Source organism: Syntrophus buswellii (genome assembly GCF_046097065.1).
GTDB lineage: Bacteria > Desulfobacterota > Syntrophia > Syntrophales > Syntrophaceae > Syntrophus > Syntrophus buswellii.
The window spans coordinates 1,611,500-1,669,170 of sequence record NZ_CP175563.1 but is presented as its reverse complement, the minus strand read 5'-3'; the positions used below and the strand labels follow the sequence as shown (position 1 = coordinate 1,669,170).

Here is a 57,671-nt window from a genome sequence, read left to right as displayed (position 1 = left end):
CCGACATGGAATTCACCGTCACAACTTTTCGCAGCATGGAAGACAGAGTGGCCCGGAACATGCGGGCGAATTTCTCGTTCGTCATTTCCAGGGTGGGCATCCTGCCCCGGATAATCCGGTCCTGGCTGGCAAGGTCATAGCGGACGACGCCGGAAGGATCTATGTCCTCTTCAATTTCCGTCTCGATCTGGCCGCCTGAAATTCCGCGCAACAGCGCGTCAACTTCTTCCTGTGTTAAAACCTGTGACATGACGTTCTCTTACTGAATGACAAATTCCGTGAAGTAAACCCGTTTTACCTTGCCTGTCGAGAGAAGGGAATTCAGCTTGGTGGCGATGTCGTCACGCAGCCGCTGCTTACCGTTGATGTCCATCAGTTCTCCCGAAGACTTGGCTGTAAGGATATCGAGGATGGAGTCTCTGAGTTTCGGCTTGAGTTCGTCAAGGGCCTTGGGGTCATTCTGGCCGGCCACTTCAAACTGCATCGCCACCTTTAAATATCTTTCACTCGAGTTATCCGCCAGGTTCACGATGAATGGATCCATTGCCCACAACATTCCCGCTGTGGCCTTTTCGCTTTTTTGATGTTCCTTTCCCGATCCGGCGTGCTTGAAATAAAAGAAGCCCCCGGCAATGCACCCGCCGATAACGATGACTCCGGCAACGCCTATTATCAGCCATTTCATGAATGGCCCCTTTTTTTTCTTGGTCACTTCTGTGACATCCTGCTGAGACTGTTCCTCCTTTGCCATCCGATACCCCCTTCTTCCAGGTAAAGCTGGAGCGTTCCTCCAAATACACGCTTTCGAGATGTATCAGACCGAAAGCGAGTCTTGATCCTGCCCATCTTTTCTCAGGACTTAGCAATTTGCGCACCAGTGAAGAAATTCACATTTCTTTTCATCGAATTTCCCCATGGAATGTCCTTGCACAAACAAAAACGGGGATGGTTTTTCTCCATCCCCTCGAATAATGATCGGTTTCTGTAAAGATTGTCTTTTGTGCAGGTTCCGGGATACCGTCGAATGCCCCGTCTTGAGCACTGCAATCCAGGGCGTGGGTGTCAAGTTATCGGCACATCTTTCCCGGCTTCAGGGAAAGGAAACGCCTGGAACAGTCCCTGTGCGGCCATCTGTCAAACGAACACACTGATCGAATTGGAGCGGACGGCTCCTTTCTGATTTCCCCCTTCTGCATCCGGCGTGAGATTTAACTGGATCGGCTCCTCACGATCCGTCTGACCGTGATCGTATTCGTTTCTTGTATGGCGCCATGGACCGCCGTCTCCCGAAAAATACTCCATGTTTGAATCCGTATTTCCCTGGAGAAGAACGCTGTATCCATCCATCTTGTATCCCTGCTGGGACAACGCCGTCTTCAGAAGATCCGTCCCTGCCTGAAGCGACTGTTGAACTTCAGGAGAATCCGCCACAAAAAGGACGTTTACTTTGTTGTTCCTGATCCGGATGTCCAGGTCAAGGGAACCGAGATGCGGAGGATTGAGGGTCATTTTCACCCGTCCGCCCTTGATGAAAATCTGTGAATTCTCTTCGATAATCGTATTGATGAGCGTTTGAGGAGAAAGGCCTCGTGGTTCTCCCGGCATCCGAGTCCATGTAGTCGAATCACCGTGAGGGTTTCGAACGATATCGATGGGCCCATGGCTTGAACCTTCCAAGGGGGAAATCCTGTCCTGGCGAACCATGGCTTCCATGGCATTCCCGGAATCGCCCGTCGGTGTGGAGGATTTTTCCGCAAGCTGTTCAAGTGACGCTTCCGTGTATCCTGATTTGGAACCGAACGCATTGTGATCCAGGTTTTTTCCCTGGTGTCCGGTTGGTGCCACTCCCTCCCGTTCCGACGTATGACCATAGCCTGCATGACCGTTTGAATCTTGAGACGATGGTGTCGAAACCTTATCTGATGTTGATGGCTTCCATGGTCCGTTCAAGGGCGTTTCCGCCCCCGCTTTGCCCAGGGGCTCCTCGATCCCTCCTTGAACAGGAATCTTCGCCGCCCCGGAAGGGGAATCCACGGTGAGATCCGGGGCATCTCCAGGATGTTGTGCAGCATGCTCCGGTGCATATCCTTCAGATGCCGTTCCGCTGGAAGGGGTGATTCCGCCTCGTGGAACGATGGAAGGGCTTCGGCTTGAAGGAAAGGGATGAACTTCTCCGTCCCGGTCGACACTCAAAAAAGAGGCTGGCGGAGTATTTTGAAATCCGCCACCCGATGCGGATAGGCGGGGTGCAGATGACGCCATATACGGGAGTTCCGAACTCTCCGGGACATCCGTATCGATACCGGCCGTGATGACAGGGATAAGACTGTCGTCTGGATCTACGGCGGGATATTCTTCCGCATTCATCACCGCAGCGTATGAGCGCTCTCCTTCAGAAGAGCCCGCTTCGATCTGAATCGAATCCGCAGATGCTGCGTCATTCCCAGGCTTTCCAGGGTCAAGATCCCTTTCCTCCTTTGAAGAAGAATCGAATATCCCTTTTCGATCCTGAGAAACGACCTCTTCTCCTTTCTTTACCTCTTCAAGGGTTTTATTAAAAGAAAGCCCCGGCAAGTCGGAACATTGGTTGTCATCTGAAGGCTTCCTCCTCATTGTGTCCCGGATGTCCGAAGAAGGCGATGACCTGTTTTCCTGACGAACGCCGTCCGTCAGCGTCTTCTTTCCGCCAGACAGTAGAATTCTGGACGCTATTGCATGCATGATGTTTACCTCATGTCTCCGTTTTATCATCGTGTTAGCAGAGACCATGCCATATAAATAAACCAGATATTACAATAAGATACCAACTTATCTCCCTGCAATGGGGCAGAATTGGGGAAATTTGTTCCCAATCCTCCCGTCCCGTTATTCATGAGCTGGAAGTTTCTTCCCTTCAACCGGAGATCCGTGTGTTCCGTTGCTCAAGAAAGGATGGTTTTCTCATAATTCTTGACATCTCTTGATGAATTTATTAGCGTCACCCTGCCATGTGGTGTTGTACCAGGGAGGAACACAAGTATGATTGGGGTTTTAATTGTAACACACGGGAATGTCGGCGGTGAGTTAATCAAGGCGGCGGAGATTATCAAAGGCCCCTTGAAATCCCTTCTTCACGTATCTGTCGACACGTTCAACAGCGTTGAATCCCTGAAGAAAGAAATCAGCTCATCCATCAAAAAGATCGATGCGGGTCAAGGCGTGTTGATTCTCACAGATCTTTTCGGCGGAACGCCATCCAACCTGTCTCTTTCATTTTTGAAAAAGGACAGGGTGGAAGTGGTGACGGGAGTGAATCTCCCGATGCTACTGAAGGTATCCGACATTCGCCAGGATATGAGTCTTCGAGATTTTGCCGCCCATGTGACGGAATACGGCAGAAAGAACATCTACCTGGCCAGCGAGGTATTAGACAAGAAAATTGCCGAATAAGACCATGCAGAACGATTATGACATAGTCCTTGTGCGAGTGGATGACCGCCTTATTCATGGACAAATCCTTGAAGCATGGCTCCCCTTTTTAAAGGCCTCATGCATCATTGTGGCCGATGACGGGGTAGCCGCTGATTTTTTTCGCGAAACGGTGATGAGAATGGCGGTTCCCAATGAAACGGAAGTCCTTTTCCGATCCATAAATGACTTGTCGGGAAATTATCGCTGCAAACCCGAAAACGGCAAACGGACGCTCGTTCTTTTTTCATGCATTTCCGACGCGGTACGTGCTTATGAATCCGGCTTCCGTTTTTCACAGCTCAATATAGGCAACGTCTATAACGAGAACGGAGAAAGGATCTGTTCCCCTTCCGTTCTCTTGGGTTCTCAGGATATGGATTTCCTGAAGGATCTTGTCAGAGACAATGTCACCATCCAAGTACAGCGCGTTCCAAGGGAGAGATCCTTCGATTTCAAAAATTTCTTAACGGCGCAGAGGCCTTAAAGATTTCAAGGAATGGACTGGCTTCCCGATGGTTCTCCAATGCCTTATGATTTCACTGCTTGGGGGAGTGATCTGCCTTGACAGAATCGTGATTCAAAGCATGATCGCCAGGCCTGTCGTGGCGGCTCCACTTATGGGCTTTTTTTTAGGCGATCCTTACACCGGCCTGATGATCGGCGCTGTCATCGAGTTGTTCTGGATAGATCGATTGCCCATCGGCACCCTGATTCCTCCCAACGATTCTCTGGCGGCGATTCTGGTGACGGCGTCCTGCATCATTTCCAGCGGGCTTGTCGGCCATTCGTCACGGCAGATCATGGCCTTTTCCCTCCTGATCTATCTCCCCTGCGGTTATATCGGCCAGAAGATGGACGTCTTTTTCGTTTCCCTGAATGACCGCCTGGCCAGGGCAGCTCTTCGAAGCGCCGAAAAAGCCGATCTTCATGGGGTCCAGGCCCTGCACCTTCTGTCTCTTCTCATCTATCTGTGCCTGTCCGTTTGCTTCCTTTTCTTCTTTCTGTGGCCGGGAATCGCCGCAACCGCTTTTCTCTTTCCTCTATTTTCCCCGTCCGTATTAGAAGCCCTGAATATCATCTTTTTTTTCTTTCCCCTCCTGGGGATTGCCGTCGCGTTGAACACGATCCACCTGAGGGGCATGGTTCCCGTCTTCTGCTGCATTTTTCTTCTGGCCAGCATGATCTTGGAGATCGGGCATGTTCTCTGATTTCCGCAGGGGCGATCACGGCATTCTCCGCGCGATGGATCAGGAAGATCTGGACGAGGTCATGGCCGTCGAAAAGGCCAGCTTTCAAGCCCCTTGGACAAGGGCCATGTTTCTCCAGGAGCTTTCAACATCCATCTCGAGATGCGTTACCCTCCGGGAGCCGGAGGGGGAAGGCAGGAGGCTTGCGGGCTATATGATTTACTGGATGTTCGCACAGGAGGCGCACCTCCAGAAGATTGCCGTAAGACCTGAATGCCGGCGCCGACATGCGGCAGACTGCTTGATGAAGGCGCTGCTGCAAACAGCGCGTGAAGAGCGGTGCCGGACCGTTATCCTGGAAGTGCGCCGGTCGAATACGGCGGCACGGAAGCTCTATGAGAAGTTCGGACTTACCGTAAAGGGCATCCGGAGTTCCTACTATCCCGAGGAAGGAGAGGACGCCCTGATCATGGGAGCGGATCTGAAGGAATGTTGACGGTGCGAAGAAATTTTGCAGGAGATCGTATTCCAATTTCGCCGCAAAAATGCTATGCAACGCCAGGCTGAAGAGGCGCTGGCGGGATGAAGCCCGGATATCTCCGGATATCTGAGGAGGGGCCTGACTGAAAACCGGCTTTTTTTCAGCGCCTGGACATGAAGTTCACCATCAGGGAGGATGACGGCCGCCATCATGCACCCCGTTCCATTGTTTATAAAGGGCAGGATTCTCGATAACCTGGAAGCTGTCCGCGGACATTTTCTTCTTCGGCTGAAGCTTCCGCCGGCCTTTCATCACCCCGTGCCGGGTCAGTTCGTCATGATCCGGGTCACGGAATCGCAGACGCCTCTGCTTGCGCGACCGATGAGCATTTACGCCTTTGAAAAAGGAGCGGAGCACTCGGTCCTGGAAATTTTCTACCGGGTGGCCGGTGCTGGTACAAGGATTCTCTCAGGTCTCAAACCAGGCGACGAGCTCTCTCTTCTCGGCCCGCTGGGAAATGGTTTTTCAGGAAACCAGGAGGCCAGACGCGCTATCCTCATTGCGGGCGGGATCGGCATTTCTCCTCTGACGTTTCTTGCCGCCTCCCTGAGCCCTATCCGGGAGCCTTTCCCCGTCGAGATGACGGCCTATGTCGGGGCGCAGCGCAAAGAGGCCCTGGCTGGACTGGATCGACTTTCGGCGGTATGCCCGGACATAAGGATCTGTACCGATGATGGCAGTATGGGATATGGCGGGAGAGTCACCGAGCTTTTCGAACGGGAGCTTGACGCTTTCGACCCGCAGGGCTGCGCTGTCTATGCCTGTGGACCCCGCGCCATGATGAAGCGCCTCGCGGAGCTGCTGGAGAAGCATCCCCTTCCCTGTCAGGTATCCGTCGAGGAAAGGATGGCCTGCGGCCTTGGCGCCTGCCTGGGCTGTGCCGTAGCCGTGCGAACGCCGGGGGGAGACGTGGCGTTCATGCGGGCATGCAAGGATGGACCCGTTTTCGATATCCGCCGGATCGACTGGTGATCCAACCGGAACGGGATGAAGCGGAAGACACTTTGGGCCGAAGGTACCGGGAGTGTTCCATCACGGAGCGTCATGACCACTTGTCTTCAGGAAGGATTGCCCATTATGACCATCATGGCTGGTATGGGGTGCCGTGACAACGGCACCCCATACCGGAAGCTCCTGCAGAATGGAAAGGAGAATTGAGTGCGGCCATCTTCTTTACAACCCTCGCTGAGTGTCGACATTGGTCCGCTTTCCCTCCGGAATCCCGTTATGACGGCATCCGGGACCTTCGGATATGGTGAGGAATACGCTCCCTTTGTCGACTTGAACCGCCTGGGGGCACTGATCGTCAAGGGATTGTCCCTTGAGCCGAGGGCAGGAAACCCTCCCCCGCGCCTGGCCGAAACGCCGTCGGGCCTGCTCAACGCCGTCGGGTTGCAGAATATCGGCGTCAAGGCTTTCGTCAAGGAAAAGCTTCCCTTTTTGAAGGAATATTCAACGGCGATTATCGCCAACATCTTCGGCGAAACCGTCGATGAGTACGGAAAGGTCGCGGAAATTCTCGGGATGGCCGACGGCCTGTCCGCATTGGAAGTGAACATCTCCTGCCCCAATGTCAAGAAGGGGGGGATTGCTTTCGGGTCATCTCCCGAAATGGCCGCCGAGGTGACAAAAAGAGTCCGGGAGGCAACGGATCTTCCCGTGATCATGAAGCTGTCACCCAATGTGACCGACATTTCACACATTGCGGAAAGTGTGGAGTCCGCCGGTGCCGATGCCGTGTCGCTCATCAACACCCTGGCCGGGATGGCTGTGGACGTGGAACATCGCAAGCCCGTCCTGTACAATGTGACCGGCGGTCTTTCAGGGCCGGCCATCAAACCGGTCGCTCTGCGGATGGTCTGGCAGGTCGTAAACAGGGTGAACATTCCGGTCATCGGTCTGGGCGGCATCATGTGCCCGAACGATGCCCTGGAATTTCTCATTGTCGGGGCAAGGGCCGTTGAGGTGGGAACGGCCAGTTTTCTGAATCCCCATGCCACCATGAACATTCTGGAGGGAATCGAAACGTATCTTCGTGAGCATTCCATTTCCGATATCGGGGACCTGATCGGAACCCTCGAGAGACCTTGAAGTAATTAATCAGACAATTTTCATTTTGAAGGAGAATTTCCGAAAGTGGACGATACCAAAGCCAATAGGACTGCACAAAATCTGACACCTCCTCACTTTATGCTGCCGGAGGGGGATTATCGAAAGTTGACTGCCCCCGAATCGGTTGCCCTCCTGGGAGTCACTCGCCGCACAGGAAAAGGCAGCAACAACCCACTGGAGGTTCTCCTGGAATGGGGGTATCGGGGAAAGATTTATCCCGTCAATATTGCAGGGGGTGAAATCCTGGGCTATCCCGCCTATACCTCACTGCTGGACGCCCCGGAGGTTCCCGACCTTGCCGTCATCTGCTCCCCGAGAGACACGGTGCCGGAATTTTTCCGTCAGTGCGCGGAAAAAGGGGTCCGCATCGTGATTATCGTGGCTCAGGGCTTTACGGACGGCGATGGAGACGGGGTGGCGATGCACAATGAAATCATGAAACTGGCCGGTGAAAAAGGCATCCGCATCATCGGTCCGAACACCCTGGGTGTCGTAAACAATTTCAACTCCTTCTGCACCTCCTTCATGCGTTTCATCAATCCCCTTGCCCCGGTAGGGATCCTCGGCCAGTCCGGCATTTACGTGGTGGGCAATGCCGGCTTGATGGGCGGTACGGGCCTGTGCATCGATACCGGCAATACCGCCGATGTGGAATATGCGGAACTGATCGGGCATATGGCCCGGGATCCGAAACTTTCCGTCATCAACATCTACATGGAAGGCGTGCGGGACGGGGCCCGCTTCATGGAGGCCGCCCGGGATGCCGTTGCCCATAAGCCGGTGGTCATTTTCAAGATCGGATCCAGTCCGGCAGGCGCGCTTGCCGCCGGATCGCATACCGGCTCCATGACCGGCGAGGATCGGATCTATGAGGCAGCTTTCCGGCAGAGCGGCCTCATCCGGGCTGAGACGACGGATGACGTGATGGATTTGAACAGGACGTTCCAGACCTTCAAGGGAATCGGGGGAAACCGGATCGGGGTCATGACCATTTCAGGCGGTGCCGGCATCAATGCCGTCGATGCCTTCGCCCGATGCGGCCTCCAGGTGGCGGAGCTGAGCGAGGAGACCAGGAATACGATTGCTGAACTGTCTCCAGGCTGGTTTCGTGTGCACAACCCCATTGACGTCTGGCCAGCCGCCATGAAATACGGATACCCGGAAGTCTACCGGAGGACCTTGGCGGCCATGATGAATGACCCCGGGGTGGATGCCGTGGTCTGCGTCACCGGCTCTTTCCTGGAAAAGGAAAAGGACTTCCTCGATGTCACCGGCATTCTTCACGCCGCCGCCGCCGAGCATCCCGAAAAGCCCATCGTGGCCTGGACTTACGGAGGCCGCTGGCTGGAGTACATTGCCGAGCTGGAAAAAGAAAAGAATGTCGTGGCCTTTTCTTCCCTCGACCGGGCCGCCGCATCTCTGGCTGCCCTGTACCGCTACGGTCACATTCTCCAGCCTCGCGCCGTGAAGTTCCTCTCGGAATCGTCTTCGTTCACCCCCCCCCCTTTCACTCCCTGCGGCGCAGAAAGAGGGGGAACGCCTGGTTGCCGCGTCATCCCCTGGATTTATGAGCCAGGAGCGCGCCCTTGCCCTTCTGGAGGCCTATGGCCTTGCCGGGGCCAGGCGGGAAAAAGCTGAGAATGCGGAAGCCGCCGTCGCTGCGGCGGAAAGGATCGGCTATCCCGTTGTCCTGAAGATTTCCAGTCCGGACATCATCCACAAGTCCGATGTGGGAGGGATTCGGCTGAATATTCCAAACGCGGACGCATTGAAAAAAGCCTGCGAAGAGATGCTTGCCTCGGCAGGAAAGCAATGCCCGATGGCGCGCCTGGAAGGGTTCCTCGTTCAGGAGCACCTCAACGGGGGGACGGAACTCCTTCTGGGGTGCAAGAGGGACAGCCAGTTTGGTCCCGTCATTGCCTTCGGCAGTGGTGGGGTCTTTACGGAAATCTACGCGGACATCGCGCTGAGGATACCGCCCCTGGACAGGGATGAAATCCTGGCAATGATCGACGAAACGAAGGTCAGCCGGATTCTGAAGGGCTACCGCAACGTGCCCGCGGCAGACATTTCGGGACTTGTCAAGGCGATCCAGTCCTTCTCAGCGCTCGTAACGGATTTTCCCACCATCCAGGAGGTGGACATCAACCCGCTGCTGGCGCAACCGGAACGCCTCGTCGTTCTGGATGCCAGAATACGCCTGGGATAAAATTCGGAGGACTTATGGGACGCGCGGTAACCATCGTCGAGGGAGTTTATCTCATCGGGGGGCCTGACATTACCCGGTCGGAAGACGCGGCCGCCTATCTGATCGATTTCGGGAAGGAACAGGTCATGATCGATTCGGGCGCCGGTGGGTCTGCGGAGCGCCTGGAGCGGAACATTCTGGATTTGGGCCTCGATCCCCGGGGCATCTCCACGCTGATCCTGACCCACAGGCATATTGACCATATCGGCGGGGCCCCGTATTTCCGCAAACAATTCGGATGCCGGATTCTCATGCATGAAGATGACGCAGAGGCCGTTGAGACGGGTGACCGCGTCCAGACCGTGGCCGACTGGTACCAGACAGCCTTTCCCCCCACTCCCGTCGATATCCGCATTTCAGGCGATGGTGGAACCCTGTTGTTCGGCGGGGAATCTCTGTCTCTTCTGCACACCCCGGGCCATACGCCGGGTTCCCTGTCCCTTTATCTGGATCGCGACGGGCGTCGCATCCTCTTCGGACAGGATATCCACGGTCCTTTCTTTCCCAGGCTTGGTGCAGATCTTGCGGCCTGGCGACGATCCATGGAAAAACTCCTCGATCTCAGGGCGGATCTGCTCTGTGAGGGCCATTTCGGCATCTATCAGCCCTGGGAGGAGGTCGAACGGTACATTCGCGAACACCTGAGAAGAAACAGCGGATGTCCGGGATAAGAATTAAAACATACGGTCGATTTCGTTCAGCTTTTCCTCGAGGCGACGGGCGGATACGGGGAACGCCGTTTTAAGCTCCTGGGCAAAAAGCGAAACTTTGTACTCTTCAACCATCTGGGAAAAATCGTCCAGGGCCTGCCTCTTTTTGTCCGATGCATGCTCCGAAAGCCCGTCTAACGCTTCCTTCAGCCGGTGGATAAAGGGCTGCAGTTCTTCCTCCCTGCGGCGGTCCTTCTCCCGGTTCAGAAGACCACGGTCTGCACGTATTTTAAGCGCTTTGAGGTAGCGGGGTATGTGCTTCAACCGCTTTTCTTCCCAGCGGAGGAGAAAATCCCCGGGAAGCAGCTCCTCCAGTTCACAACGGAGCTGCTTCAGAAATGCCTGTCCTTCGCAGTTTCCCCGCACCGAAAGCTCCAGTTGGCGCAGATCAGCGGCCGTTTCGGAATAGGCCTTCAGCAGCGGTTCCACCGCCTTGATCAAGTCCTGGCCGTACATGAGGAGTTTCTCCCGGATCTTCCGAGCATGGTCGAGAAACTCTCCTTCCTTCCTTATTTCCAGCTCGAAGAGATCTTTTTTCACTTTATCCAGGAACAGGCTTTCCACCTTCCGGGCTCCCCCGAAATCCTCAGCCCAGCTTTTCAGCGGTTTCGGCAGTTGAAGAGCCTTCCGGAGATCCTTAAGCTCCCGGGAAAAATAAATCGAGTAGAGGGCCGCTACGCCTTTCGGGTGGACCATTGCCGCCTCTTTTCGGGTTTTGTAAAGGCAGAGATCGACGCAGCCTTCCGCGGGCGTCAGCGCAGGCCAGGCAAGGCCTGCGGGCGATCCATCGTGGGAGACCTCGACGGAATCCGGCAGATCGCCGAAGTTCCAGGCGGTGAAACCGGTTTTTTCCCAGATTCGGCGGGTCCGTTCAAGGGCTTTCGAATCCTGCCCGGCATTGACGCTCTGCTGAAGCACGGCAAGATCGCGTCCGGAAGCTTTTTCATGATTCTTGCCGTCCAGTACGGCAAAGCGGACCCGCAGGTAATCGGGCACTTCCGATTTCGACCAGGCCGCGGCGGGAATGTCCAGCGAAAGCGTTGTGCGGATCAAACCGGCCAGTTCGGGAATGAGAGGGCCGGATGGTTCGGTCAGATTTCGGATGAGACTGTCCGCCGTCGGTCCAAGGGGATGCAGCTTTTTCCGGTATTCCTTCGGAAGCCCCCGAAGCAGGGCCAGTACGCGATTTTTCAGCATTCCCGGGATCATCCAGTCGGCTGAACCAGGGGGAATGCCCGGCAGAAGGGCATCGGGGATCTGGATGGTCACCCCGTCATCCTCTCTTCCCGGATCAAAGCGGTACACACAACGGTACTTGCGGCCCTCTACATCCACCTGGTCCGGATAGAGGGACAGTTCGTCCTCGTCGGGCACCTGGGACAGGACGTCCGCAAGGCTCATCCTGAGGAACGCGTCCCCGCCCTGATCACGGATCCTGCTCTTGAGGGTTCGCATATCACAGACTCCCGGGAGCCGCGATGCATAGAAGCTCTCCAGCACCGCATCGTCTTGAAGAAGATTCCGGCGGCGAATCTTATCCTCCATCTGCATGACCTCGGCAATGAGCTGGCAGTTGGCATGAAGAAAGGGAGGGAGCGTTTTCAGCTCGCCGTCTACAAGGGCACTGCGGATGAAAATTCTGTTCGATTCCTCCGGATCGACGGCAGCGTAGGAAACCCTGCGCCGAGGGACAATCACCAGGCCGAACAGGGAAACCTGTTCGAAGGCGACCACCTCTTCGCGGCGCTTCTCCCAGTGCGGTTCGGAATAGGTGGAGGTGCATAGCTCTCCGGCAATCTGCTCAATCCATGAGCTGTCGATATTTGCGGCGGTGCGGGCAAATAGCCGGGATGTTTCCACCATTTCGGCGGCGACAATCCAGTCGCCTCCATGATGGAACAGACCCGAGCCCGGATAGAGCATAACCTCCCGTCCCCGGGTCGCCGCATAAAAATTTTTTTCGCGCCGGCAGGCAATGCCTGAGAGATAGCCGCTGAGGATGGAGCGATGAAGAGCGGCGTAGAGATCTTTCTGTCCGGACTCCACGTCGATTTCGTTTTCGCCCTTTTCTTCACCTCCCTCCTTGAGGATGGTACGGACCTGTTCGTAGATCTCCTTCCACTCGCGCATTCTTCTCCAGGAAAGATAGTGAGTGCGGCAAAATTTGCGCATCTTCGTGCTGCTTTTGAGACGTTCCAGATTGTTCTCATAGGCTTGCCAGATGCGCAGCAGCGTCAAAAAATCAGAGGCCGGATCGACAAAGCGGCGATGAGCCAGATCTGCGCGACCTTCATCGTCAGCAGGCCGTTCCCTTGGATCCTGGACACAGAGTCCCGATGCGATAATCGTTGCCTCCTTGAGGCACCCCTCTTTTTTCGCTTCTAAAAGAATCCTGGAAATCCGCGGGTCCATCGGCATGCGGGCCATGCGACGGCCCTTTTCCGTAAGTCCGACTCCGAATCCTTCATCCTCCGTGTTGTCGCCTTTCCTTTTTTTTTCGATCGTTACGGCGCCGAGTTCCTTGAGGACATCAAAACCATCGCGGATGCTTTTGAGATTCGGGGCGTCAATGAATGGGAAGGAAGACGGGTGGCCGAGGCCCAGCTTCAGCATGCGCAGAATGACTTCCGCCAGATTGGATCTCAGGATTTCCGGCACGGTGTACAAGGGGCGCCGGAGATAATCCTCCTCCGAATAAAGGCGGATGCAGACGCCGTTCTGTACGCGCCCGCATCGCCCCTTGCGCTGATCGGCGCTGCTTCGGGATATCGCCTGAACGGCCAGGCTGATCGTCCTTGTTCTGGGATTGTAGCGGGAAATTCGCGCGGTACCGCTGTCGATGACATAGCGGATTCCGGGAATGGTGAGCGAGGTTTCTGCAATGTTGGTGGCTACGACAATTTTCCGGGCGTTTGCCGGCGAAAAAACACGCCTCTGCTCGGACCAGGAAAGGCGTGCGAACAGGGGGAGGACTACCAGGTTATCGTAGCTCCGCCCTTCCAGGAGTTCGCAGGTATCACGGATATCCTGTTCCGTGGGCATAAAGATCAGGATGTCCCCGCGATGGTACTGCCCTGTTCGCAGTTCATCGACGGCACGGACGGCGGCGTCGACGGGGGAAAGGTCCTCCGAATCTCCATCCTCGGGCTCAATGGGCCGGTAAAGGACTTCCACGGGGTAAACCCGGCCTGTAACCTCAACGACCGGCGCTCCGCCGAAAGCAGACGAAAATTTCTCCGTATCGATTGTTGCCGAGGTAATGACGATTTTGAGATCACGTCTTCTTTGCAGAAGGGTTTTGAGATATCCGAGCAGGAAGTCGATATTCAGATTCCGCTCGTGGGCTTCATCGACGATGATGGTATCGTAGGCTCGCAGAAGCGGATCCCTCTGGCTTTCCATGAGGAGAATTCCGTCGGTCATGAGCCGGATGAAAGGTGACGGGCCGGAACGATCTTCAAAACGAATCTTGTAGCCTACCGCCTGCCCGACGGTCTGTCCGAGTTCCTCGGCAATCCGCTCCGCCACGGTTACCGCAGCCACCCGCCTGGGCTGCGTACAGCCAATGATGCCGGACATGCCCCTTCCCGCCTCCAGGCACATCTTGGGAAGTTGTGTCGTCTTGCCGGACCCGGTTTCTCCCGTGATAATCACCACCGGATGGCGGACAATGGCCTGGACGATATCGTCCTTCCGGGAACAGATCGGCAAGTCCGCCGGGTACGTCACTTCGGGGCGGTTTTTCAGCCGGGCGCTCTTCCTGTCTGAATAAATTTCTGTCCTGGTCCTTTTTCGTGTGATCGTTTTTTGCAAGTCTTTCGCTGAATTATTTTATCGAGATTGCTCCGGCAGACGTCTCTTGTATTCCTGCAAAGAGTAACCGCATGATGACAGAGTCTCTGAACCGCTCTGCATGACGAGGCATCGAGTGGCCTTATACAGAATTATCACCAGCAACAAAAATATCTTTCTGGAATACAACAGGTTCCGGAAAAAAATATTTTCCCAGCTCGCCCCGAGAGACAGCGAGTCCATTCTCTATCTTCTTCCCTGGATGATCAGTGTCAATCACGAATCCGTCCCAGGCTACATGGATTCTATAAAGCATAATTTCCGTGTTTTCAACATTGAAACAGATCATGAAATCCGGAATAAAGAACCCATGTTTAAAAAATACTTCAATATCCAGAGTGCTGCGCCCATCCTGACCATGACGAGCAATGACCTGCTCATAGAGGGCATTTACACCATCGGGAGCGCCGGGACGATCAGCCAGACCCCTTCTTCGGACTGCGACATCTGGATCTGCATCAACAGAGCCGATTATGACAGCGCGTCCTATGCCCAGTTTCTTAAAAAGGTTCATCGAATCCAGAACTGGATGGATGACAACCTGAAAATGCCTGTCCACTTCTTTGTGAGCGATATTGAAGATATCAGGCGATGCAGTTTTGGGGATGTGGACTGTGAAAGCTGCGGAAGCACGCAGAAGAAGGTCCTCAAGGAAGAGTTTTACCGCACCACCATTCTCATCGCCGGCAAGGTTCCCCTCTGGTGGGCTTCCTACGATCCGCATTCCCCTTTGACCTATGATGGCGTCGCCGAGGAATTCCAGTCATCTCCCTCCGTTTACTACGATCTCATCGACATGGGAGATCTTGATTTCATCGACAAGGAGGAATCCTTCGGTGCAGCCCTCTGGCAGTTGAACAAGTCCCTGACCCACCCGCTCAAGTCCATCATAAAAATGCTGCTGTTGAAGATGTTCCTCGAATCTCCTGAAGGCGACCTTCTCTGCCACCGGTTCCGCAGCCGGATTCTCAGCCAGGACAGAAAGCCTTATGACTTTGTCGATCCGAGCATTTTTACGCTCATTGCCGTCCTGGATCATACACGGAACCTGGACAGGGATACGTACCACCTGATCATGCAATGCTTTTACCTGAGGTATGAGGTGAAGCTTTATTCCCGGCGGATAACCTTGAGGGAGGAAAAGACCCTTCCTCTTTTCAAGACATACGACCTGGACAGGAAAACGATCTACGATCTCAACCGCTTTACCGACTGGAGCTATTCAGCGCAGGTCCAGTTCGGAAAAACCATTTTTATGCTTCTCGTCCAGATATACAAGGATATAAGCGAGCTGGCCCGCAATGTGGCGGGGGATGTCGCTCCCCAGGATTTGACGATTCTCGGCCGCAAGCTCTCCTCTTCCCTGAAAAAGAAACCCAACAAAATTCCCATTCTTCTCAGGCCTCTGGACACGCATAACCTTCCATCGCTGACGGTTCGTTTCTGTGAGGGGGGCTGGCAGATCTTTCCCGGAAATGAATCCGAGACGATCATCTGCGAGAAGTCCGATCTCACCTACTGCCTTGCCTATCTCGTCTGGAACGGCCTCTATTTCCCGGAGCTGATACGCATGCTTCCCAATCGCACCTTTGCCACGATGCCTGAAATGATCACTCTCAGCAAAAAGATCAAGAAAACCTTCGGGACCTATGATGTCAGCTCCATCGAGTTTCAGAATTTTCTTCAGCCGGAACATACGGAAAAAATGCTTCTGGTCAGCAATTTTGCCGAGGACCCCGACACTCGCTCGCTTGCCTCTCTTCGCATTCTCACTCTGAACAACTGGGGAGAACTCTACATCCATTCCTTTCCGCGCCCGGGGCGCGTTATTTCCTTCCTTGAAAATCTTTCAAAGAACCCCTATGATATAGAAAAGTTTTATTACAGTCCGCGAAACAGCCGCCATGGCGACAAGATTCTCGAAGAAACAAAGCGCCTGGTCGCATCTTATCTTAAAGACTAAATAAATCGTTCCATAAAACGTCAACAGAATCTTTTCAGCAGCCGTTTGATTCCATACGTAGGTGAGATATGCCGTCCGTTATATTTTATTTCCAGTTGCACCAGCCTTTCCGTCTTCATCCGGATCGGGATAAATTCCTCTGGGATGATGAAAACAAAGAGATTTTCCTTACCACTTCTGAAAGATCGTATCTCCCGGCTCTGGGAATGCTTACAGACCTGGTCCGGCGACATCCGGGCTTCCGGATAACCTTGAGCATGTCCGGAACCTTTCTGGAGCAGGCGACTCTATACGAACCCAGGGTGATCAATGCCTTGAGATCCCTCCTTGATGTCGGAAGGGGCAGTCAGCAGGTTGAATTTCTCAATGAAACGTATTTCCACTCTCTGACCTCCCTCTTCTCTGATCCGCATAAAGAGGAGTTTCGCGAGCAGGTAACGGGACACCGGGAATGTATCCGCAAACTCTTCGGCATATTTCCCCTCTCGTTTCGAAACACGGAGCTGATCTACAACAACGCACTGGCGGATATTGTTGCCGACATGGGTTATCTTTCCATTCTCTGCGAACCGCGGTGGCATTCGGAAGATGCCTCGGAAGCAGATCCGATGCAGACCAATTCGGTGTACCGCGCAAGGGGAACGAACCTGATTGTGATACCCCGCAATCGCGTTCTGAGCAATCAACTGGCTTACGGTTTTTCACAGCGGTACTTGACGCCGGAGCAGTATGCAGGCTCAATCGCCTCGGTCGACGGAACCGTGGTTCTGCTGGGCTACGATCTGGAGCATATCGGCGGCTACATCCGTGAAGATGAAGGCATCTTCGACTTCTGGAGAGGCATGCCCGCCGCCCTGGAAAAATATCCCGACGTCCGCATTGAAACACCAACAAACGTCGCGGCGCGCTACAAATATGAGACCTGTCCCTCCCTGGACCTGCAGAATTCGTCCTCTTCCACCTGGATGGATATCGTCAGGGACACCTTCGGGTGGATGGAAAGCCCGACGCAGTATGTGCTTTTCAAGGATCTGGAAAATATGGAAGGGTCCGCGCGCAGGGCCGGAAGCGAGTTTCTGACGCGCTGGCGCAATCTGACGACCTCGGATCAGCTGTACTATCTGAACAACAGGATCGATGCCAGGCAGTCCCTTTGCCGTTACAACAATCCTTACGATTCGTCGCCGGTCCGCGCCACTCAAATTCTCACCAGGAAAATCGATTACCTGGAAGGGTTCATCCAACGGTTTGAAATCCTGAAAAAGCCCGCAAGAACGCCCATTATGCTGATTACCCCTGAAACGGGCAGGCTGCCCCATGATATGGGGACCCTTGCCAAGTACATCTCGGGCAAGAGCGGGGGGCAGGGAGAGGTCGTCGCAGCCCTGTGTGAAGGGCTTCTGGAGAGGGGCATCGATGTCCATCTGGCCACGTTGAATCTGAAGAAGCGCTTTCAGCTGGAATCTCAAATGACCGAAAGCCAGTGGCGGGAAGTCCGCTACAAGATCGAAGCGGAAAACATTCACCTGGTCAGTTCCTCCATCTTCGCCGACAATCTCAGCGCCTACTCCGGAGATCCCCTGCGGACCGCCGCCACATTTCAGCGCGAGATCGTCAACAACGTCATCAAAAACGTCCGTTCAATGCACGACGGAAGGCTGATTATCCACAGCCACGACTGGATGGCCGGCGGCGTTATTACCGCCTATGCCAAATCCACCAATGTCCCGGTTCTGCACACGGTTCACAATGTCTTTACGGAAAACCTGCCTCTCAGCCTTCTGGAAGGAGTCAATCTCCAGGGCATCGGCGAGGAGATCTATTACTCCGAGGCCTATGGGCAATCCTGTGTCGATTGTCAGGCCACGGCCATCAAAAATGCCACCCTGATTAATTTTGTGGGAGAGCGGTTTCTTCGTGAAGTGGTGAACGACTTTTTCCTCGACCGCCCGCTGGTTCCACCCAGCGTTCGAAGTGAAGTCAAGGCCAAGTATTACAGCGATGCGGCCCGGGCGATCATCAATGCGCCGGCTTCCGTCATGTACCCTGAAAACTGCCCATTTCTGGTCCGCACGTACGGGGTGGAAGATCCCATCATGGAGGCGAAAAGGGAAAACCTTGTGGAGTTCCAGAAAAGAACCGGATTGAACGTCGATCCGGATGCCATCCTCTTTTTCTGGCCCTCGCGACTGGATCCCGTCCAGAAGGGGGTTGAGCTTCTTGAAGCCATTGCCCATCGATTCATTTCAGCCTATCCCAGCGCCCAGATGGCCATCGTGGGGGATGGCATCGGGAGCGACCGCACCCATGTGGATATTCTGGGACAGATTGCCTACGCCTCCCAGGGACGGATCGCCTATCACCACTTCGATGAAGGGCTTTCCATGCTGGGCTTTGCTGCGGCAAGCGACGTCTTCGGCGCATCCCTTTACGAACCCTGCGGTCAGATCGACCAGGTGGGAAATCTGTTCGGAGCGACAGCCACCAACCGGGATACGGGCGGCTATCACGACAAGATTTCAGAATTGCGCCTTAAAATTGACGGAGCACCCCAGGATGTCGGCAACGGATTTCTCTTCCGCGACTACGATCCCGGCGGGTTGTGGTACGGGCTGGAAAAAAGCATGTTTTTCCACAGAAAGCCTTTGCACGTCAAAGAGGCCCAGATTCGGCGGATCATGAAGGAATCGCGGGAAAAGTACGACCTCCAGGGCATGATTGCCCAGTACATGCGGATCTATGAAAAGCTCAATGGGGGCAAGCCACTCGTGTGATCGTCCGGGCACCAGTCAAGAAGGATGCCGAAACGGCGAAGAGAAGGTGAAGGCTGCGTAAGCACCGGCGGACCGCAAGGCGGCGAAACCGACGCGGACGAAAGGCGAATCCGTGAGGTTTTAAAAAAGGACTCTCGAGGAAGAGCGTTTCAGGGCGACCAGCTCATTTCCAGTTCGATGTCACGGGGGGCTTCAATGTGAACAGACGTTTCCAGTGTCCGGCTTCCGCCCGGCGTCAACACAAGCTCACGGAGGCCGACGTTTGACTGCCCGTTGAAAAAGGCGGGCTCTCCATGGACAACCGACGTAATCCGTCGATCCCGTATTTGTGGGACAGGTTCCTCAACGACGACTCTGACCTCCTGGCTGCCTTTGTTTTGTATAAGCGTTCGCCAGTGCCAATCCAGATCCTGCTTCGCGGAAGGATTTTCCCCGGGGTCCCGTGGTTTCGACACCATCTTCACCTCTGAAAAAACAGAAGGATCGCTGCCGAAAAAGAGCGTTTTCCCCAGGCCGTAGAATTCGAAGTCCCGGATTCCCATCAGTTCGCCGTCCATTAGAAACAGAGCCGGACTTTGGGGAATCTCCATGGGTGACGGTGAGAGCACTTCCGCTCTGATGAGGGAGGATGGCTGAGAAAAAGGCCGGATGACGCGGCTGAATGTTGCAGGCCAATGCGCGCTGTCAACCCCAAGGATCTGTTTCTGTCCTTTCGGGAGGGAGTGTCGTCCCAGCGAGCGCACAGGAATCGCCATGGGTGTTCTGAGCGGCGCTGAAGGTCCGTTTCCTTCTTCCTTCCTGATGTTTTTACGCTTTCCAGCCTTTGAGGCGTCGAGTTTCCATTCCGGCGATTTTTCAGGGGTACCCGGGACCGGCACGGCGGTCTGACTGCCGAGGGACAGTTCCACATCGCTCCAATCCTGCGTGCTGTTCTGCCATACTTCGGCATCCCAGAAAAAATCGACCTGCCCTCGACTGGAAGTCCCTTCGAGGCGGTACCGAGGCGACCATCCGCAGTTCGGCAAGACATACGTGTACTTGAAGGATAAGATCCCCCGGCCGGGATTTGGGCCGGTGAGCATCAGGGTCAATTCCCTGTCTTCATCACCCTCTCCAGCGGCCTGCTTCATTTCGTCGGAAAGTTTCTTGATGCGCTGATCCAGGTTTTCGCATTCCCCTTCCAGGGTCATCTTTTCCAGCCAGGCCCTTTTTGTGTTGCGTGAAATGGCGGTCGACAAAATGGCGGCATCCCTCAGAGTCTTGGTCTTTGCCTTGGCCTGGGACGTCCAGAAGGAGATCTCCGCATCGAGCCCCTTGATCATTGCCGAATTCCGCATTCTCTCATCCTTGAGTTTCGCAAGCTGCTTCTGCATCGCGACGGCCTGTACACTCCCCGGCGGGTTGGCCGTGCGCCAGGAAAGGCCGGTGATTCTGAGACCGGGTTCTGATTCCGGCGAAATGGTCAAAGATTCCTGCGGCACCCGTCCGGGAAGGATCAGAACGGCCGTGGCCCTGCCCTTTTCGTCCAACCGGACCGGTACTCGGGAGCGTTCCGTTACCCGGGCAAAGCTGGGGAAAAGGGTTACCTCCACAGGCGTCGCGTGGACCATGCCAAGAGGAATCAGCAGCACGGCCAGTGTCATGACGGCGGCCCATGCGGCAGTCCTTCCACAGCGGATCATGTTTTCTCCCATGGTTTGCCCAACCTTTCATTTTGACGCCTGGGCGACATAAGCTGACGGATTTCCCACCCCTTGAGGAAGCGGTAATCGCCTTCGCCAAGATTTCCCAGCTGCAGGTCAGCAATGGCCGTCCGGATCAGCCTCAAAACCGGATGGCCCAGTTTTTCGAAGGCCCTGCGAATAACGCGGTTTCGTCCTTCACTGATGTTCAGGATCAGCCAGGAGCTCTTGGGGTTGATTTCATCGATCATTGCAGCATCGGGAACAAAGGTACCGTCTTCAAGATCCAGGCCATTCTGTAGCCGGCGGAATTCAGCGCCGGTCAGTCGGCCGGATATCTTGACCCTGTAGGTTTTGGAAACACGAAAGCGGGGATGTTGAATCTGCTGAGCAAAATGGCCGTCATTGGTCATCAGCAGAAGTCCCTCGGAATCATAATCCAGCCTCCCCACTGGGAAAAGACGGGCACCGAGCTCGGGAAGAAGGGAGATCACCGTGGGACGTTTCTGCGGATCGCTGAGCGTCGTGACGTATCCACGGGGTTTGTTCAGTGCGACATAGATCTTTGTTTCCTCCGCACAGATCAGCTTGCCGTCCACCCGGATCTCGTCGCGACCGATATCGGCCTTGAAGCCCAATTCCCGCACGGTTTCCGAATTAACGCTGACCCGCCCTTCCCGAATCATATCCTCGGCTTTCCGTCGGGAAGCAAGCCCCGAGCGGGCGATAATTTTCTGCAGCCTTTCTTCCATGACGGCACCCGTTTCATGCTTCAAATTTTTACGGCTTCACGTACTTCAGCCATCGTCGCCCGGGCGATTCCGGAGGCCCGAGCCGTTCCGTTCTCGATGATTTCCAAGACTTCCTTGATATGGCCGCGATAATATTCCTGTCGTTCATGAACGGTTTGAAGTCCCTCGGTGATCCGAGCCGCCAGGCGCTTTTTGCATTCAATACAGCCGATCCCGGCCCGCCGGCACTCAACATCGATTTCCCCGATGCTGGAATCGTCGGAATAAAGCTGATGAAAGCTGAAGACATTGCAGAGCTCGGGTCTTCCCGGATCGGACTTTCTTTGCCGCTGCGGATCCGTGAACATCGAGAGAATTTTTTTGTTCAGCTCGTTACCGGTATCGCTGATGTAAATGGAATTTCCGTAGGATTTGCTCATTTTCCGGCCGTCTATGCCCAGGAGTTTGGGAACGTCCGAAATCAGGGGTTCGGGAATTGGAAAGATTTCTCGGTAGAGAAAGTTGAATCGGCGGGCGATCTCCCGGGTGAGCTCCACGTGGGGCAGCTGATCAACCCCTACAGGGACGCCGTGGGCCTTGTAGATGATAATGTCCGCAGCCTGAAGGACGGGGTAACCCAGAAATCCAAACGTCGAAAGGTCCCGGTTCGACAATTCCTCCTTGATCTCCTTGTAGGTGGGATTCCGCTCCAGCCAGGGAAGGGGTGTGATCATGGAAAGCAGGAGGAAGAGTTCCGCATGTTCTATGATCCTGGATTGAACGAAGAGAGTGCTTTTCTCTGGATCGAGTCCGACGCTCAGCCAGTCGATGACCATATCGGTGACATTGTCCAGGATCTGCCCGGTGTCACTGTAATCGCTGGTCAGCGCGTGCCAGTCGGCCACGAAATAGAAACACTCGTAACGATCATCATTCTGAAGATTCACCCAGTTTTTCAGCGCACCGTGCAGGTTGCCAAGATGAAGCTTTCCCGTGGGCCTCATTCCACTCAATATTCGTTTTGTTGTCAAAGCGCTTCCCCTTCAGTTTTTCCGTCACTTATCAAAGATAAACCTTAAAGGCAAGAAGGCCCCGGAGATTCATTTCTCGAGGGCCTTCTCAACAGGTAAAAATGCTATAACACTATTTTACTTTATCTGATAATTCCTTTCCCGGCTTGAATTTGACAACCTTTTTGGCCGGAATCTTGATGGCTTTGCCTGTCTGGGGATTTCTGCCTTCCCGTGCTTTTCTCTTGACGACGGAGAAGGTTCCAAAGCCGACAAGCCCCAGTTTCCCGTTCTTCTTGAGTTCCCTGGCCACTACGCCAACATAGCTGGCCAGTGCTTTCGACGCTGACGCTTTTGTAATTCCCGCTTCTTCTGCAATTACTGAAATCAATTCCGCCTTCGTCATCTCTTCTCTCCCCCATTTCATTTTTTAATAAAACAGTTTGTTAAATCTACAAGAAATTACCATAAAATATTTACATGTTCAACTATAATTCGGGGTTTGCCGCGATTTCAACGTCGGAAATTCGACTCAGCAAGGAATTCAGAAGTTGTGTTTCCTCAAAAGTCCGTGGCTGCCTCGTTACCGGGAAGTCCCTTTTTCTTTAAAAGGAAAAAAAGGTTCCCGTTTTCCTTAAGGCTTCCTGCAACTCGTTCTGCGTCGGAACCGGTCCCGCAGAACAGGTCGACTCTTCCCGTACCCTTGATGGCCCCACCGGCATCCTGATTGAGGACAAACCTTGAAAAGGGGACCCAGTGCATTTTAGAGCCGTTCTCCGTAAATACAGGCTTCCGCGACTGAATCAATGCCAGGCCCCCCCGGGGGAAATATTTCGGATCCGTGGCGATGGAACGCCCTGCAGTCAGGCTCACATTGTGAGATCCGACATTTCCTCCTTCGAGCAACCGGAAAAAGACATAGCTCGGATTCATGTGCATCAGTTCGGCGCGCTCTCCGGGATGCTCCTGGAGATATCTCTTGACCGCCTCGTGGGACATTTCGTTTTTAGCTATTTTTCCCTGTTCGAACAAGACCTTTGCCAGGCCTCGAAAGGGGTGGCCGTTCGACCGGGCATAACCGACACGGATCGACTGCCCGTCCGGGAGCTCCATGATGCCCGATCCCTGGATATGGAGGAAAAACAGCTCAACGGAATCTTCCGCCCAGGCAATTTCCAGGTCCCGGCCCGAAAGGATGCCTTTACCGTCAATCTCTTCCCGCGTGTAATGAGGGATCACCTCTCCGCCGTAAAGGCGGCCCGTCAGCGTTTCGCCCATGTACCGGCTTTTAAATCTCCCCAGGTTGATCACCACCGTTTCTTCCGGAGGTCTGTAAATGGGGAAAGAAAAGGCCTCAGACCGTTCGAGGGAGCCCTTGATGATCGGTTCAAAATATCCGGTAAACAGAACCGTTCCCTTCTTGTCACGGCCGGCTGCCTGATAGAAATCAAAGCTGGCGGCGATCTTCTCTTTCAGCTCATCTTCGGAAGAGGAGTTCTGAAGAATTTTCTGGAACAACAAGAGGGTCTCTTTCAACTCATCGGCCGTGCAGGCGACGGGACCCATCGGGTGGCGGCTGTCCCGCGGAATGCGGCTGTAGAACAGAAGGCTCTGTTCAACCGCCGCCAGCAGGGAATCTCTCGATAGGTCATCCGTAAGCAGGGGGATATCTTCCGGTGCCAGGAGCGTCATGGACGAGGGATCGGGCTGAAGGATCTCAGGAAACGAGGGCTTCATCTCCCGGGCCGGGGGCGTCGGCGCTGCCGGTTTCGGCTTCTGCACGGGTTCCGGCTGCGGGGCCGGAATGGCGGGCTTGATTGCAGTCGGCGGTTTGGGCTCCTCGTCCCGTGGCTTTTGATGAGAGGCACAGCCTCCCAGGACGGACAGACAGAGGAAAAGTCCCAGGAGAAGAATGCCGTATCGTTGTTTGTTCATGTCCCCCTCGATATTCGACGTGGTTCGGAAATTACAGGTCGAGGACCATGGCGACTTCGTCGCAATAGTCCGGGTATTTGGAACAGCGGAAGCAATCCGTCCATATTTTTTCTGAAAGGGTTGAACGGTCAACGATCTTGAATCCCATCCTCGAAAAGAACTCCACCTGGAAGGTCAAGGTAAAGACGCGATACAGATCCAAGGTAATGGCTTCAGAAATGCAGGCCTCTACGAGGCGACGGCCGATCCCCTCTTTACGCCTCGACTCTTCGACAAAGAGGGAACGGATTTCCGCGAGATTTTCCCAGATGATGCTCATGGCACATATCCCGACCAGCGAATTGTGCTCTTCATCGATATAGACGAAAAAGTCCCGCAGGTTGCCGTAAATATCCATGAGGGAACGGGGCAGGATCTCCCCCTTTCCGGAAGAGATGTTGATCATCCGGTGAATCGTCTTGACATCGCCGATTCGAGCTTTCCGTAACATTTCCTACCTCCCCGACACACGTTCAAGCATTTCCCGGGCATGCCGTATCGTTGTTTCCGTCAGTTCCCGTCCCCCCAGCATCCGTGCGATTTCCTCAGACCGCTTCTCCTCGGAAAGCACTTCGATCCGCGTTATCGCCCTGGAATCCTCCTCGGTCTTGACCACACGGTAATGCCGGTCACCATAGCAGGCGATCTGGGGGAGATGGGTAATGCAGAGCACCTGGTGATTCCGGGCGACATCCCGCAGTTTGCTCCCTACAAGGTCCGCTGTTTCCCCGCCAATGCCGCTGTCCACTTCATCAAAGACAATGACGCCGACGGAGCCCACCTGAGCAAGAACCTTCTTCATGGCCAGCACGATCCGCGAAAGCTCCCCTCCGGAAGCGATTCTGCTCAGAGGCTTCGGTTCTTCGCCGATATTGGCGGTAAGGTAGAATTCGACCCGATCGATTCCCCGTTCGTCAAAGGAAGAACGGAAATCCCCACCCGCCTCATGGAAGACAACTTCAAAGACCGCGCCCTCCATGTGCAGGCTCTGCAGCTCCTCGACGACGGCGTTCGAGAGAACCTCCGCCGTGCTCCGTCGCGCCGAAGAAAGCTCCCGTGCCTTCTCATCCATTCGGAGCTCCAATTCCCGAAGGGTCGCATTCTCCTTCTCCAGGTCCTCTTCCAGGGAGAACAGATCCGCCAGGCTTTTCTCCAACTCGTCCTGCCTTGTCAGCACGCCTTCGAGGCTGCCACCGTACTTTCTCTTCAGGCGGCTCAATACCTCAAGCCTCTCTTCGATCTCTGCGAGCGACTCCGGATCGGGCGACAGGCCCTGGGCGTAGTTCCGCAGGGCAGAGGCCGCTTCCTCCAGGGAATAATAAACCGCCTCCAGATCCGGTTCAGAAATCTTCAGAGAGGGGTCGATCCTTTGGATTTCCCGGACACAGGCCATCACGTCCTTCAGGGTTGACAGGACGGAGTCTTCCCGGTCATAGAGCAGCCCATAGGCATGGCCCGAGATGCTCAAAAGTTTCTGAACGGAAAGGAGCGCCTGCCTCTGGGCAGACAGCCGATCGTCCTCCCCGGAGGCTATCCCGGCCTGACGGATTTCTGCAAGCTGATACCGTGCGAGTTCCTCCTGTTCCGATCGCCTTTTTTTCGCTTCGGTCCGTTTCGAAATCCTCAGCTGAAGATCCTTACAGCTTCTGAACATCCTGCCGTATTCATGACGGAGGGGATCGAGTCCGCCAAAGGCGTCAAGCAGATCCAGGTGGCAATCGGAATTCAGCAGGATGGAGTGTTCTCGCTGACTGCAGATGTTCATCAGCGATTCACCAATTCTGTTCAGGAGATTCAGTGTCGACAACGTGCCATTGAGATAAACCCTGTTTTTCCCGGTGTGCGAAATCACTCTTCGGATGACGAGTTCGCTGTCCACGTCAAGACCGGCCGCCACAAGCATTTCCTGGACGGAGCTTCCCTGTTCCAGCTCAAAGAGGGCCTCAACCTCTGCTGTATCGGCCCCTGAACGAATGCTCAGCGTCGAGGCCCTGTCACCCAGAAGAAGTCCAATGGCCCCGACAACAATGGACTTTCCGGCGCCGGTTTCCCCGGTCAGAATGTTGAGGCCGTCGCCGAAGGAAATTTGCAGGGCATCAATGAGGGCAAAATTGCGGATGTTCAGTTGCACCAGCATCCTGTCTGCTTACCGGCTTATGGAGGGCAGCCGGCCCCATCCCAGCTTGGACCTGAGAATCTCCAGGTAATTCCTGTTCGCGGAGGAAACCAGGGTGGTAACGTAACGGGATTTGCGGACGATCAACGTATCCCCTGATTTCAGGGTAACGGACTCCTGCCCGTCCAGATCTACGCTCACCCCTTCCTCTTCCGACCAGACTTTTACGCTGATGGTGATGCTGCTGGGGAGGATGATCGGCCGGTTGGTCAGGGTGTGGGGACAGATGGGATTGACAATGATGACGTTCTGTGAAGGAAAGACGATGGGACCGCCGGCGGAGAGGGAATAGGCCGTCGAACCCGTCGGAGTACTGACAATGAGGCCGTCTGCCCGGAAAGTCGTCAGATAGGAACCGTCTATCGCGGTCTCCATATCGATGATCCGGGTGAGGTTTCCCCTGGTGATGACCACATCGTTGAGCACGGTATATTCACAGGAGGTCTTTCCGTCCCGCACCACCTCCATGTCGAGCATCATCCGGTCTTCCGTAGCGTATTCCCCCCGGAGAATGCGCTCCAGCGAAGGGTACATCTCATTGAGGTTGATCTCCGTGAGATAGCCGAAGGTTCCCAGGTTGATGCCCACGATGGGGATCGTGAACTGCCGGACGGACCGGGCTGCCCGCAGCATCGCGCCATCTCCCCCCAGAACAACCAGCAGGTCCACCAGGGCGGCAAGCTTCTGCCGCTCCAGTCCGCAGGTCTCTCCCAGGGCCGCTGCGATTTCAGAATCGAGAAATACCTCGATTCCCTGCTCCTGCAGCCACTTCTTCAGGCCGGACGAACATCCCAGAGCCGTTTCTTTTCGAATATTGGCGATGATCCCGACTTTATTAATCCGCTTGCCGCCCGGCATTTCTCCGCCTCACTTTGATGGCCTTCCCATTTCCAGCTCCACGCTGCGTCTCGGGTTCCTGACCTTTCAACGTCCGGATGTCAAGGGCAGACGGTCGGCAACAAGTCCGCCGGTGCGGTGGGCGCATGGATATGGGGCTGCAAAAAACGATATTTGCCTAACACAAATTGCCGGGAGTGTCCACGACATAATTATACAGGCTATTCTCCTTGACAAGGCTCCTTCCGATACGATAGGTTCCCCTATTCTCTTTTGCGGCATCTTCTTTTCCGAAACCAGGATGGTTTCAACAGGGCGGAACACAGGAAAAGCGGCCTCGGGGGGCTGTTCGACCGGTGGCCTTTGAATCCACATAAATAGAACTTCTGAGAGGATGAGATGACTGCCGCCATGGTGGCTTATGGGACTGCTCAAAGGAACCGTTTCCTTTTCTCTTTACCGTCTGGAAGGATCGTTGCCGGCATCGGCGGACGAATTTATTCATCAGCAGCTGAAGGCCTTCGCCTTCCGCTCCAGCGCCCCGGCCTCGGAAGAGAAGGCCATTGGCTGGACCAGTCTTGAAAATGTCCTCGATACGGACTTCGAAGGCGCAAAATATATCTGGGGAGATTACCTGATGCTGACGCTTCGCATCGACAGGAAAACCGTCCCCCCTTCCCTCCAAAGAATCCGTCTTCTGGAAGCGGAGCAGGATTTCCTTTCTGAAACGGGGCAGAAGAGAATTTACCGTGAGCAGCGGGAAGACCTCCGGGAGAGGGTTCATCTCGAACTTTTCAGCAAGGCCCAGCCGGTTCCCGCCTTTTATGAATTCTGCTGGTCCGTGTCACAGAAATCGCTGATTCTGTGCAGCCTTTCGGAGAAGGTGATCGACGATTTCCAGGATTTTTTCAAACAGACCTTCTCCCTGTCTGTCTATCCCTACACACCCTGGGATCCGCTCTGGCTCGATGAAGAGTCGGCAAATCGGCTTTCCCTGGCGGAACGGGCCGCCCTCGCTGATGCCCCTGAAACGGCGGGCCTGCAGGCCGTCGACCGGACCTCCATGGGTCGTGAATTCCTTACCTGGCTCTGGTTTAAAAGTGAGGAAAGAAACGGATCGGTCTACGTTCCGGGAACGGGCGATGTGGAACTGATCCTCGTTCGCCGGCTGGTCCTGGAGTCGGGCGACGGGGAATATGCCGAAACGGTGGTCTGTCAGGGGATGCATGCGGATCTCACGGAGGGCAGAGAGGCCCTGCGGCAGGGGAAGAAAATCAAGGAAGCCAGGATCAAGCTCGAAAAGGACGGGGATGCCTGGGAATTCACTCTGAAGGCGGACCGCTTCCACTTTCAGTCCCTGAAACTTCCCGTTATGACCGACTGGATGGAGGACTCGGAAGACAGGGACGGTGCGGTTCTGGAACGCATCTATCTGGTGGAAGGGGCGACGAAAATCATGGTTTCCCTGTTCAGGGTATTTCTGGAAATCCGCCTTTCTCCCCGCTGGCTCTCTTTGGAGTCTCCCCGGATTGCAAACTGGCTGGAGCAGTAGATCGGCATTGCGGTCGATGGTTGTTTGACCCTGATCCTCGTCAGGAGGCAGGGCGCCTGGAAGGTGGACGTAAGGCATCCGCTGAAAGACGAGCTACCCGCCAGGCAGGAGAGAGGACACTTCGCGAATGCCCTAACGGCAATTACGCCTCATCCCACTCGCGCATGACCTTCAGCTTGGCTTTTTTCTCTTCCTGCTTGTGAATTGGGCGAAAGGAATATTCAATCCTGCCGCGTGACGCTTCATTGTATTCCAGGGAAAGGTCCAGTTCCGCACCGGCCCAGTAATAGGTTTCCGTTTCATCCCGGCTTACCGATACGCCCTCGCCATAACTTTCGAAAAAGATTTCTTTCAGCCTGGCGAAATTTTCATGGGACTCGATCTGGACATGGACTCGGTACAGGCGATGCCGAAAAAAATAATATATGATATCGTCTACCTCCACGTGAGCCATCTTCAGGCGGTCATTGTCCAGGCGGTAGGCGCTGACGTCCCCGTCATCGCTGATTTTCGTAAAGTTCCGGCCGGTCAGGCTTTCCAGTCGCTGCCCCCAGAGGATTCCCCGAAAGCCCATTGGCTCGTTTGGAAAGGCATCCATTCTCTTCCCCCTTTTTTCCTTTTTGTTCATCCACCGGCTGTTCGGTAGCAGCGCGGAAGCCCCTCTATCCCTACATCTTCCAGAGAGACCGTTACTTCAGGAACCCCTGGATGATACGGTTCACGGCGTCGTCATAGCTCAGCCCAAGGCTCATGAGCTTCATGAGCTGTTCGTTGGCGATCTTGCCGATGGAGGCTTCGTGGGTCAGCTCGGCGTCCGGATGCATGGCCTTCAGAGCGGGGATGGTTTCATTGGTGCCGTTGTCCATGATTATGGCGTCGCATTCGATGTGTCCGAAGCACTTCGCCAGGGCTTCAATGGTTGCGTAGAAATTCTGCTTTGAATCGCCTTTGATCACGGAGCGGGAGATCATATTCGCCCTGCTGTCGGTTCCTGCCAGTTTGATGTCGTTTCTCGAAATGGCCGTCTGGCCCTTCTCCGTCAGGACCCTTTCCATGATCATCAACATGCTGGAGGCCTCAAGAGTGGCCTCATTGAGGCGGTCGGCCTCATCTACGCCTCCGATCTGGGTAAGTTCCATTTCCACCTGGGCGCCTTCCTCGAGAAATACTTTTGTCGTGGGGTTGAGGGAACGCTTTCCAGATCCCTTTCCCGCCGCGTAATGCTTCTCGACATACTTCACCCTGGCCCCACGACCTACCCGGAATTCATGAATGCCCGCATGCCCCTCGGGGCTTTCCGTCCCGCAGTGGATTCCGCAGCCGGCCACGATGGTGACGTCCGCATTTTCCCCGATGAGGAAAGAGTTGTATACCACATCATAGAGCCCGGCCTGGCTCAGGATCACCGGAATATGCACGGATTCGTTGACGGTTCCCGGGGCGATCGCGACGACGATCCCTGTGCCGTCGGCGTTGCTGTCGATCGATATGTTGGCGCTGTTAGCCCGCGTCAGCAGTTTCCCGTTTTTACGGATATTATAGGCGCCCTTCGGGATATCCTCCAGATCGGCGACGGCTTTTAAAAGTTCCTTATCTAAAGCATCTAGCATTCTGGTCGTCTCCTTCGCAGCAGCTTTTGAAATTACAGATACTCATGTCGTTCAGCAGGTTCATCGCTTCACCCAGAACCCCTTTAAAAACAATCCGGCCTCCGTTGATGATGAGGATCTCGTCGGCAGCTTCCAGAAAGACCTTGTTGTGGCTGACGACAATGGTTGTCGTCCCGTAGTTCTTCTGTTCCCGCTTCAGAAGATCCACCATTGGCCCGATCGTCCACAGATCAATCCCCGTATCCGGTTCATCGTAGATGGCCAGTTTCGGATTGCGCGCAATGGTGGTTGCAAGTTCGATCTTCTTGATCTCTCCTCCGGAAAGTTTTGCGTCCACAATCTTGTCGAGAAAGTCCAGGGGACAGATCCCTACCCGCATGAGCAGTGAAACGAGCTGTTCTTCCTCCTCGATGCCCGTTGCCAGGTTCAGGAGCTCCCGAAAGGTGATTCCCTTGAAGCGGGCCGGATGCTGAAAGCTGTATGCGATCCCGGCCTTGGCCCGGTCCGTAATGGAAAGATTGGTGATATCCTGGCCATCAAAGAGAATGGATCCCGAAGAGGCTGGATTGATTCCCATGATCAGTTTGGCGAGAGTGGTCTTTCCGCTCCCGTTCGGGCCGGTAATGGCGTAGAACTTTCCCTTCTCGAACGTGAAATTGATCCCCCTGATGATCTCCCGTTTTTCCCCCCCTTCGGGTCCGTCATCCCCATCCACCGCAAAGTGCAAATTCCGGAGTTCCAGCATGGCAGGCAACCTTTCGTTATCCTGAAAAGATATTTAAAATGCGAGGTTCATGACACAGTTGGTTCTATCTTATTGAAAAATTCCTCAAAGTCAACAGACAAAACCGTTATGCCCTGCAGGGCCCTCATGCAGCTCTTTCTTACAGGACTCCGGAAAGGCGGTTGAGGAAACAAGGCGCCTTCGGAGAAAACGAGGCCCTCAGAAGCCTGGACGGTCCGAACACAAAACGCGTCCTAAAGATAGGTGCGCCCGCCCATATACCGGCTTTCGTAGAATCGGCTGGAAAGGGTGTCGACTCTGATGGTTTTTCCCCGTCCGGGAGCGTGGATGAACTTTCCCTTCCCGATGTAGATCCCCACGTGAGAGATGGGATGCTTTTTCCCGTTGGCGAAAAAAACGAGATCGCCCTTCTGCAGGGAGTTCCTGTTCGCCAGCTCCCCGACGGCATATTGTTCCCGCGACGTGCGGGGAAGATCGAGTCCGTTGAGCTGATAAACCGCCATGACCAGCCCGCTGCAATCGAAACCTTCTTCGGGGGTCGTGCCTCCCCAGAGATAGGGAACCCCGATGAACTCTCCCGCCGTTTTGATCAGCTGTTCACGAAGATAGTCGTCTCCCAGAGAGGTGCGCCTGGCAACGGCATATTCCTCGGGGCTGACGATGTAGAATTCCTCGATGACACCGGCCGTCCTGAGCGTTTCCGCTTTCTGCAGGGCGGCACGCTTGATGGCGAAGTTTCCGAAGCGCACCTTGTAAAGACCGGCGGAGGATACGAAGTAGTAGGCGTCCAGGCCTTGAAGGCGGAGGCGGTCCGTCATCCTGGCGGCGTTTGCCACATTGGAAAAGGCTCCGGCCTGAATGGTGAAGCCCAGATAGGCCGCCTTTTTCTTTGCCGCAGGCCATGGCCGCACCTCCGGCCGGGAAGGAGCCGCTGAGTGTCCTCCGCAGGAGGCAAGAAAGGAAATGCAGAAAAGAAGGATGAAAAAGACCCCAAGAGCCCTTCTTCGGCGCATTTCAACTTCCAAAACAGACTTCCTGTTCGCCTTTTCCTTCATCGCCTACTTTTTTTAAAATGATCTTTGTCTGGGTCAAAAGCTAACAGATTGTCAAATCATGCTCAAGTTAATTGTCAACGGTTCTCATACCCCCAGAGCCCCCGTAAATGAACCGCCGACACGATACAGCCGTTTCATGGTTTGTCTTGATTCAGGTGAATGTCCCGATTCGGCCAGCTTTTTCTCTTACGCCTGACGTGCCCGAATTTTCTGACGGCAGAAATTGATTCTCTTCAATTCATGTCTATTTTTAAGTTATTCCGTCTGATCTGTCTGTTCGCTGTTGACCTGCGGACGCCCCCTTCTCTTTATAAGATTACCCTCAGTCCTAAGGCTTAACCCTTAGGAGCAGCTCAGTGTATTTTAATAATGTAATTAAGATCTTTCCTGATTGTTGGTTTTTTTGCGATCCGTATAATCGGACCAAAAGTTGACAGAGGCAACAAATAGCACGGCAGAGGGACTGCAGAACACTGAACGTCAAAACGATTAACCGAAAGGATGGGACCCATGGACTTAGAAACCATAGCAAAGCTTCTTAACATTCCCAATTACAAGGTGGCCAGGATTATTCAGATCAATTCACGATCCATCCACATGCAGGTTGAGCCGATCGATCCGGGAACGCCGGTCTGCTCCGGTTGTGGATCCACCCACAGCGCAGCGGTTCACAGCATGGGAAGCATGACTGTTCAGGATCTGCCCCTTTGCGGCAGGCGTGTTTTCCTTCAGGTGCCAAAGAGAAAAATCATGTGCGACCGCGATAAGAAAATCCGGGTGGAAAGCCTGGAGTGGATCAGCGGCCGTTTCACGAAGCGCTTTGCCGAAGAGATCCTCCGCCTCACGACGGTGACAAGCTACCGGGGAGCAGGCTGGTACCTGGAAGTGGATGACGAGACGATTCACCGCATGGATCGGAGGAAGAAAACGGGAGCGTCGGCCTCTTCATCCCGCAGGGCCAGAAGCCCGGAGACCGGCGGATACAAGGCCGGCTCCTATTCCCAGGCGTCCCTCAAGGAACAGATGCTTTAGCGGAAGGAACAACGAATGGCGCGCGCTCCAGTCAGGCCCGCTGAAACAAGGCGAACTGGAGCTTTTAAGGACGGGGGGGCGATAAGTGCCATCGCGGCATATCGTCCATCCGGAGAATCCCCATCGCGTAAAGGGCTGCGCGGGCACGGGCACATGTCCGGTCCGTTTCCAGCCCTTCCCTGCAGGAGATGCCCACTGGATTTTTCTTCAGACGATCGCCCGCCTGCCTTCAACAATCGTGCTGAAGGCCTTTCGGATGCCGGCGTAGCGCTGACCAACAGGCTTCACGATTCTCAGGTTTCCGTGCAACAAAGCCTTGGCGTCTCTTCCAGCAGACGGGTCATGTCCTCCTTCGTTCCTATGGTGATGCGGACAAAATCTCGGATTCCCTCCACGTTGAAATAGCGGACCAGAATCCCTCGATTCTTGAGAGTCTCGTAAATATACTGTCCCGAAAGCCCTGTTTTGCGGGCAAAGACAAAATTCGCCCTGGAAGGCAGAACCTCCCAGCCCTGCGCATGAAGCGCATCCGAGAAAAAAGTCCGGGTCTCAACGATCCGGGATGTTTTTTCTGCAATCCACTCTTCGTCCTCCATGGCGATCTCGCCGATGGACTGTGTCAGTCGGCCGACCGTGTAGGAGTTGAAGGAATCCTTCGTCGTGAAAAGGGCCCGGATCAGATCCGGATTCCCGAAAGCGTATCCGAGCCTCAGACCTGCCAGTGAAAAGCTTTTGGAGCACGTCCTTGTGACGATGAGGTTTTCGTAATCGGCAATCATTCCAATGGCGCTTTGAGCACCGAAATCGACATAAGCCTCGTCGATGACGACAACCCGGTCTGAAGGATAGCGGTCCATCAGCGCCCTTATCCTGTCCAGTTCAAGGGCAACGCCTGTGGGCGCGTTGGGATTGGGAAAGATGATCCCGCAGGAAGGCTCCCCACCGTTTTCGATCATGGCCTCAAGATCCACGGAAAAATCCGGACGGAGGGGAATCCTCCGGTAGGGAACTTCATAAAAGTCACAGTAAACGGGGAAAAAACTGTACGTGAATTCCGGAAAGAGAAGCCTGCCGTACCGGCCGTCGAAAAAGGCGTACCAGACAAAGCTCAGGACTTCGTCGGAACCGTTTCCCACAAAAATGTGATCCTCGGACAGTCCATACTTCCCGGCCATTTTCCGGCGCAGGTTCAGCGACCAGGGATCTGGATAGAGGCGTAGCAGCGCCGGGTCGAATTCCCGCAGAAAAGCCTCGATGCGCGGAGACGGGGGATAAGGGCTCTCGTTGGTGTTGAGCTTCAGATACGAGCGGTCCCGTGGCTGTTCGCCCGGGACATAAGGGGTCAGGGACTTCAATCGTCGGGAAAACATGAGTCATCCTTCCTGGTCGGAACAGAGGACCAGCGGTCAATTACAAATCGGTGGGCCTCCTCCGGGGTTTTGATCGATCCGTTGAGCTGAGCCTCCTCCACGATGCGCAGCACCTTCCCGATGAGGGCTCCCTGAGGAAGGCCCATCTCCAGGAGATCCTTTCCGGAAAGCAGCCGAGGAAGCGTTCTCAGCTCATCGGCCCATTCCGCCTGCTTTTTCCGGCAATATTCATAGGATTCCAAGCTCCCATGGCTTGCCAGACAATCCAGGCGATGAAGTTCAAGATGGAGATCAAAACCGGTTTTCAGCAGAAAACGCTTCAACCGGCTGGGACGCATATTCTGCACATTCATGAAATTCATATGAAAGCGGATGAGATCCAGGATCGTTTCCCCGTCCGCCCGGGAAAATCTCAGACGGTGCAGGATGCTCTCCCCGAGAACACATCCCTGCCTGGCGTGGCCGAAGAAATGAATGCCGCTGTCGTCTTCTGTCTGCGTATCCGCCTTGCCTACGTCATGCAGGAGAACTCCCCAGGCGAGGCGGGCATCGGCGGGGCAACGCATCAGATCGAGCATTGTTACCGTGTGGGTCCAGACATCCCCTTCGGGATGATGCTTCGGAGGCTGCCGCACCCCCCGCAGGGCATCCACTTCAGGCAGAACCTGCGCAAGCAGGCTGCAGTCCGCGAGCAGCCGCATGCCATAACCCGCCCCGCCCCGGGTCAGTAGGAAGGTCAGTTCATCTGCAATACGTTCGGCGCTTACGGTCAGGATTTCGGCAGCATGATCCGAAATGGCCTGCCATGTGTTCTCTTCGATGGCAAAGCCGAGATTGGAGGCAAATCGCACGGCCCGGAGCATCCTCAGCGGATCTTCGGCAAAGCGGTCTTCGGGACTGCCCACGGCACGGATCAGTCTCCGCTTCAGGTCGTCCCGGCCCCCCACCTCATCGACAATCCGACCCGTTTCCGGATCCATCAGCAGGGCATTGACCGTAAAGTCCCTTCTGCGGACGTCTTCCCGATAACCGTGAGGGGATCGGTAGGTTGCCACCTGATAGGTGTTCCCCCTTTCAATAACCAGGAGAACGCCGAATCGAATCCCCACGGCGGCCGTATGGGAAAAGAGATTCCGCATTGCTTCCGGAGAGGCGGAGGTCACGATGTCGTAGTCAACCGCTTCCTCGCCGCGCAGAAAATCGCGGACACAGCCGCCCACCAGCCAGGCCTCATACCCGGCGCTCTTCAGTCGGCGGACAATGCCGGCAGCCCCTTCGAGGCTTGGAGCGGAATATCCTTTTTCACTGGCGATGGGCATCCTTTTTCCCAAGCTTGATGGCGCAGAACTCACCGCACATGGTGCAGCCCTCCTCCTTCGCGCTTTCGCTCCGTTCCAGCCATGACCGGCTGCGTCCGGGATCGATGGAAAGTTCGATCTGACCTTCCCAGTTGAATTCGCTGCGATGCTTCGCCATCAGAGCATCCTTCTCCATGGCTCCGGGGTAGCCCTTGGCGATATCCGCAATATGAGCGGCAATCCGGGAGGCCATGATCCCTTCGTGGACGTCTTCCAGGTTCGGAAGACGCAGATGCTCCGAAGGGGTCACATAGCAGAGGAAATCCGCCCCGGCAGCCCCGGCAAGGGCTCCGCCTATTGCCGCGGTAATGTGGTCGTATCCCGGGGCGATGTCCGTCGGCAGAGGCCCCAGAACATAAAACGGGGCTCCTTCGCAGAGGCTTTTCTGCAGGGAGATGTTCGCTTCAATCTGGTAATAGGGAACGTGTCCCGGACCCTCAATCATGACCTGAACATCCTGCATGCGCGCCCTTCGGCACAGTTCCCCGAGAACGATGAGTTCCTGTACCTGGCCCCGGTCCGTCGCGTCGGCCAGGCATCCAGGACGGAGACCGTCACCCAGGCTGAGGACCATGTCGTAGCGGCGTGCTATTTCCAACAGACGGTCGTATTGGGCGTAAAGGGGATTTTCGGAATCGTTGTAATCCATCCAGCGAGCCGTAATGGAACCGCCCCGGCTGACGATGCCCAGCAGGCGGCCCTGGGCCTCGATCCGCCCCACGCTTTCGCGTGTCACCCCGCAATGAACGGTAATGAAATCCACGCCATCCTCGCCGTTTTCTTCAATGGCCTGGAACAGATCATCCGCCGTCATTTCCATGATGGACTTGCGGCGATTCATGGCATTCGCCGCCGCCGAGTAGATGGGAACCGTTCCCACCGCCATGGGGGAGGCTTTCATGATGGCCTGGCGAATCGACCGGATATCTCCACCCGTGGAAAGATCCATCAGGGCGTCTGCGCCCGACGCCGCACAGGCCTCAACTTTCTTCAGTTCAAGAGCTACGTCTGCATGATCCTGAGACGTTCCGATATTGGCGTTGATTTTTGTGCGAAGCCCCCTGCCCACGGCCAGAGGAACAATACTGTTGTGAAGGTTGTTGCGGATGACGACAATGCTCCCCTCCTCGACCCCCCGTCGGATAACTTCCGGTGTAACCCCTTCCTTATCCGCACACAATTTCATTTCCTCGGTGGCTATCCCCAGTCTGGCCGCTTCCAACTGCGTCATCGTTTCCTTCTTTCCTCCTTAAAAAAACGCATCATCGATTTCCAGCACGGAATCGAATCTCTCCTATGCCCGGTCTGCACGAATGTATTCCGTCGCTGCCATCGATTCACAAACGTCATGGCTTCCCCAACGACCGTTGCCGCGCCCGCCGTTCCTCACGGAATATCATCTTTGATCGATAAATGGAAGAAGCGGGTCGAGGGCATCAAAAAGGGGGCGGCATGATTCGTGGGTCCGTGTCCCTGCCCGATATGCCAGGCAAAGCGGATCACCTTGGAGATATAGGCCTTCGCTTCCCGGATCGATTCGAGCAGTGATGTTCCCCGCGCAAGGGCGGTGGCAATGGCAGCGGAATATGTGCAGCCAGTCCCGTGGCAGTCCGTTGTGGCTATGCGCTCGGACGTGAATTCGTAGAACCTGCTGCCATCAAAAAGAATATCAGTGGCCGGGCCAGTCAGATGGCCTCCCTTGACGATCACGTTGGGAACACCCAGTTCCCGGATGTTCCGGGCTGCTTTCTTCATGTCCTCGACGGAGCCGATGGCCATGCCGGCGAGAACCTCAGCTTCCGGCACGTTGGGCGTCACGACGAGCGCGAGGGGAATAAGTTCCGAAACCAGGCTGTCCAGGGCTTCATCCCTGATAAGCCGCACTCCGCCCTTGGCCACCATGACCGGATCGACGACTAGCCGTTCAATTCCGTATCGGCGGATTTTCGCTGCAACGGCGCGAATGACGGCGGAGTTGACCAGCATGCCTGTCTTGGCGGCATCAACGCCGATGTCGGTTGCAACGGAATCAAACTGCTGTTCGATGAAGGGGATCGGCACTTCGAAGATGCCCTGAACGCCCAGGGTGTTCTGTGCCGTCAAGGCCGTGATGACACTCATCCCGAAACCGCCCAGTACGGTAATGGTCTTCAGGTCCGCCTGAATGCCCGCCCCTCCGCCGGAGTCCGATCCTGCGATGGTAAGGACGCGGGCCGGTTTTCTTTCCATCGTCTTCTCAGGCTCCTTCCGGGAAATGCCCCTTGCGGTAATAATGGATGACAAGAAGAATTCCATCGGCCAGTGAAATGAATCCCCGCTGGTCTGTCAGAACATTGCTGATCCCGTAGGGACGGCCGATTTCCATGGCGTTGTTTTCCAGGGGGTAGGCAAAGCCTCTCAGGGTGATCCCCGTCACCGCCGAAGAAAAAGGAAAAAGGGACACGGTCTGGCCTGCTTCTCCTTCCAGGACGCAGGAATCGCGAATCATGAGAATCTCGCACCATTCGTCAACAAGCCGTGTGGGGACCCCCTGATCCAGGGCGATTTTAAGAATGGACAGGTTGGCCAGGGTGTGATCGATCCGGCCACCCATTGCGCCGAAAATCCGGATCTCCTCGGGTTCCAGGGACAGGGCGTACTGCAGCGCAAGCTGTGTGTCTGTCTCATCCTTTTCCGGGGGATAACCGGATATTCTCGTTCCCCGCCGGACAAGATCCTCCGCCGTCTCTGGATCAAGGGAATCCATGTCGCCGATCACCACTTCCGGATCCACGTCGATCCTCAGGCAGTGTGCGGCCCCCACGTCGGCACAGATGATCCTGCATGGATCCAGATCGGAAATCCTCTTCCGGAACCAGGAATAATCGCGAATCTGACCGCCACAAATCACCGCGGCTCTCTTTTTCATGTTTCCTCTTCGTGCGGGTAAGACACGTCACTTTTTCGAAGACTCTACGTTCCTGTCCCTTCCCGTTGTCGATTCAAGATCGATCTTGAAAATCCTGCAGGCGTTTTGCGCCGTCATCTGTGCCAGCGCCTCAAAGGGCATGTTCTTGAGCTCCGCCACCCTCATCGCCGTGTATTTCACAAAGGCGGATTCATTTCGTTTTCCCCGATGGGGTTCCGGCGTCAGAAACGGGGCGTCCGTTTCAACCAGAAGCGATTCGGCGGGGACACGGCGGACGACATCGCGCAGGGTGTCTGATTTGGGAAAGGTGACCGTTCCCGGAATGGAGATATAAAAACCCAAATCCAGGCATTTCCGGGCCATGGCATAGTCGCCGGAAAAGCAGTGGATGACGCCTCTCCCGGAGCCCTTCCACGCGGACAGGAGCTCCATCGTTTCCCGATGGGCCTCCCGATCGTGAATCACAACGGGAAGGTTCAAGTCTTCCGCCAGTTCCAGCTGCTCCCCGAACCGACGGATCTGCACCTCTCTCGGAGAACGATTCTTGAAAAAATCCAATCCGATTTCGCCGTAGGCGACGACCTTGGGTCTCGCCGCCAAATCGAGCATGCGGTCATACGTCTTCGGGTCAATCCTCTTGACTTCATGGGGATGAATTCCCACCGCTGCGTAGACGCACTCGTACTGCGAGGCGATTTCCACCGCTTTGCAAGCGTCGTCAAGATCCGTTCCAATGGTGACAATGGCGGCAACCCCGGCTTCCTTCGCCCGGGCGATGACGTCCTTCCGGTCGTCATCAAAGTCCTTCATCTCAAGGTGAGCATGAGAGTCAATCATCATGTCGCTCGTTTTCCGACTCCTCTGTAATCTCCACGATGATCTCTTCCATGTTATCCGATACATCGGGAAGAGAATCCGTGTATGCCCTGAGTTCCTCGGGAGAAATATCCCTGTGCATCAGCATTTTGTCCAGAATTCTCCGGTCAATCTCTCCCCGAACGCCTTCCAACCTTTTTTCCATGTACAAAACCTCCGTCATCAGCCATCCTGAGCCCGTATTTTCGGCTGTTTTCTATAATATTTTTTACATTTCCGCAACTTATTCCTCTAACGTTCCATAATACGTCGCAGTCTCTCTAATTTATCTGGCGACTCCCTGTCAAGTGAGTTAATATGTTTTAAAAAGAACGACTACTCAGGAGGTGCCTTATGTCTCTTCATCCCTTGGCCGGAAAGCCGGTCCCACCTTCACTGCTGGCCAATATTCCCAAGCTCGTATCCTTGTATTATACAAACCATCCCGATGTGTCCCAGGCGGAACAGAGGGTCGCTTTCGGAACGTCCGGCCACCGCGGGACGCCTCGAAACTGGAGCTTTAACGAGGATCATATCCTGGCCGTTTGCCAGGCCATCTGTGATTACCGGAAGGAAATCGGGCTGACCGGCCCGCTTTATCTCGGCATGGATACACACGCCCTGTCAGAGCCGGCCTTCGCCACGGCCCTGGAAGTCCTGTCCGCCAACGGGGTCCTGGTGTGTATCCAGGCGGATGGTGGCTATACGCCGACTCCCGTCATTTCCCATGCCATTCTGACCTGGAACAGGGGCCGCACTTCGGATGTTGCCGACGGCATCGTCATTACGCCCTCCCATAATCCCCCTGTCGACGGGGGCATCAAATACAATCCGCCGCATGGCGGGCCTGCCGACACGACTGTCACCGCGGATATCGAAAAGCGGGCCAATGGCCTTCTGAGCGACGGCCTCAGGTCCATCCGACGAATTTCCCTGAACAAGGCCCTGAAGAGCGAAACGGTTCGTCAACATGATTACATCCAACCCTACGTCGACGACCTGAACAATGTCCTCGACATGGACGCTATCGCGGCCGCCGGCCTCAGGATCGGGTCGGATCCCATGGGCGGCTCCGGGGTGTCCTTCTGGGCTCGCATCGCCGATCGCTATCGTCTCGATATCGAGGTGGTCAATCCGCGCGTGGACCCCACCTTTTCCTTTATGACCCTGGACAAGGACGGCAAGATCCGGATGGATTGCTCCTCTCCCTATGCCATGGCCAGGCTGATCGAACTGAAGGACCGCTTCGACATCGCCTTCGGAAACGATCCGGATTTCGACCGCCACGGGATCGTCACCCGCAGCGCCGGCCTCCTGAATCCAAATGCCTTTCTTTCCGTGGCCATCTGGTACCTCTTTTCGAACCGTCCGCAATGGGACCGCAAGGTCGCCATCGGCAAAACCCTTGTGTCCAGCGGAATGATCGACCGGATCGCCGCGTCTCTCAAGCGCAGGCTGTCTGAAGTTCCCGTGGGATTCAAATGGTTCGTTCCCGGATTGCTTTCCGGCGAATTCGGCTTTGGAGGAGAGGAAAGCGCCGGTGCGACCTTCCTTCGAAAGGACGGCACGGTTTGGACAACGGATAAGGACGGATTTATCATGGATCTTCTGGCGGCGGAAATCCTCGCTCGAACGCAACGCGATCCTGGTGAAATCTATGCCGAACTGACCGGGCGTTTTGGCATCTCCCTCTACGACCGCATGGACGTCGCCGCGTCGCCCGCCCGGAAGGCTGTTCTCAAGAAGCTTTCCCCCTCCCGGGTGTCCGCTTCCCAACTGGCGGGAGAACCCATCATTGCCACCCTGACGGAGGCTCCCGGAAATGGCGCCCCCATTGACGGTCTAAAAGTGGTGACAGAAAACGGCTGGTTTGCCGCCAGACCTTCAGGTACGGAAGACATTTACAAGATCTACCTGGAAAGCTTCAAGGGCAGAGAGCACCTTGAGCAGATCAGGGAAGAGGCCCAGGTGCTGATCAATGCCACCTTCAGCGCATCGGGGGTCTGAAGCAAGGCGGAGTACCAGGACGCCGCTGCCCGCTGTTTCTCGGCAATCGCCGGCCTGTCGCTTCTGCGATTGGGAGCCCGGCCGCTTCGCGCTTCGATCCGGAGCAGGAAGATGGCCCCGCCTGTGTCAACGCCGGCGCAGCCGGGGATCGAGGGAATCGCGGATGCCCTCTCCCAGGAGATTGTAGCCCAGCACCGTGAGGAGGATGGCCAGGCCGGGATAGAGGGAAAGCCACCAGGCAATGTCGATGTTGTCCTTTCCGGCGGTTAAAATGTTTCCCCAGCTTGGAGTGGGCGGTTGCACTCCGATGCCCAGGAAGCTCAGGGCCGATTCCGTCAGAATCGCCCCGGCAACGCCAAGGGTGGCCGTCACGAGAATGGAGGCCATGGCGTTGGGAAGCATGTGGCCGAAGATGATCCGCATATCGCTTGCCCCGATGGCCCGTGCCGCCAGGATGAAGTCGCGCTCTTTCAGCGAAATGAAATCCGCCCGGACCAGGCGTGTAATCCCCATCCAGCCGGTAATTCCGATGATGATCATGATGTTCCAGATGGAGGGCTCAAGTAGGGCGATAACGGCAAGAATCAGGAAAAACGTGGGAAAACAGAGCATGATGTCCACAAACCGCATGATGACAGAGTCGACCCAGCCACCGTAGTAACCGGAAACAGCCCCCAGGATCGTTCCGATCAGAATGGCGATGCCTGTGGCCACAAAGCCGACCTTAAGGGAGATTCCCGCCCCCCAGATCATCCGGCTGCACACATCCCTGCCCAGCTGATCCGTACCGAACCAGTGCTCGGCGGAGGGCGGCGCCAGGATATTCTTCAAGTCGATCGCATTGGGGTCGTACGGTGCCAGCCATGGCGCAAGGAGCGAAACAAAAAAGAGAAACAGCACCAGAACGCTCCCTGCAAGAGCCAGGCGGTTTTTGCGAAATCGGCGCCAGAAATCCTTGCCCATTCGAATAACATTCCTTTCAGGACACGCGAATCCGGGGATCAGCCAGGGCGTAACAGACGTCGGCCAGCAGGTTGCCGATCAGCGTCAGAATGGCCCCGCTAAAGAGAATCCCCATCACCGTCGGATAATCCCGAGCCATGACGGACATGTAAAAAAGCTGGCCCATGCCCGGGATGGCGAAAATCGTCTCAAAAATTACACTGCCGCCGATCAGGCCTGGTACGGACAGGCCCAGGATCGTGATGACCGGTAGAAGGGCGTTGCGGAGGGCATGCCTGTAGATGACCGCCCGCTCGCTTAACCCTTTCGCCCGTGCCGTCATGATGTAATCCTGACGGATCACCTCCAGCATGTTGGCCCTCATATACCGGGACAAACCGGCAAGGCCGCCGAAGGCGGAAAGAAAGACCGGAAGAATCAGGTGCTTCCCGAAATCCAGGAGCGCCGCACCCGGCGGAAGGTATTCGTAGTTCAAGGAGCGGATGCCGGAAACGGGAAGCCAGCCGAGTTGTATGCCGAAAAAAATCATGAGAAGGAGGGCAAGCCAGAAGGTTGGTGTGGCAAATCCAACGAAGACGAAAATGCTGGTGATCCGGTCGAACAACGTATCCTGGTGGACTGCGGAAAGCACGCCGAGCGGGATGGCTATGACAAAAATCAGAAGCAGGGACAGGACATTAAGCGTAATGGTAATCGGCAGCCGTTCCATGATCTTTTCCGCCACGGGACGGTGATCGGCGGAAAACGAAGTCCCCAGGTCGAAGACGAGGAGCTTTTTCGCCCAGATCAGATATTGCTGATGAAGGGGCTTGTCCAGGTCGTAGAGGGCCTTCAGCCTTTCCCTTGCTTCTGCGGAGGCTCTGGGGTTCATCTGGGTTTCCAGATCGGTGGGCAGGCCGGGTGCCAGGTGCATCACGAAAAAACAGATGATCGAAATCCCGATAAGCAGAGGAATCATGAAGAGCAGGCGTTTCAAAATATATCGAAGCACGGATTTCCTCTCCCTTGGTGAAATAACCCTGATTCGCTTTTCCCGGCTGCCTGCAATGCCTATCGGCCGGATCGGTCCTCAAATGCTCGGGGCTTCGACGCCATCCGCCACGGCGGCCCTTTTCTTCTGAAATGCCGGGGATGTCAAGCCAGTCCAAAAAGACGGTTTTTCTGCAGCGTTTCTACCGTTTTTAAAAAATGCGGCTCCGAATGCGCTTCGAGCGTCAGGATGGGTTTCTGGATGCATTCCCGAAGGAAGCAGAACAGCGGCTCAAAGGGAAACGTCCCCTCCCCCACGGGAAGATGCAGATCCCTGCACCCGTCATTGTCATGAAGATGAACCTCTGCCAGATATCCTCCCAGTTCCTTCAGCCAGACTTCAAGGGGGCAGCCTGAAAAGACATTGTAATGCCCCGTATCGAAGCAGAATCCGACCGTTCGGGAATTCAGTCCTCTAAGGAGAGTAAGGAGCTGGCGCGGTGTCTCCTCGTAGACATTTTCCAGTACGATCATCGTATTCAACTCCTCGGCCAGAGCGGCAAATGACTGCCACAGCGCCAGGCTGTTCTCCAGCCACTGCCCTTCCGTTGAGAGATAATAGCGGGAGTCAAAGGAGGGATGGCAGACAACACGGAGAGGACGAAATAGTGGAACCAGATCGAAGACTTGCAAGAGGCGGTCCCGGGATACCTCACGGATCCGGGGATCAATGGCGCCGGGCCTCAAATCCATGAACGGAGCATGAAACGTGACCTTCAAACCGGCATACCCGAGGCGTTCAGCCACCTCCTGAAAGCGGTCCCTCTTTGTTGTATCCAGAACGGCACAGTTGAATCCGATCTCGGGAGAGATCTTTTCCTCGACGATCCGATCGAGAAAATCACCATGAAGCATGCCAAAAGGGATGTGCACCTGCAAGTAATCTAGAATGTCACCCATAGAGGGTCCCATTATCACAACACACCCGTTATCACAACGACATATTCGAGCCACTTTCCAATTGACAGTTCCCCCTGGCTTTGTTAATTTTGCGCATATTACGGGATTTTTCCGTTCACTAAGGGGGGCATTCTTCCATTATCACCGAAACGAAAAACAGCGAGCCGGATTCAAGCTCAAAGGTTCTGATCATCGCCAACGCCATCCTGGAACGTAAAGCCGGGAGGCTCGTGATTCTAAACGTCAAGGACATATCGGCCTTTGCGGATTATTTCATCATCTGTGACGGCGCCTCCGACCGTCAGGTGCAGGCAATTGCCGACGCGGTGCAGGAGCGGATGAAAAAGTCCGGAATTCTCCCCCTGGGAGTGGAAGGGGAACAAGCCGGCAAGTGGATTCTCCTCGATTATACCGATGTCATTGTGCATGTATTCTACCAGCCGCTGAGGGAATTTTACGACCTGGAACGCCTCTGGGCCGATGCGCCGAGAATGGATGTTCCCGGTGAAGCCACGGAATTGAATAGCTTGAGCAACGGGATCGCATCTTGAATTCGTTCTTCAGGGGCCTTGTCGATCTTTTTTATCCCCCCCGTTGTCTTTCATGTAACGATCTTCTGATTTCCGGTGAGAGCGGCGGCTTCTGCCAGGAATGCTGGAGCCGGATTTCCTTTCTCTCGCCTCCCATGTGCCAGATATGCGGTGCCCCTCTGCCTTCCGGCGAGAACAGCGCGATCACATGCCCTCGATGTACCGAATCGCCTCCCCCCTTCCAGATCTGCCGTTCCATCGGGCGATACGAATCCGTCCTTCTGGAAGCCGTTCATGCCTTGAAATACCGGGGGGAAATCCCTGCCGGAATCGCCCTCGGGAAGATCCTTTCCTCCTGTGTCGGAGAGCATTTTCCAGTCCATGATTACGACCGGGTCATTCCGGTGCCGCTCCATGTGAAGCGCCTCAGAAAGAGGGGTTTCAACCAGTCTCTTATCCTGGCCAGGGCGATCGCCCGGGATTTTACTCTGACCCTTGATTTCCAGTCCCTGCGCAGACGCCGCCATACCGACCCTCAGATCGGCCTGGGAAGAAAACAACGGGAGGAAAATGTCCGGGAGGCTTTTGTGTGCGTCCGCGGCAAGGAGATAGAGAACTCGAAGATTCTTCTGATCGACGACGTCTACACAACGGGGAGCACCGTTACAGAATGCGCCCGTGTTCTTATCGAAGGCGGAGCACAGTCGGTGGCAGTGGCGACCGTTGCCAGGGCATGAGGTCTCCCGGGGCTGCCGAACCGGGTTCAAGGAATTTTGCCGGTGATCGACCCCCTTCCGATTCCCGCTGGAGAATTAATCCGCAGGGATCCTTCCCTTGGACGGAAGTGGGATGTGAGATGAACACGATTCTTTATGAGGAGAGCTTTTTGAAGTGGACAAGATACTCGACTGGAAAAACCTGAAAGACAACGTTGATGAACTGCGCCGTCAGGGGAAGAAAATCGCCTTTACCAACGGCTGCTTTGATATCCTTCATGTCGGGCATACCCGATATCTCCGGCAGGCACGCGAAAAGGGCGATGTCCTCATTCTGGCCTTGAACAGCGATGCCTCCGTCCGTCGGATCAAGGGGGAAAAAAGGCCGCTGATTCCACAGGATGAGCGGGCGGAGCTTCTTTCCTGCCTTGAATTTGTGGATTATGTCACTCTTTTCGACGAATCAACCCCCCTGAACCTCATCCTCTATCTGAAACCGGATGTGCTGATCAAGGGCGGAGACTGGCCGGAAGATCAGGTCGTGGGCCGCAGGGAGGTCCTGAGCTGGGGTGGAACCGTGTCGATCATCCCGGAAATTCCGGGCGCTTCCACCACGAACATTGTGGATAAGATTTTAGCGGTTTACCGAGATAAGCTATAATTTCGCTTTACAAATTTCCGTGATTTGTGTACAAACTGCGTTTCCGGTAATTTGACGTCTCCATCATCACCATACTGATATGAGTTTAAGGTAAGTGAAATGAGTTTATCATCTGAAAAACTTCAGTTTTTTCGAATGCTGCTGACCCAGAAGATTAATGAACTGCTTGAGGATGCCGAAAAGACCGTCGCGGATATGACGGACAGCAAGGAAAATTATCCGGATCCGACAGACAGGGCCTCTCTGGAATCCGACAGAAATTTTGAGCTCAGGATGCGCGATCGCGAGAGACGGCTCATTGCCAAAATGCAAGAGGCCATAAAGCGCATTGATGAAGGCGAATTCGGTGTCTGCGAGGTCTGCGGCGGACCGATCTCCGAAAAACGCCTCATAGCCAGACCGGTAACGACTCTTTGCATCGACTGTAAGACCCGGCAGGAAAAGCTCGAAAAGCTGAAGGGAGAATAGTCCGGCAGGTGTCATCATCCCTTTTGTCAACCCTATCTTTCAGGCTGCCTTTGTGCCGAATTTAACTCCCTTTTTATAACTAGTTCCCATCACATCCAATTTCCGATTCGATGGTGACATCGTAACACAAAGGCGCCGCCCTGAAAAACAGGCGATGACAAATCCCGTCGATGAACCGGCCAGGACCCCCATCAAGAGCGTTTTGAACCCGGCAGCATGTTTCAACGCCGGAATCCTCGTACATTCCCCCTGCTCATGTATGTAAAAATTGCGATCAACATCCCGGCGGACTCTCCGTTCACCTATTCCGTGCCGGATCCTCTCCGTGGATGTGCAGACGTGGGGAAGCGGGCGCTGGTTCCCTTCGGCTCGCGCAGGCTTACCGGATATATCGTGGGAGTTCTAGACGGGCCGGATGTCGACAATGTCCGCGACATCCTGGAAATTCTGGATACGGATCCCCTGTTCTCTTCCGACGATCTGGCCTTTTATTCCTGGGCTGCCTCCTATTATCATTACCCCCTGGGTAAAGCCCTTCACGAGATTCTTCCCGGGGGCATCAATCTGACGTCTGACAGGAGATACGTGGCGCTGGATGTTTCGGCCACTCCGCTAAATTCTCTTCCGGAAAGGCAGAAGAATATTTTGGAGCGGCTGAAGGCGTCGCCGAAAGGAATGTCCTTAAGCCGCCTGCAATCCCTCCTGGCCAATGGGCCGATCCGGAAAGATCTGTCCGCACTGGTTTCAGCAAATCTGGTGACGACCCTGGAATGCCTGAAATCGCCCGATGTTCGTAAAAAAACGGAACAGCTTGTTTCCCTCGCTGTCGGCAGACCCTCCAATGCGCGCCTCTCAGAACGTCAAAAGGAGATCGTCGCCTACCTTGAGCGTAAGGGGGCCGCCGGCGTCGATGAACTGCGGGCCTGCTTCGGTTCCCATTCCCCTGTCGTTCGCCAGCTTCTCAAAAAGGGCGTCGTTGCCCTTTCCCACCGGGAAGTTTACCGTTCATCGACGGAGCCCCGGGAGATGAGACCCGATCGGCAGATTCAGCTCAATGACGACCAGGTGGCCGCCGTCAACGCGTTAAAAGCCGGGCTGACCAGGAAGAAATTCCTCTCCTGTCTTCTTCATGGGGTAACGGGAAGCGGAAAGACGGAGGTCTATTTCTCGGCGATGGATCATGTGTTGGCCACCGGTGGTGGAGCGCTCTATCTCGTACCGGAAATAGGCCTTACTCCTCAACTGCTGCATCGTGTCCAGCAGCGCTTTCAAGGGGAGGAAATTGCCGTTCTTCACAGCGATATCGGAAGAGGAGTCCGCTACGACAACTGGCGCCGGATCCAGAAGGGGGAAATCCGGCTGGTCATCGGCGCCCGTTCGGCCGTCTTTGCTCCCGTACCCGATTTGAGGCTGATCATCGTTGATGAGGAGCATGACTCTTCCTATAAGCAGGATGTCAGGATGCGTTATTCCGCTCGGGATCTTGCCGTGGTTCGCGCCAAGATGAGTTCCGCCGTCGTTGTCCTGGGTTCGGCGACTCCGGACATCCGCAGCGTTTATTCGGTCCGCCGGGGAAAGTACACCTCCCTTTCCCTGCCCCGCCGGGTCGAAAACCGTCCGCTTCCAGAGGTGGAGGTTGTGGATATGAAGGTTCAGCGGGATGGAAATGGACAATTTCAAGTCCTTTCCGACGCCCTTCAATCGGCCCTGCATCGAACGTTTTCTGAAAGAAGACAGGCGATCCTGTTCCTGAACCGGAGAGGGTTTCACACCTTTCTGTTCTGTCCGGAATGCGGCAATGCCCTATCCTGCCCAAACTGCTCCGTATCCCTTACGCTTCACGCCAAGGCAAACCAGCTACGCTGCCACTACTGCGATTATTCCGTATCAACGCCTTCTTTTTGCCCGACGTGCCACGGACGGGACATCCAGTTTTTCGGAGCCGGGACCGAACGCCTTGAAGACGAGATCAAAATGACCTTTCCCCAGATACGGACCTCCAGGATGGACCGTGACACAACAACCGCCAGAGGAGCCCATGCCCGGATTCTCAGAGACTTTGACCGGCATGAAATTGACCTGCTTATTGGAACGCAGATGATTACCAAAGGCCACGATTTTTCCAATGTGACGCTGGTGGGCGTCATTTCAGCCGATACGTCCCTGAATCTCCCTGACTTCCGGGCTGCGGAACGAACCTTTCAGCTCCTTGCCCAGGTTTCAGGAAGAGGTGGCCGGGGGCCGGAAAAAGCTCAGGTCATCATCCAGACATTCAATCCCGACCACTACGCGATTCTGAGAGCGAAGGATCATGATTATTCCGGTTTTATCGAAGAGGAGCTCCGGATACGAAAATCCCTGAACTACCCACCCTTCTCCCGCATGATCAACCTTCAGCTCTCCAGCCTGAACCAGGACCGGGGGCGTCAGGAGGTGGACGAACTTGGCCGCAGGGCCAGGACCTGGAGCCGGAATCCCTCCGGGGGCGCCCCCGTTGTTGAAGTGATCGGTCCCGCGGAAGCGCCCATTGCGCGGATCAAAAACCGTCACCGCTGGCAGATTCTCCTCAAGAGCGACAACATCCATGCCCTTCATTCCCTGGCCCGCCACCTGATCCTTTCCGGTCAGACGAAGACGCTGGATATCAAGTTGGATGTAGACCCCATGAGCTTCATGTAATTTGAATTGACACACCGCATCCTTTTGTTTAAATTAATAGGTGTTAAGTCATGTTCTCTTGTCAGTGCGTTCCAGAATGCTGCATCTCACGTTACAGCCGGAAAGGAATCGATAGATGTCTAAAATTGGCGTTTTGCTTTCAGGGTGTGGTGTCTACGATGGGTCTGAGATCCATGAAGCGGTTCTTACCATGCTGTTCCTGGACCGGGAAGGGGCGGAAATCGTATGCATGGCACCTGATGTGGATCAGTTCGATGTCATAAATCATTCAACAGGTCTGCCGATGGACGGGAAACGAAACGTTTTGGTCGAATCGGCGAGAATTGCCCGCGGCACCATACAAAATATCCGGAATATCAAAGTGGATGACCTGGATGGCCTTATTCTTCCCGGTGGGTACGGTGCGGCAAAAAATCTAAGCAATTACGCCGTGAAGGGGACCGAGGCCGAAGTTCATCCTGATGTGAAAAGGATCCTGAACGAAATGGCCCAGGCCGGCAAACCGATAGGCGCCATCTGCATTGCGCCTGTGACGCTGACCAGGGCGCTCAACGGAAGAAACCCGGAGGTCACCATCGGTAATGATTCCGATACGGTATCTGCCATCGAAGCCATGGGGGGAAAGCACTCCGCCGCCGCAGTCGATGAGATCTTCGTTGATCTACGCAACAAACTGGTTACAACACCGGCCTACATGCTTGGGCCAGGCATCAAGGATGTCGCAAAGGGCATTGAAAAGCTGGTGATGAAGATTTTGGAACTCGCAGCCTCTTGAATCGCCTTCTTCCCGAAGAGAAACAATGCAGCGAGCCTGCAAGACGTGTCATGAAGCCCTCCACCTCGAAATGGCCCTTGTTTCCAGGATTAACAACACAATGAAAGGAGAAATGATATGACCATATCGCTACCGGATCTTCCCTATTCCAAGGAAGCACTGGCACCAAACCTCAGTGCCGGCACCCTTGATTTTCACCACGGTAAGCATCATAAGGCCTACGTAGACAATGCCAACAAGCTTCTTGCAGACACGGACCTCGTCAACGAAAGCCTTGAAACGATCATCGTGAAAACGGCCGGCGATGCCGCCAAAACAGGTATTTTCAACAACGTGGCGCAAGTCTGGAATCACAGCTTCTACTGGCAGTGCATGATGCCCAATGGTGGAGGACCCGCGACAGGTGCCATTGCCTCAAAAATCCAGTCAACCTGGGGAAGCTTTGAAAAATTTGCAGAGGAATTCAAAAATGCCGGTCTGACCCAGTTCGGAAGCGGCTGGGCCTGGCTTGTCCTGGAAAAGGATCAGCTTAAAATCGTGAAAACCGCTAACGCAGACAATCCTCTCGTCCATGGACAGAAGCCCCTCTTGACTGTTGACGTTTGGGAGCATGCCTACTACCTGGATTATCAGAACCGGCGGGCCGATTATCTGAACACCTTCGTAGACAAGCTGATCAACTGGAATTTCGTCAACTCACTTCTCGGGTAATTCTTAAAGCGAGCCTCTACGCCGGAAAGGTCATCCGTCCGGCGGAGAGGCTTTTTTTAGCGAAACAGCCTTTGAGCAGGAATTTCCCAGCCGCTTAAAAAACATGAAAGCATCACCCACTTCAGCGCCACACTACATCGGACACCGGGAGCGCCTGAAAAAGAAATTCTTTGAATGCGGACTTCAGGCCTTTCACGATTACGAAGCCGTGGAGCTTCTTCTCTCCTATGCAATTCCGAGAAAAGACCTCAAGATTCCAGCCAAAGATCTCCTTGAACGCCTTGGCTCGCTCCGGGGCATTATGGATGCCGACGTGAGTGAGCTTACACAGACCAGTGGCATCAGCCACCATGCTGCCGGCCTGATCAAGCTGGTCAAGGAAATTGGAACTCTTTACCTTCAGGAAAGGGTTAAGGAAAAGCCCCAGATCACCTGTACGGGCGAATTGCTCGATTTCTGCAAAACCGCGCTGGGAGGACTGAAAGATGAAAACTTCTGTGTTCTGTATCTCGACACGCAAAACCGGGCCATTGCTTTCGAAACTCTGCAGAAAGGCATTGTGAACCAGGCCGTCGTCTACCCCCGTCAAGTCCTGGAAAGGGCGCTTTTTCACAAGTCATCGGCCATTATCCTTGTTCATAACCATCCGTCCGGATATGTCAAACCATCGGATGCGGATATCCGCCTGACGAAAACGATTTCCGATACGGCAAAGCTGCTGGATATCCTGGTGCACGACCACCTGATTATCGGCGAGAACCGTTTTTTCAGTTTCCGTGAAGAGGGGATCATGCCGTCTTAATGTTCGTCTGAAATCAGTCTCCCCGAAATATCCGATCGCTTTGCACACGCCGCACTCCATAACGGGGTGTCGTAAAGAGACTGTACGGTCAACGGACGATTGACCTTCCTTTCTGAAAAAAAAACAGGAGGCTTTTTCAGTCTCCTGTTCCATATCAATGAGGCACTCTGGAAATCTTCGGAATCTCGCTGTACGATCAACCCCTGTCGGGGTCCTTGTCCCCTCCTTTGCCGTCAACCCGCTCTTTCAGCTCTTTGCCTACCTTGAAAAACGGCAATCTTTTCGGAGACACTTTAATGTTTTTCCCTGTTTTTGGGTTTCTGCCCGTATAGGCATTGTAGTTTCGCACAACAAAACTGCCAAACCCCCTGATTTCTATTCTCCCCCCATTTTGCAATTCCTCGGTAAAACCCTTAAAAAGCAGATTAATCACCTCAATGGCTTTTTTTTCAGTTAAACCTTCCCTTTTACTTAAAGCCTCTATGAGTTCGGACTTGTTCATAATACCTCCCTTATGTGATCCCTGCCTGAAATCTTATATTGACGCGTATTTCATGTATAAGAAGGATGATTATAAATAAACGTCTAATATGTCTCTTGAATTGGCGGACTATTAATTATTTTAAGATGAAAGTCAAGACAATTTTCCCCAAAGAAGCCACATTTTGAGTTGAGGCCTTGGGGAACATTGCGAAACGTAAGGGGTTGCTGTTTCTGTCGTCTAAAAATCTTGATTTATTGTTAATTCTAGTATAATGACTCAACTTTGTTTGATGGTGAAACGATGGTTTTATTTAGAGGTTGATTTCGTTCGCATTTTTTTCCAAAAGACATATCGGCATTGCCGGGTTGTCAACAGAAAGCGGTTATCTGAATAACGGTTAAAATCTTCATCTTCCGCTGATGCCGTCCAAAGACAGAATTTCTGCAAATTAAGGAACAGGCCCTGTTGACACGTCAGATTCTGATGATTACTATTCTTCTAAAAACAAAAGGAGATGATCTCGTTGATTAACAAATATAAGTGCAAAAAGAAAGGAAGGGTGATCCAAGCCATTTGTGAAGACACGTCTTGCGAATGGTATCTAAAAAACGAGTCCTTTCTGAATTGCACTTGGGTAGCCTGCAATTATGGACCGTTCACCCTGGAGGAAGTCGGGGATATGATGGGAGTCACTCGGGAAAGAATCAGGCAGATTGAAGCAAAGGCATTAAAAAAATTGCAGCATAAAAAGAGAAGGGATCAATTAAAGGATTTCGCCCTTCCAAGCAATGAATGGGATGTCATCTAGATACTCGATGGAAAGGGGGGAATTTACATTCCCCCCTTTTTTTTCAAACATTGATTTAAAATTGTCTCTATGATCCGGGCTCTTTTTGAAGTTGAGAATCATAGCTGTGGCGATGGTATTCCAGCTTCAGTTCCCCCGGATTCAATCGGGCTGGCTGCACAACGGGCAGCGCCTCTCAGGCCTTATCCCGGTGTCTTACAATGAGAAGATCACCGCACCTCGTTTCCGGGTGCCATCATCCTCACGTCATAATCATCCATAAGATAATGGATCCCGTAAGAAAAGCGTTGTTTTGTCGAAAGCACGGCGGACAGGGAGGACGATGTCTGCTGCAACACATAGTCCAGCATGGATTCATACTTTTTGCGCGGGTAGACAACAACGGGTTCCCCCTCAATTCCAACCAGTTTCGCAAGCATGGTCACAGCGTACTGCTTGTCACCGAGATAGTCCACCAGCCCAAGCTTCTGAGCCTGTCTGCCTGTAAATATCCGGCCGTCTGCGATATCCTTGAGGGTCTCTGAAGTAATGTTGCGGTGGCGGACGACGACATCGAGGAACTGGCTGTAAATGTCATCCACCAGTCCCTGAAGAAGGACCTTTTCTTCTTCGGTCATTTCCCGTATCGGCGATCCGATGTCTTTATACTTCCCGCTTTTGATAACGGAAGCCTTGACGCCTACCTTTTTCATCAGTTCTTCCGTATTCGTGAAATACATGACCGCCGAGATGCTTCCCGTCAATGTGCCTGAATTGGCTATGATCTTCTCTCCCGCACAGGCTACCAGGTATCCACCGGATGCGGCCACGGAACTCATGGAAGCGAGAACTCTTTTTCTCTTTCTGAGCTCCATGACTGCGTCGTAGATTTCCTGGGAGGGGGCAACGCCACCTCCCGGGGAATTGATCCGGAGAATCACCCCTTTGACGGTATCATCTTTAGCGAATTCGTTAAGATGATCAACCACCTCACCTGAATCCTTGATGATTCCCTCTATGTCGACAATGCCAATCTTATTGGCGCCGGAAAAGGCGGTCCGTTTACCGGTGATGGACGCAATTCCCTGGACCAGGAAATAAAAGGCAAACAGGAGAAGGAACAAGAGAAGGATTCCCCAAATCACCGGATGTCGTTTCATGAATCTGGACTCAAATTACTTGGTTGGGTCGATCAGTTTTACGTCAGCATCCACCAGGGCCTTGCCGAGATTTGACCCGATGTTCTCCCGATTGTTGAGGTACTGGCTTACAGAGTGACTCCCTTCAGGACTTGCCTCCGTATCCTTGATGCTCAACCTTATTTTTCTCCCTTTTACATCCACGCTTTTTACAACAGCAGAAATCGACTCTCCCACGGAAAAGATTTCTGATGCGGATTTGACCCGTTTGTGACTCAACTCCGATATATGTACCAGCCCCTCAATGCCTTCCTCAACCTCAACAAATACGCCAAATTCCGTTAAATTGGTGATCTTTCCGGATACAATGGACCCCGCCGAATACTTATCGCAGAATTCTTCCCAGGGGTTCTTTTCAATCTGCTTAATGCCCAGGGAAAACTTCTCATTTTCCACGTCAATATTCAGGACGACGGCTTCTATCTCCTGACCCTTCTTATAGATTTCAGAGGGATGTTTGACCCGCTGCTTCCAGGAGATGTCGGATACATGCACGAGGCCATCAATTCCATCCTCCACACCGACGAATATGCCGAAGTTTGTGACATTTCGAATGACCCCCTTGACGATCGTCCCTTCAGGATATTTCTGTTTCAGCGTTTCCCACGGATTGTCCGTCGTCTGTTTCAGTCCCAGGGAGATTCGCTTGTTGTCTTTGTTAACATCGAGAATCATGGCTTTCAAAGTCTGTCCCTGCGTCAATACCTTCGAGGGGTGCTTGATTTCCCGGGTCCAGAACATTTCTGACACATGGATCAATCCCTCTACTCCGGGATCCAGTTCCACAAAGGCGCCATAATCCGTAAGGTTGACCACCTTGCCCTCAACAATTCCCCCTATGGGATACTTATCCGAGATATTTTCCCACGGATTTTCAGTCAATTGCTTCAGACCGAGCGACACCCGCTCTTTTTCACGGTCGAAGGAAAGAACCTTGACGGTAATCGTGTCCCCTTTCGAGAAGCTTTCGGAAGGCTTGGTGATTCTGCCCCAGGAAATATCCGTTACATGAAGAAGTCCGTCAATTCCCCCCAGATCAATGAATAAACCATAATCCGTAATGTTCTTGATGACGCCCTCAACGATGGCCCCTTCATGAATGTTTGCCAGGGTCTCCTTCTTTTCTTCCTCTCTCTCCTGTTCCAGGATCGATCGCCGTGACAGGACGACATTGTTCCTTTTGCGGTCGTATTTAAGGACATCGAACATGAACGTCTGGCCTACAAATTTGTCGAGATCCCTCACCGGACGAATATCTACCTGGGAGCCGGGAAGAAATGCGGTAATGCCGATATCCACGGACAATCCGCCCTTTACCCTCTCGACGACCGTTCCCTTGACTGGAAGATGATTTTCACAGGCACTCTTTACGTCGTCCCATACCTTCATTTTCGCGGCTTTATCTCTGGAGAGAACGAGATTCCCTTCCTGATCCCTTCTCTCGACCATCACTTCGATTTCATCTCCAACGTCCACCGTGATGTTGCCTTCTTCATCCTTGAGTTCCCTCGCCAGGATATATCCTTCCGTTTTCCAGCCGACATCTACCATGACCACATCAGAGTTGATCTGAACAATTTTACCTGTTACAAGTTCCCCCAGGTGAACACTTTGAAGGCTTTGCTCATATAATTCCTTGAAGCCCATCATGTCTTCATTGCTTTGATTCTGCTGATTTCCTGCGGCGTCTCCTTTTTCTTCCATCTGATCTGAAATTAAGTTGTCATCGTTAACCATTTAACTATCCCCCTTGTGTTTTATAAAAACCATTAAATAATTTTAAAAAAGTAACACACAAACCTAAAAACATCAAGATTTATTCGCCTAGTCTGAGTGTGTTTGCTTTCTGCGGACAGATGCGATCATCGGGCGAATCGCCTCGCTACGTGAAGGCTTCCTTGAACAAAATGGGCAGGAGCCTCCCGTCTCATCGGGAAGGCGGATCCTTTAGAGCCATCCTCATCGCTGTCACGACCTCATCAACCGTCAAATCCGTGGAATCGAAAACCCTTGCATCTGCCGGCACTCTGAGGGGCGCGACGGCACGCTCCGAGTCCTGCCTGTCCCTGAGGATCATTCCCTTTTTGACGGTTTCCGGATCCGGTATAAGCCCCGCCCCCCGAAGTTCTTTGCAGCGTCTTCTAACCCGCTCAGAAAGACTCGCCGTGAGAAAAAACTTGAAGTCGGCATGGGAAAAAACCACCGAGCCCATGTCCCTGCCCTCGGCAATGATGCTCCCCAAGCTTCCGAAATTGCGCTGAATGGGCAGCAGCACCTCCCTGATGATCGGCAGCGCGGAAATCCTCGATGCCAACAGGCCAATTTCTTCCGTGCGCAGAAGATCGGTTATGTCGATGTCATCCAGAATGACTCTGGGTGTACTGCCCTCCCTCTCGAGCTTCAGGTTCAAGGATTCGGCAAGGCGGCTCAAATACGAAGCATCTTCAACGGCCGATTTATCTTTCTTTATTTTGTACGCAATGGCGCGGTAAAGGGCGCCCGTGTCGAGGTAAGGATAGGAAAGGATTTTCGCCAGGGCTCTGCTGACGGTGCTTTTTCCGGCCCCGGATGGTCCATCGATCGTTATGATCATTTCGTGTACCGATAGTTGCTTTTTTCGTGAGGTCAATTTCTATAGCATATGTTTGTTATTAATGATATACAGGGATAAATATCAGAAGGGGTTGTTTTTTAAGGAAAAGAGGAGAACAACCCATCGGAACGTCCCAAGCTGCATGATGAAGGAACATGAAAAGAGGCTGTGCAGGCGCTGATGATGTTCCGAAGGAATCACGAAGGAAGAACTGTTTAAAATTATAAGGAACCGACTATAGATCTTGTCACAGCTTTTTTATAAATGAATCTTTCCATTTTTTGTATCAAAAAATTTTTTATCGCAGCGTTCGCCGTTGTTTTTCTCTTCACTTCGTGCCCGGCGGCCAACGCGTCTTTTACCCTGGAAGATGAAAAAAAGCTGGGAAAAGAGTTTTACGAGAAACTGTCAAAGGGAAGGGTTCTGATTCGAGACCCGAAGATTCAGAACTACGTAGATCAAATCGGTCGTCTTGTCCTGGCTTCGTCACCGAAAGCCCCCTTCGAATTCAAGTTTTCCGTCATCAACAGCTCCGCCATCAATGCCTTTGCCACCCCGGGCGGGTATGTCTATGTCAACAAGGGTCTCATCAATCTCTGTGAAAATGAAAGCGAGTTGGCCGGTGTACTTGCCCA

At 54.1% G+C, this 57,671-nt stretch carries 53 protein-coding genes and 1 pseudogene (2 of these 54 running past the window's edge); 24 read left to right on the top strand and 30 right to left on the bottom strand.

Annotation, left to right across the window (positions count from 1 at the left end):
- The 3 genes from fliM to ACJ77P_RS07465 form a co-directional block, all read right to left on the bottom strand.
- On the bottom strand, window positions 1–250 hold the beginning of the coding sequence (gene fliM, locus ACJ77P_RS07475) for a flagellar motor switch protein FliM (protein ID WP_367359211.1). Its footprint begins 752 nt before the window's first position; only the first 250 of its 1,002 coding nucleotides appear in the window; its start codon is at window positions 248–250; its stop codon lies beyond the left edge, outside the window.
- A gap of 9 nt (window positions 251–259) precedes the next feature.
- Window positions 260–751: a flagellar basal body-associated protein FliL gene (fliL, locus tag ACJ77P_RS07470; protein WP_367359212.1), complete on the bottom strand. Its 492-nt coding sequence runs from the start codon at window positions 749–751 to the stop codon at window positions 260–262.
- 383 nt (window positions 752–1,134) lie between these two features.
- The gene (locus ACJ77P_RS07465; protein ID WP_408997895.1) at window positions 1,135–1,845 is read right to left on the bottom strand and encodes a flagellar hook-length control protein FliK; all 711 of its coding nucleotides are present in this window, start codon (window positions 1,843–1,845) and stop codon (window positions 1,135–1,137) included.
- A gap of 1,173 nt (window positions 1,846–3,018) precedes the next feature.
- On the opposite strand from ACJ77P_RS07465, the gene ACJ77P_RS07460 reads away from it, so the two are divergent.
- The 9 genes from ACJ77P_RS07460 to ACJ77P_RS07420 all read left to right on the top strand — a co-directional run bounded on the left by ACJ77P_RS07460 (window position 3,019) and on the right by ACJ77P_RS07420 (window position 10,209).
- Window positions 3,019–3,429 carry a PTS sugar transporter subunit IIA gene (locus tag ACJ77P_RS07460; protein WP_367359214.1) on the top strand — a complete coding sequence of 137 codons (411 nt, stop codon included), beginning with the start codon at window positions 3,019–3,021 and terminating at the stop codon, window positions 3,427–3,429.
- A gap of 4 nt (window positions 3,430–3,433) precedes the next feature.
- Window positions 3,434–3,934: a PTS sugar transporter subunit IIB gene (locus tag ACJ77P_RS07455; protein ID WP_367359215.1), complete on the top strand. Its 501-nt coding sequence runs from the start codon at window positions 3,434–3,436 to the stop codon at window positions 3,932–3,934.
- A 46-nt stretch (window positions 3,935–3,980) separates the two neighbouring features.
- Window positions 3,981–4,658: a PTS sugar transporter subunit IIC gene (locus ACJ77P_RS07450; RefSeq protein ID WP_367359216.1), complete on the top strand. Its 678-nt coding sequence runs from the start codon at window positions 3,981–3,983 to the stop codon at window positions 4,656–4,658.
- Window positions 4,648–5,133, top strand: a complete 486-nt coding sequence (rimI, locus tag ACJ77P_RS07445; RefSeq protein ID WP_408997894.1) for a ribosomal protein S18-alanine N-acetyltransferase — start codon at window positions 4,648–4,650, stop codon at window positions 5,131–5,133. The genes ACJ77P_RS07450 and rimI overlap by 11 nt, the downstream gene beginning before the upstream one ends.
- A 195-nt stretch (window positions 5,134–5,328) precedes the next feature.
- Window positions 5,329–6,150, top strand: coding sequence for a dihydroorotate dehydrogenase electron transfer subunit (locus ACJ77P_RS07440; RefSeq protein WP_408997893.1), 822 nt, complete (start codon window positions 5,329–5,331; stop codon window positions 6,148–6,150).
- 186 nt (window positions 6,151–6,336) lie between these two features.
- On the top strand, window positions 6,337–7,269 hold the full coding sequence (locus ACJ77P_RS07435; protein ID WP_367359219.1) for a dihydroorotate dehydrogenase: 933 nt from the start codon (window positions 6,337–6,339) through the stop codon (window positions 7,267–7,269).
- Window positions 7,270–7,395: 126 nt separating this feature from the next.
- Complete coding sequence (locus ACJ77P_RS07430) at window positions 7,396–8,928, top strand: acetate--CoA ligase family protein (protein ID WP_408997892.1); 1,533 nt, start codon at window positions 7,396–7,398, stop codon at window positions 8,926–8,928.
- Complete coding sequence (locus ACJ77P_RS07425; RefSeq protein WP_408997891.1) at window positions 8,858–9,499, top strand: acetate--CoA ligase family protein; 642 nt, start codon at window positions 8,858–8,860, stop codon at window positions 9,497–9,499. The genes ACJ77P_RS07430 and ACJ77P_RS07425 overlap by 71 nt, the downstream gene beginning before the upstream one ends.
- Window positions 9,500–9,513: 14 nt before the next feature.
- On the top strand, window positions 9,514–10,209 hold the full coding sequence (locus ACJ77P_RS07420) for an MBL fold metallo-hydrolase (protein ID WP_367359221.1): 696 nt from the start codon (window positions 9,514–9,516) through the stop codon (window positions 10,207–10,209).
- Between the two features lie 3 nt (window positions 10,210–10,212).
- Here the strand turns inward: ACJ77P_RS07420 and hrpA are convergent, their stop codons facing one another.
- Window positions 10,213–14,061, bottom strand: coding sequence for an ATP-dependent RNA helicase HrpA (gene hrpA / locus ACJ77P_RS07415; RefSeq protein ID WP_408997890.1), 3,849 nt, complete (start codon window positions 14,059–14,061; stop codon window positions 10,213–10,215).
- Window positions 14,062–14,176: 115 nt separating this feature from the next.
- On the opposite strand from hrpA, the gene ACJ77P_RS07410 reads away from it, so the two are divergent.
- Together ACJ77P_RS07410 and ACJ77P_RS07405 are read left to right on the top strand one after the other, a co-directional pair.
- A complete protein-coding gene (locus ACJ77P_RS07410; protein WP_367359223.1) occupies window positions 14,177–16,063 on the top strand; it encodes a class I adenylate cyclase in 1,887 nt (628 codons plus the stop codon).
- Between the two features lie 68 nt (window positions 16,064–16,131).
- Entirely contained in the window at window positions 16,132–18,837 is a 2,706-nt protein-coding gene (locus ACJ77P_RS07405) for a glycogen/starch synthase (protein WP_367359224.1), read from the top strand.
- A 149-nt stretch (window positions 18,838–18,986) separates the two neighbouring features.
- Here ACJ77P_RS07405 and ACJ77P_RS07400 read toward each other — a convergent pair whose 3' ends face one another.
- The 8 genes from ACJ77P_RS07400 to ACJ77P_RS07365 all read right to left on the bottom strand — a co-directional run bounded on the left by ACJ77P_RS07400 (window position 18,987) and on the right by ACJ77P_RS07365 (window position 27,268).
- Entirely contained in the window at window positions 18,987–20,531 is a 1,545-nt protein-coding gene (locus ACJ77P_RS07400) for a DUF4139 domain-containing protein (protein WP_408997889.1), read from the bottom strand.
- Complete coding sequence (locus ACJ77P_RS07395) at window positions 20,516–21,271, bottom strand: pseudouridine synthase (protein WP_367359226.1); 756 nt, start codon at window positions 21,269–21,271, stop codon at window positions 20,516–20,518. Before ACJ77P_RS07395 ends, ACJ77P_RS07400 begins: the two co-directional genes overlap by 16 nt.
- 20 nt (window positions 21,272–21,291) lie before the next feature.
- Complete coding sequence (trpS, locus tag ACJ77P_RS07390; protein WP_367359227.1) at window positions 21,292–22,281, bottom strand: tryptophan--tRNA ligase; 990 nt, start codon at window positions 22,279–22,281, stop codon at window positions 21,292–21,294.
- A 112-nt stretch (window positions 22,282–22,393) separates the two neighbouring features.
- Window positions 22,394–22,666, bottom strand: a complete 273-nt coding sequence (locus ACJ77P_RS07385; protein WP_093883399.1) for an HU family DNA-binding protein — start codon at window positions 22,664–22,666, stop codon at window positions 22,394–22,396.
- Window positions 22,667–22,821: 155 nt separating this feature from the next.
- On the bottom strand, window positions 22,822–24,195 hold the full coding sequence (locus ACJ77P_RS07380; RefSeq protein WP_408997888.1) for a murein transglycosylase A: 1,374 nt from the start codon (window positions 24,193–24,195) through the stop codon (window positions 22,822–22,824).
- Between the two features lie 31 nt (window positions 24,196–24,226).
- Window positions 24,227–24,685, bottom strand: coding sequence for an N-acetyltransferase (locus ACJ77P_RS07375; protein WP_367359229.1), 459 nt, complete (start codon window positions 24,683–24,685; stop codon window positions 24,227–24,229).
- Between the two features lie 3 nt (window positions 24,686–24,688).
- A complete protein-coding gene (recN, locus tag ACJ77P_RS07370; RefSeq protein WP_408997887.1) occupies window positions 24,689–26,371 on the bottom strand; it encodes a DNA repair protein RecN in 1,683 nt (560 codons plus the stop codon).
- 9 nt (window positions 26,372–26,380) lie between these two features.
- On the bottom strand, window positions 26,381–27,268 hold the full coding sequence (locus ACJ77P_RS07365; protein WP_367359231.1) for an NAD(+)/NADH kinase: 888 nt from the start codon (window positions 27,266–27,268) through the stop codon (window positions 26,381–26,383).
- Between the two features lie 400 nt (window positions 27,269–27,668).
- Between ACJ77P_RS07365 and rdgC the strand changes: the two genes are divergently transcribed.
- Window positions 27,669–28,799: a recombination-associated protein RdgC gene (gene rdgC, locus ACJ77P_RS07360; protein ID WP_408997886.1), complete on the top strand. Its 1,131-nt coding sequence runs from the start codon at window positions 27,669–27,671 to the stop codon at window positions 28,797–28,799.
- A gap of 142 nt (window positions 28,800–28,941) precedes the next feature.
- On the opposite strand, the gene ACJ77P_RS07355 is transcribed toward rdgC, so the two are convergent.
- The 4 genes from ACJ77P_RS07355 to ACJ77P_RS07340 form a co-directional block, all read right to left on the bottom strand.
- Window positions 28,942–29,397, bottom strand: a complete 456-nt coding sequence (locus ACJ77P_RS07355; RefSeq protein ID WP_408997885.1) for a hypothetical protein — start codon at window positions 29,395–29,397, stop codon at window positions 28,942–28,944.
- 91 nt (window positions 29,398–29,488) lie between these two features.
- Window positions 29,489–30,409 (bottom strand): SufD family Fe-S cluster assembly protein, encoded by a 921-nt coding sequence (locus ACJ77P_RS07350; protein ID WP_367359234.1) that lies wholly within the window; start codon window positions 30,407–30,409, stop codon window positions 29,489–29,491.
- Window positions 30,390–31,154, bottom strand: a complete 765-nt coding sequence (locus tag ACJ77P_RS07345) for an ABC transporter ATP-binding protein (protein ID WP_367359235.1) — start codon at window positions 31,152–31,154, stop codon at window positions 30,390–30,392. Before ACJ77P_RS07345 ends, ACJ77P_RS07350 begins: the two co-directional genes overlap by 20 nt.
- A gap of 233 nt (window positions 31,155–31,387) precedes the next feature.
- On the bottom strand, window positions 31,388–32,167 hold the full coding sequence (locus ACJ77P_RS07340) for a C40 family peptidase (RefSeq protein WP_408997884.1): 780 nt from the start codon (window positions 32,165–32,167) through the stop codon (window positions 31,388–31,390).
- Window positions 32,168–32,719: 552 nt separating this feature from the next.
- Between ACJ77P_RS07340 and ACJ77P_RS07335 the strand changes: the two genes are divergently transcribed.
- A complete protein-coding gene (locus ACJ77P_RS07335) occupies window positions 32,720–33,241 on the top strand; it encodes a transposase family protein (protein WP_367359237.1) in 522 nt (173 codons plus the stop codon).
- A gap of 293 nt (window positions 33,242–33,534) precedes the next feature.
- Here ACJ77P_RS07335 and hisC read toward each other — a convergent pair whose 3' ends face one another.
- From hisC to ACJ77P_RS07300, 7 genes are all read right to left on the bottom strand, one after another.
- Complete coding sequence (gene hisC, locus ACJ77P_RS07330) at window positions 33,535–34,611, bottom strand: histidinol-phosphate transaminase (RefSeq protein WP_408997883.1); 1,077 nt, start codon at window positions 34,609–34,611, stop codon at window positions 33,535–33,537.
- Complete coding sequence (locus ACJ77P_RS07325; protein ID WP_408997882.1) at window positions 34,593–35,930, bottom strand: CCA tRNA nucleotidyltransferase; 1,338 nt, start codon at window positions 35,928–35,930, stop codon at window positions 34,593–34,595. The genes hisC and ACJ77P_RS07325 overlap by 19 nt, the downstream gene beginning before the upstream one ends.
- Window positions 35,914–37,200 carry a phosphomethylpyrimidine synthase ThiC gene (gene thiC, locus ACJ77P_RS07320; RefSeq protein WP_408997881.1) on the bottom strand — a complete coding sequence of 429 codons (1,287 nt, stop codon included), beginning with the start codon at window positions 37,198–37,200 and terminating at the stop codon, window positions 35,914–35,916. The genes ACJ77P_RS07325 and thiC overlap by 17 nt, the downstream gene beginning before the upstream one ends.
- 155 nt (window positions 37,201–37,355) lie before the next feature.
- Complete coding sequence (gene thiD / locus ACJ77P_RS07315) at window positions 37,356–38,198, bottom strand: bifunctional hydroxymethylpyrimidine kinase/phosphomethylpyrimidine kinase (protein ID WP_367359241.1); 843 nt, start codon at window positions 38,196–38,198, stop codon at window positions 37,356–37,358.
- A 7-nt stretch (window positions 38,199–38,205) separates the two neighbouring features.
- The gene (locus ACJ77P_RS07310; protein ID WP_408997880.1) at window positions 38,206–38,877 is read right to left on the bottom strand and encodes a thiamine diphosphokinase; all 672 of its coding nucleotides are present in this window, start codon (window positions 38,875–38,877) and stop codon (window positions 38,206–38,208) included.
- Between the two features lie 27 nt (window positions 38,878–38,904).
- A complete protein-coding gene (locus ACJ77P_RS07305; protein ID WP_367359243.1) occupies window positions 38,905–39,717 on the bottom strand; it encodes a TatD family hydrolase in 813 nt (270 codons plus the stop codon).
- A complete protein-coding gene (locus ACJ77P_RS07300; protein WP_367359244.1) occupies window positions 39,707–39,898 on the bottom strand; it encodes a hypothetical protein in 192 nt (63 codons plus the stop codon). Before ACJ77P_RS07300 ends, ACJ77P_RS07305 begins: the two co-directional genes overlap by 11 nt.
- Before the next feature lie 188 nt (window positions 39,899–40,086).
- On the opposite strand from ACJ77P_RS07300, the gene pgm reads away from it, so the two are divergent.
- A complete protein-coding gene (gene pgm, locus ACJ77P_RS07295) occupies window positions 40,087–41,739 on the top strand; it encodes a phosphoglucomutase (alpha-D-glucose-1,6-bisphosphate-dependent) (protein ID WP_408997879.1) in 1,653 nt (550 codons plus the stop codon).
- 126 nt (window positions 41,740–41,865) lie between these two features.
- On the opposite strand, the gene opp4C is transcribed toward pgm, so the two are convergent.
- From opp4C to ACJ77P_RS07280, 3 genes are all read right to left on the bottom strand, one after another.
- A complete protein-coding gene (gene opp4C / locus ACJ77P_RS07290; protein ID WP_367359246.1) occupies window positions 41,866–42,702 on the bottom strand; it encodes an oligopeptide ABC transporter permease in 837 nt (278 codons plus the stop codon).
- Between the two features lie 16 nt (window positions 42,703–42,718).
- Window positions 42,719–43,693 carry an ABC transporter permease gene (locus tag ACJ77P_RS07285; RefSeq protein WP_367359247.1) on the bottom strand — a complete coding sequence of 325 codons (975 nt, stop codon included), beginning with the start codon at window positions 43,691–43,693 and terminating at the stop codon, window positions 42,719–42,721.
- Between the two features lie 143 nt (window positions 43,694–43,836).
- The gene (locus tag ACJ77P_RS07280; protein ID WP_367359248.1) at window positions 43,837–44,631 is read right to left on the bottom strand and encodes a sugar phosphate isomerase/epimerase; all 795 of its coding nucleotides are present in this window, start codon (window positions 44,629–44,631) and stop codon (window positions 43,837–43,839) included.
- Window positions 44,632–44,768: 137 nt separating this feature from the next.
- Between ACJ77P_RS07280 and rsfS the strand changes: the two genes are divergently transcribed.
- The 8 genes from rsfS to radC all read left to right on the top strand — a co-directional run bounded on the left by rsfS (window position 44,769) and on the right by radC (window position 51,973).
- The gene (rsfS, locus tag ACJ77P_RS07275) at window positions 44,769–45,182 is read left to right on the top strand and encodes a ribosome silencing factor (RefSeq protein WP_408999407.1); all 414 of its coding nucleotides are present in this window, start codon (window positions 44,769–44,771) and stop codon (window positions 45,180–45,182) included.
- The gene (locus ACJ77P_RS07270; RefSeq protein WP_367359249.1) at window positions 45,179–45,898 is read left to right on the top strand and encodes a ComF family protein; all 720 of its coding nucleotides are present in this window, start codon (window positions 45,179–45,181) and stop codon (window positions 45,896–45,898) included. Before rsfS ends, ACJ77P_RS07270 begins: the two co-directional genes overlap by 4 nt.
- Window positions 45,899–46,052: 154 nt before the next feature.
- The gene (rfaE2, locus tag ACJ77P_RS07265) at window positions 46,053–46,538 is read left to right on the top strand and encodes a D-glycero-beta-D-manno-heptose 1-phosphate adenylyltransferase (RefSeq protein ID WP_408999382.1); all 486 of its coding nucleotides are present in this window, start codon (window positions 46,053–46,055) and stop codon (window positions 46,536–46,538) included.
- Window positions 46,539–46,637: 99 nt separating this feature from the next.
- Window positions 46,638–47,006, top strand: a complete 369-nt coding sequence (gene dksA, locus ACJ77P_RS07260; RefSeq protein WP_367359250.1) for an RNA polymerase-binding protein DksA — start codon at window positions 46,638–46,640, stop codon at window positions 47,004–47,006.
- Between the two features lie 216 nt (window positions 47,007–47,222).
- Window positions 47,223–49,685, top strand: coding sequence for a primosomal protein N' (priA, locus tag ACJ77P_RS07255; RefSeq protein WP_408999381.1), 2,463 nt, complete (start codon window positions 47,223–47,225; stop codon window positions 49,683–49,685).
- A 115-nt stretch (window positions 49,686–49,800) separates the two neighbouring features.
- Window positions 49,801–50,460: an isoprenoid biosynthesis glyoxalase ElbB gene (elbB, locus tag ACJ77P_RS07250; RefSeq protein ID WP_367359252.1), complete on the top strand. Its 660-nt coding sequence runs from the start codon at window positions 49,801–49,803 to the stop codon at window positions 50,458–50,460.
- Between the two features lie 117 nt (window positions 50,461–50,577).
- Complete coding sequence (locus tag ACJ77P_RS07245) at window positions 50,578–51,171, top strand: superoxide dismutase (protein WP_367359253.1); 594 nt, start codon at window positions 50,578–50,580, stop codon at window positions 51,169–51,171.
- A 103-nt stretch (window positions 51,172–51,274) separates the two neighbouring features.
- A complete protein-coding gene (radC, locus tag ACJ77P_RS07240) occupies window positions 51,275–51,973 on the top strand; it encodes a RadC family protein (RefSeq protein WP_367359254.1) in 699 nt (232 codons plus the stop codon).
- A gap of 196 nt (window positions 51,974–52,169) precedes the next feature.
- Here radC and ACJ77P_RS07235 read toward each other — a convergent pair whose 3' ends face one another.
- Entirely contained in the window at window positions 52,170–52,475 is a 306-nt protein-coding gene (locus tag ACJ77P_RS07235) for an HU family DNA-binding protein (protein WP_367359255.1), read from the bottom strand.
- A 640-nt stretch (window positions 52,476–53,115) separates the two neighbouring features.
- Between ACJ77P_RS07235 and ACJ77P_RS07230 the strand changes: the two are divergent.
- A pseudogene (locus ACJ77P_RS07230) lies at window positions 53,116–53,265 on the top strand (sigma factor-like helix-turn-helix DNA-binding protein); the annotation flags it as partial.
- A 209-nt stretch (window positions 53,266–53,474) separates the two neighbouring features.
- Here ACJ77P_RS07230 and sppA read toward each other — a convergent pair.
- The 3 genes from sppA to cmk all read right to left on the bottom strand — a co-directional run bounded on the left by sppA (window position 53,475) and on the right by cmk (window position 57,036).
- A complete protein-coding gene (gene sppA / locus ACJ77P_RS07225) occupies window positions 53,475–54,404 on the bottom strand; it encodes a signal peptide peptidase SppA (RefSeq protein ID WP_408999380.1) in 930 nt (309 codons plus the stop codon).
- Between the two features lie 15 nt (window positions 54,405–54,419).
- Window positions 54,420–56,180: a 30S ribosomal protein S1 gene (locus ACJ77P_RS07220; protein WP_408999379.1), complete on the bottom strand. Its 1,761-nt coding sequence runs from the start codon at window positions 56,178–56,180 to the stop codon at window positions 54,420–54,422.
- A 190-nt stretch (window positions 56,181–56,370) separates the two neighbouring features.
- Window positions 56,371–57,036, bottom strand: a complete 666-nt coding sequence (gene cmk / locus ACJ77P_RS07215) for a (d)CMP kinase (protein ID WP_367359258.1) — start codon at window positions 57,034–57,036, stop codon at window positions 56,371–56,373.
- A gap of 264 nt (window positions 57,037–57,300) precedes the next feature.
- Between cmk and ACJ77P_RS07210 the strand changes: the two genes are divergently transcribed.
- Window positions 57,301–57,671, top strand: the 5' end (the start) of a protein-coding gene (locus ACJ77P_RS07210) for a M48 family metalloprotease (RefSeq protein WP_408999378.1). It continues 1,180 nt past the right edge of the window; 371 of the gene's 1,551 nt are visible here — the first part of the coding sequence; it begins with the start codon at window positions 57,301–57,303; its stop codon lies beyond the right edge, outside the window.

Bases quoted from the DNA above. Each gene is read 5' to 3' on its own strand.
- ACJ77P_RS07405 (WP_367359224.1), top strand. From the start codon at position 16,132: ATGCCGTCCGTTATATTTTATTTCCAGTTGCACCAGCCTTTCCGTCTT.
- elbB (WP_367359252.1), top strand. From the start codon at position 49,801: ATGTCTAAAATTGGCGTTTTGCTTTCAGGGTGTGGTGTCTACGATGGG.
- recN (WP_408997887.1), bottom strand. From the start codon at position 26,371: ATGCTGGTGCAACTGAACATCCGCAATTTTGCCCTCATTGATGCCCTG.
- hisC (WP_408997883.1), bottom strand. From the start codon at position 34,611: ATGTTTTCCCGACGATTGAAGTCCCTGACCCCTTATGTCCCGGGCGAA.
- ACJ77P_RS07460 (WP_367359214.1), top strand. From the start codon at position 3,019: ATGATTGGGGTTTTAATTGTAACACACGGGAATGTCGGCGGTGAGTTA.
- ACJ77P_RS07310 (WP_408997880.1), bottom strand. From the start codon at position 38,877: ATGAAAAAGAGAGCCGCGGTGATTTGTGGCGGTCAGATTCGCGATTAT.
- ACJ77P_RS07355 (WP_408997885.1), bottom strand. From the start codon at position 29,397: ATGGATGCCTTTCCAAACGAGCCAATGGGCTTTCGGGGAATCCTCTGG.
- ACJ77P_RS07395 (WP_367359226.1), bottom strand. From the start codon at position 21,271: ATGGAAGAAAGGCTGCAGAAAATTATCGCCCGCTCGGGGCTTGCTTCC.
- ACJ77P_RS07220 (WP_408999379.1), bottom strand. From the start codon at position 56,180: ATGGTTAACGATGACAACTTAATTTCAGATCAGATGGAAGAAAAAGGA.
- ACJ77P_RS07280 (WP_367359248.1), bottom strand. From the start codon at position 44,631: ATGGGTGACATTCTAGATTACTTGCAGGTGCACATCCCTTTTGGCATG.
- rdgC (WP_408997886.1), top strand. From the start codon at position 27,669: ATGGGACTGCTCAAAGGAACCGTTTCCTTTTCTCTTTACCGTCTGGAA.
- ACJ77P_RS07420 (WP_367359221.1), top strand. From the start codon at position 9,514: ATGGGACGCGCGGTAACCATCGTCGAGGGAGTTTATCTCATCGGGGGG.
- ACJ77P_RS07345 (WP_367359235.1), bottom strand. From the start codon at position 31,154: ATGCTGGAACTCCGGAATTTGCACTTTGCGGTGGATGGGGATGACGGA.
- ACJ77P_RS07455 (WP_367359215.1), top strand. From the start codon at position 3,434: ATGCAGAACGATTATGACATAGTCCTTGTGCGAGTGGATGACCGCCTT.
- ACJ77P_RS07300 (WP_367359244.1), bottom strand. From the start codon at position 39,898: ATGGAAAAAAGGTTGGAAGGCGTTCGGGGAGAGATTGACCGGAGAATT.
- sppA (WP_408999380.1), bottom strand. From the start codon at position 54,404: ATGAAACGACATCCGGTGATTTGGGGAATCCTTCTCTTGTTCCTTCTC.
- rimI (WP_408997894.1), top strand. From the start codon at position 4,648: ATGTTCTCTGATTTCCGCAGGGGCGATCACGGCATTCTCCGCGCGATG.
- ACJ77P_RS07440 (WP_408997893.1), top strand. From the start codon at position 5,329: ATGCACCCCGTTCCATTGTTTATAAAGGGCAGGATTCTCGATAACCTG.
- ACJ77P_RS07380 (WP_408997888.1), bottom strand. From the start codon at position 24,195: ATGAACAAACAACGATACGGCATTCTTCTCCTGGGACTTTTCCTCTGT.
- ACJ77P_RS07340 (WP_408997884.1), bottom strand. From the start codon at position 32,167: ATGCGCCGAAGAAGGGCTCTTGGGGTCTTTTTCATCCTTCTTTTCTGC.
- ACJ77P_RS07425 (WP_408997891.1), top strand. From the start codon at position 8,858: ATGAGCCAGGAGCGCGCCCTTGCCCTTCTGGAGGCCTATGGCCTTGCC.
- fliL (WP_367359212.1), bottom strand. From the start codon at position 751: ATGGCAAAGGAGGAACAGTCTCAGCAGGATGTCACAGAAGTGACCAAG.
- ACJ77P_RS07365 (WP_367359231.1), bottom strand. From the start codon at position 27,268: ATGCCGGGCGGCAAGCGGATTAATAAAGTCGGGATCATCGCCAATATT.
- opp4C (WP_367359246.1), bottom strand. From the start codon at position 42,702: ATGGGCAAGGATTTCTGGCGCCGATTTCGCAAAAACCGCCTGGCTCTT.
- ACJ77P_RS07335 (WP_367359237.1), top strand. From the start codon at position 32,720: ATGGACTTAGAAACCATAGCAAAGCTTCTTAACATTCCCAATTACAAG.
- thiC (WP_408997881.1), bottom strand. From the start codon at position 37,200: ATGACGCAGTTGGAAGCGGCCAGACTGGGGATAGCCACCGAGGAAATG.
- dksA (WP_367359250.1), top strand. From the start codon at position 46,638: ATGAGTTTATCATCTGAAAAACTTCAGTTTTTTCGAATGCTGCTGACC.
- priA (WP_408999381.1), top strand. From the start codon at position 47,223: ATGTTTCAACGCCGGAATCCTCGTACATTCCCCCTGCTCATGTATGTA.
- ACJ77P_RS07325 (WP_408997882.1), bottom strand. From the start codon at position 35,930: ATGCCCATCGCCAGTGAAAAAGGATATTCCGCTCCAAGCCTCGAAGGG.
- ACJ77P_RS07350 (WP_367359234.1), bottom strand. From the start codon at position 30,409: ATGCTAGATGCTTTAGATAAGGAACTTTTAAAAGCCGTCGCCGATCTG.
- ACJ77P_RS07400 (WP_408997889.1), bottom strand. From the start codon at position 20,531: ATGGGAGAAAACATGATCCGCTGTGGAAGGACTGCCGCATGGGCCGCC.
- ACJ77P_RS07375 (WP_367359229.1), bottom strand. From the start codon at position 24,685: ATGTTACGGAAAGCTCGAATCGGCGATGTCAAGACGATTCACCGGATG.
- thiD (WP_367359241.1), bottom strand. From the start codon at position 38,198: ATGGAAAGAAAACCGGCCCGCGTCCTTACCATCGCAGGATCGGACTCC.
- ACJ77P_RS07305 (WP_367359243.1), bottom strand. From the start codon at position 39,717: ATGATGATTGACTCTCATGCTCACCTTGAGATGAAGGACTTTGATGAC.
- cmk (WP_367359258.1), bottom strand. From the start codon at position 57,036: ATGATCATAACGATCGATGGACCATCCGGGGCCGGAAAAAGCACCGTC.
- pgm (WP_408997879.1), top strand. From the start codon at position 40,087: ATGTCTCTTCATCCCTTGGCCGGAAAGCCGGTCCCACCTTCACTGCTG.
- ACJ77P_RS07235 (WP_367359255.1), bottom strand. From the start codon at position 52,475: ATGAACAAGTCCGAACTCATAGAGGCTTTAAGTAAAAGGGAAGGTTTA.
- ACJ77P_RS07450 (WP_367359216.1), top strand. From the start codon at position 3,981: ATGATTTCACTGCTTGGGGGAGTGATCTGCCTTGACAGAATCGTGATT.
- ACJ77P_RS07245 (WP_367359253.1), top strand. From the start codon at position 50,578: ATGACCATATCGCTACCGGATCTTCCCTATTCCAAGGAAGCACTGGCA.
- radC (WP_367359254.1), top strand. From the start codon at position 51,275: ATGAAAGCATCACCCACTTCAGCGCCACACTACATCGGACACCGGGAG.
- ACJ77P_RS07385 (WP_093883399.1), bottom strand. From the start codon at position 22,666: ATGACGAAGGCGGAATTGATTTCAGTAATTGCAGAAGAAGCGGGAATT.